The 57,671-nt window shown below is 51.3% G+C and carries 49 protein-coding genes; 22 read left to right on the top strand and 27 right to left on the bottom strand.

Annotated elements, in window-relative coordinates; all coding sequences use genetic code 11:
• Positions 1–25: 25 nt before the first annotated feature.
• The 8 genes from ROJ03_RS10965 to ROJ03_RS11000 all read right to left on the bottom strand — a co-directional run bounded on the left by ROJ03_RS10965 (position 26) and on the right by ROJ03_RS11000 (position 8,874).
• Complete coding sequence (locus tag ROJ03_RS10965) at positions 26–1,093, bottom strand: Gfo/Idh/MocA family oxidoreductase (protein ID WP_313727098.1); 1,068 nt, start codon at positions 1,091–1,093, stop codon at positions 26–28.
• An 18-nt stretch (positions 1,094–1,111) separates the two neighbouring features.
• The gene (locus tag ROJ03_RS10970) at positions 1,112–2,146 is read right to left on the bottom strand and encodes an alcohol dehydrogenase catalytic domain-containing protein (protein ID WP_313727099.1); all 1,035 of its coding nucleotides are present in this window, start codon (positions 2,144–2,146) and stop codon (positions 1,112–1,114) included.
• A 1-nt stretch (position 2,147) separates the two neighbouring features.
• Positions 2,148–3,248 carry a sugar kinase gene (locus ROJ03_RS10975; protein WP_313727100.1) on the bottom strand — a complete coding sequence of 367 codons (1,101 nt, stop codon included), beginning with the start codon at positions 3,246–3,248 and terminating at the stop codon, positions 2,148–2,150.
• Positions 3,249–3,258: 10 nt separating this feature from the next.
• Entirely contained in the window at positions 3,259–4,704 is a 1,446-nt protein-coding gene (gene gnd, locus ROJ03_RS10980) for a decarboxylating NADP(+)-dependent phosphogluconate dehydrogenase (RefSeq protein ID WP_313727101.1), read from the bottom strand.
• Positions 4,705–4,721: 17 nt separating this feature from the next.
• On the bottom strand, positions 4,722–5,564 hold the full coding sequence (locus tag ROJ03_RS10985) for a MurR/RpiR family transcriptional regulator (protein WP_313727102.1): 843 nt from the start codon (positions 5,562–5,564) through the stop codon (positions 4,722–4,724).
• 174 nt (positions 5,565–5,738) lie between these two features.
• A complete protein-coding gene (locus ROJ03_RS10990) occupies positions 5,739–6,716 on the bottom strand; it encodes an aldo/keto reductase (protein ID WP_313727103.1) in 978 nt (325 codons plus the stop codon).
• Positions 6,717–6,765: 49 nt separating this feature from the next.
• Positions 6,766–7,731 carry a D-2-hydroxyacid dehydrogenase gene (locus ROJ03_RS10995; protein WP_313727104.1) on the bottom strand — a complete coding sequence of 322 codons (966 nt, stop codon included), beginning with the start codon at positions 7,729–7,731 and terminating at the stop codon, positions 6,766–6,768.
• Positions 7,732–8,874 (bottom strand): GntR family transcriptional regulator, encoded by a 1,143-nt coding sequence (locus tag ROJ03_RS11000; protein WP_313727105.1) that lies wholly within the window; start codon positions 8,872–8,874, stop codon positions 7,732–7,734. It lies immediately after the preceding gene.
• 415 nt (positions 8,875–9,289) lie between these two features.
• Here ROJ03_RS11000 and ROJ03_RS11005 point away from each other — a divergent pair, with 415 nt between their 5' ends.
• The 11 genes from ROJ03_RS11005 to ROJ03_RS11055 all read left to right on the top strand — a co-directional run bounded on the left by ROJ03_RS11005 (position 9,290) and on the right by ROJ03_RS11055 (position 20,959).
• A complete protein-coding gene (locus ROJ03_RS11005; protein ID WP_313727106.1) occupies positions 9,290–10,291 on the top strand; it encodes a TRAP transporter substrate-binding protein in 1,002 nt (333 codons plus the stop codon).
• A gap of 61 nt (positions 10,292–10,352) precedes the next feature.
• Positions 10,353–10,844: a TRAP transporter small permease gene (locus tag ROJ03_RS11010; RefSeq protein ID WP_313727107.1), complete on the top strand. Its 492-nt coding sequence runs from the start codon at positions 10,353–10,355 to the stop codon at positions 10,842–10,844.
• Between the two features lie 17 nt (positions 10,845–10,861).
• Positions 10,862–12,142 (top strand): TRAP transporter large permease, encoded by a 1,281-nt coding sequence (locus ROJ03_RS11015; protein WP_313727108.1) that lies wholly within the window; start codon positions 10,862–10,864, stop codon positions 12,140–12,142.
• Between the two features lie 21 nt (positions 12,143–12,163).
• A complete protein-coding gene (locus ROJ03_RS11020) occupies positions 12,164–12,601 on the top strand; it encodes an RbsD/FucU family protein (RefSeq protein WP_313727109.1) in 438 nt (145 codons plus the stop codon).
• A gap of 68 nt (positions 12,602–12,669) precedes the next feature.
• Positions 12,670–14,328 carry a dihydroxy-acid dehydratase gene (gene ilvD, locus ROJ03_RS11025; protein ID WP_313727110.1) on the top strand — a complete coding sequence of 553 codons (1,659 nt, stop codon included), beginning with the start codon at positions 12,670–12,672 and terminating at the stop codon, positions 14,326–14,328.
• A gap of 16 nt (positions 14,329–14,344) precedes the next feature.
• The gene (locus ROJ03_RS11030; protein WP_313727111.1) at positions 14,345–16,273 is read left to right on the top strand and encodes an FAD-binding protein; all 1,929 of its coding nucleotides are present in this window, start codon (positions 14,345–14,347) and stop codon (positions 16,271–16,273) included.
• Positions 16,274–16,391: 118 nt separating this feature from the next.
• Complete coding sequence (dapB, locus tag ROJ03_RS11035; RefSeq protein WP_313727112.1) at positions 16,392–17,192, top strand: 4-hydroxy-tetrahydrodipicolinate reductase; 801 nt, start codon at positions 16,392–16,394, stop codon at positions 17,190–17,192.
• A gap of 269 nt (positions 17,193–17,461) precedes the next feature.
• The gene (locus ROJ03_RS11040) at positions 17,462–18,733 is read left to right on the top strand and encodes a sugar ABC transporter substrate-binding protein (RefSeq protein ID WP_313727113.1); all 1,272 of its coding nucleotides are present in this window, start codon (positions 17,462–17,464) and stop codon (positions 18,731–18,733) included.
• 69 nt (positions 18,734–18,802) lie between these two features.
• The gene (locus ROJ03_RS11045) at positions 18,803–19,681 is read left to right on the top strand and encodes a sugar ABC transporter permease (RefSeq protein ID WP_313727114.1); all 879 of its coding nucleotides are present in this window, start codon (positions 18,803–18,805) and stop codon (positions 19,679–19,681) included.
• 9 nt (positions 19,682–19,690) lie between these two features.
• Complete coding sequence (locus tag ROJ03_RS11050) at positions 19,691–20,506, top strand: carbohydrate ABC transporter permease (protein ID WP_313727115.1); 816 nt, start codon at positions 19,691–19,693, stop codon at positions 20,504–20,506.
• 129 nt (positions 20,507–20,635) lie between these two features.
• The gene (locus ROJ03_RS11055; protein WP_313727116.1) at positions 20,636–20,959 is read left to right on the top strand and encodes a cupin domain-containing protein; all 324 of its coding nucleotides are present in this window, start codon (positions 20,636–20,638) and stop codon (positions 20,957–20,959) included.
• Here the strand turns inward: ROJ03_RS11055 and ROJ03_RS11060 are convergent.
• Together ROJ03_RS11060 and ROJ03_RS11065 are read right to left on the bottom strand one after the other, a co-directional pair.
• On the bottom strand, positions 20,954–22,435 hold the full coding sequence (locus tag ROJ03_RS11060; protein ID WP_313727117.1) for a response regulator: 1,482 nt from the start codon (positions 22,433–22,435) through the stop codon (positions 20,954–20,956). The genes ROJ03_RS11055 and ROJ03_RS11060 overlap by 6 nt on opposite strands.
• Positions 22,410–23,936, bottom strand: coding sequence for a sensor histidine kinase (locus tag ROJ03_RS11065; protein WP_313727118.1), 1,527 nt, complete (start codon positions 23,934–23,936; stop codon positions 22,410–22,412). The genes ROJ03_RS11060 and ROJ03_RS11065 overlap by 26 nt, the downstream gene beginning before the upstream one ends.
• A 224-nt stretch (positions 23,937–24,160) precedes the next feature.
• Between ROJ03_RS11065 and ROJ03_RS11070 the strand changes: the two genes are divergently transcribed.
• The 5 genes from ROJ03_RS11070 (at position 24,161) to ROJ03_RS11090 (ending at position 28,749) form a co-directional block, all read left to right on the top strand.
• Positions 24,161–25,162, top strand: a complete 1,002-nt coding sequence (locus ROJ03_RS11070; protein WP_313727119.1) for a TRAP transporter substrate-binding protein — start codon at positions 24,161–24,163, stop codon at positions 25,160–25,162.
• 124 nt (positions 25,163–25,286) lie between these two features.
• A complete protein-coding gene (locus tag ROJ03_RS11075) occupies positions 25,287–25,778 on the top strand; it encodes a TRAP transporter small permease (protein ID WP_313727120.1) in 492 nt (163 codons plus the stop codon).
• Positions 25,775–27,070 (top strand): TRAP transporter large permease, encoded by a 1,296-nt coding sequence (locus ROJ03_RS11080; protein ID WP_313727121.1) that lies wholly within the window; start codon positions 25,775–25,777, stop codon positions 27,068–27,070. The genes ROJ03_RS11075 and ROJ03_RS11080 overlap by 4 nt, the downstream gene beginning before the upstream one ends.
• 118 nt (positions 27,071–27,188) lie before the next feature.
• On the top strand, positions 27,189–28,358 hold the full coding sequence (locus ROJ03_RS11085; RefSeq protein WP_313727122.1) for an iron-containing alcohol dehydrogenase: 1,170 nt from the start codon (positions 27,189–27,191) through the stop codon (positions 28,356–28,358).
• Between the two features lie 19 nt (positions 28,359–28,377).
• Complete coding sequence (locus ROJ03_RS11090; protein WP_313727123.1) at positions 28,378–28,749, top strand: pyridoxamine 5'-phosphate oxidase family protein; 372 nt, start codon at positions 28,378–28,380, stop codon at positions 28,747–28,749.
• A gap of 44 nt (positions 28,750–28,793) precedes the next feature.
• Here ROJ03_RS11090 and ROJ03_RS11095 read toward each other — a convergent pair whose 3' ends face one another.
• Both ROJ03_RS11095 and ROJ03_RS11100 read right to left on the bottom strand, forming a co-directional pair.
• Positions 28,794–30,248: a nitronate monooxygenase gene (locus tag ROJ03_RS11095; protein ID WP_313727124.1), complete on the bottom strand. Its 1,455-nt coding sequence runs from the start codon at positions 30,246–30,248 to the stop codon at positions 28,794–28,796.
• 294 nt (positions 30,249–30,542) lie between these two features.
• On the bottom strand, positions 30,543–31,811 hold the full coding sequence (locus ROJ03_RS11100; RefSeq protein WP_313727125.1) for an amidohydrolase family protein: 1,269 nt from the start codon (positions 31,809–31,811) through the stop codon (positions 30,543–30,545).
• A gap of 234 nt (positions 31,812–32,045) precedes the next feature.
• Here ROJ03_RS11100 and ROJ03_RS11105 point away from each other — a divergent pair, with 234 nt between their 5' ends.
• The gene (locus ROJ03_RS11105; protein WP_313727126.1) at positions 32,046–33,260 is read left to right on the top strand and encodes an ATP-binding protein; all 1,215 of its coding nucleotides are present in this window, start codon (positions 32,046–32,048) and stop codon (positions 33,258–33,260) included.
• Positions 33,261–33,500: 240 nt separating this feature from the next.
• Here ROJ03_RS11105 and xdh read toward each other — a convergent pair whose 3' ends face one another.
• The 11 genes from xdh to ROJ03_RS11160 all read right to left on the bottom strand — a co-directional run bounded on the left by xdh (position 33,501) and on the right by ROJ03_RS11160 (position 47,080).
• The gene (gene xdh, locus ROJ03_RS11110; protein WP_313727127.1) at positions 33,501–36,068 is read right to left on the bottom strand and encodes a selenium-dependent xanthine dehydrogenase; all 2,568 of its coding nucleotides are present in this window, start codon (positions 36,066–36,068) and stop codon (positions 33,501–33,503) included.
• Positions 36,069–36,357: 289 nt separating this feature from the next.
• The gene (locus ROJ03_RS11115) at positions 36,358–37,302 is read right to left on the bottom strand and encodes an ABC transporter permease (RefSeq protein WP_313727128.1); all 945 of its coding nucleotides are present in this window, start codon (positions 37,300–37,302) and stop codon (positions 36,358–36,360) included.
• Positions 37,299–38,405, bottom strand: coding sequence for an ABC transporter permease (locus tag ROJ03_RS11120; protein WP_313727129.1), 1,107 nt, complete (start codon positions 38,403–38,405; stop codon positions 37,299–37,301). Before ROJ03_RS11120 ends, ROJ03_RS11115 begins: the two co-directional genes overlap by 4 nt.
• Positions 38,389–39,927, bottom strand: a complete 1,539-nt coding sequence (locus tag ROJ03_RS11125) for an ABC transporter ATP-binding protein (RefSeq protein ID WP_313727130.1) — start codon at positions 39,925–39,927, stop codon at positions 38,389–38,391. The genes ROJ03_RS11120 and ROJ03_RS11125 overlap by 17 nt, the downstream gene beginning before the upstream one ends.
• Positions 39,928–40,006: 79 nt before the next feature.
• A complete protein-coding gene (locus tag ROJ03_RS11130; RefSeq protein WP_313727131.1) occupies positions 40,007–41,041 on the bottom strand; it encodes a BMP family protein in 1,035 nt (344 codons plus the stop codon).
• 239 nt (positions 41,042–41,280) lie between these two features.
• The gene (locus ROJ03_RS11135; protein ID WP_313727132.1) at positions 41,281–42,177 is read right to left on the bottom strand and encodes a PfkB family carbohydrate kinase; all 897 of its coding nucleotides are present in this window, start codon (positions 42,175–42,177) and stop codon (positions 41,281–41,283) included.
• Positions 42,174–42,656 (bottom strand): dCMP deaminase family protein, encoded by a 483-nt coding sequence (locus ROJ03_RS11140; protein WP_313727133.1) that lies wholly within the window; start codon positions 42,654–42,656, stop codon positions 42,174–42,176. Before ROJ03_RS11140 ends, ROJ03_RS11135 begins: the two co-directional genes overlap by 4 nt.
• On the bottom strand, positions 42,643–43,581 hold the full coding sequence (locus tag ROJ03_RS11145) for an alpha/beta fold hydrolase (RefSeq protein ID WP_313727134.1): 939 nt from the start codon (positions 43,579–43,581) through the stop codon (positions 42,643–42,645). The genes ROJ03_RS11140 and ROJ03_RS11145 overlap by 14 nt, the downstream gene beginning before the upstream one ends.
• A 136-nt stretch (positions 43,582–43,717) precedes the next feature.
• Positions 43,718–44,911 carry a sodium ion-translocating decarboxylase subunit beta gene (locus ROJ03_RS11150; protein WP_313727135.1) on the bottom strand — a complete coding sequence of 398 codons (1,194 nt, stop codon included), beginning with the start codon at positions 44,909–44,911 and terminating at the stop codon, positions 43,718–43,720.
• A 13-nt stretch (positions 44,912–44,924) separates the two neighbouring features.
• Positions 44,925–46,751: a biotin/lipoyl-containing protein gene (locus ROJ03_RS11155; RefSeq protein ID WP_313727136.1), complete on the bottom strand. Its 1,827-nt coding sequence runs from the start codon at positions 46,749–46,751 to the stop codon at positions 44,925–44,927.
• 23 nt (positions 46,752–46,774) lie between these two features.
• Positions 46,775–47,080, bottom strand: a complete 306-nt coding sequence (locus ROJ03_RS11160) for an OadG family protein (protein WP_313727137.1) — start codon at positions 47,078–47,080, stop codon at positions 46,775–46,777.
• 425 nt (positions 47,081–47,505) lie between these two features.
• On the opposite strand from ROJ03_RS11160, the gene ROJ03_RS11165 reads away from it, so the two are divergent.
• Genes ROJ03_RS11165 through ROJ03_RS11175 form a run of 3 tightly spaced genes read left to right on the top strand, consistent with a single transcriptional unit; the run spans position 47,506 to position 49,741 of the window.
• Positions 47,506–48,375: an Mrp/NBP35 family ATP-binding protein gene (locus ROJ03_RS11165; RefSeq protein ID WP_313727138.1), complete on the top strand. Its 870-nt coding sequence runs from the start codon at positions 47,506–47,508 to the stop codon at positions 48,373–48,375.
• A gap of 10 nt (positions 48,376–48,385) precedes the next feature.
• The gene (locus tag ROJ03_RS11170; protein ID WP_313727139.1) at positions 48,386–48,994 is read left to right on the top strand and encodes an NUDIX hydrolase; all 609 of its coding nucleotides are present in this window, start codon (positions 48,386–48,388) and stop codon (positions 48,992–48,994) included.
• Between the two features lie 30 nt (positions 48,995–49,024).
• On the top strand, positions 49,025–49,741 hold the full coding sequence (locus ROJ03_RS11175) for an SIMPL domain-containing protein (RefSeq protein ID WP_313727140.1): 717 nt from the start codon (positions 49,025–49,027) through the stop codon (positions 49,739–49,741).
• A 372-nt stretch (positions 49,742–50,113) separates the two neighbouring features.
• Here ROJ03_RS11175 and ROJ03_RS11180 read toward each other — a convergent pair whose 3' ends face one another.
• The 3 genes from ROJ03_RS11180 to ROJ03_RS11190 form a co-directional block, all read right to left on the bottom strand.
• The gene (locus tag ROJ03_RS11180; protein WP_313727141.1) at positions 50,114–51,229 is read right to left on the bottom strand and encodes a hypothetical protein; all 1,116 of its coding nucleotides are present in this window, start codon (positions 51,227–51,229) and stop codon (positions 50,114–50,116) included.
• Positions 51,230–51,305: 76 nt separating this feature from the next.
• Positions 51,306–52,274, bottom strand: coding sequence for an NAD(P)H-dependent glycerol-3-phosphate dehydrogenase (locus tag ROJ03_RS11185; RefSeq protein ID WP_313727142.1), 969 nt, complete (start codon positions 52,272–52,274; stop codon positions 51,306–51,308).
• Positions 52,250–52,732 (bottom strand): GNAT family N-acetyltransferase, encoded by a 483-nt coding sequence (locus ROJ03_RS11190; RefSeq protein ID WP_313727143.1) that lies wholly within the window; start codon positions 52,730–52,732, stop codon positions 52,250–52,252. The genes ROJ03_RS11185 and ROJ03_RS11190 overlap by 25 nt, the downstream gene beginning before the upstream one ends.
• A gap of 126 nt (positions 52,733–52,858) precedes the next feature.
• Between ROJ03_RS11190 and ROJ03_RS11195 the strand changes: the two genes are divergently transcribed.
• Positions 52,859–53,986: an FAD-dependent oxidoreductase gene (locus ROJ03_RS11195; RefSeq protein WP_313727144.1), complete on the top strand. Its 1,128-nt coding sequence runs from the start codon at positions 52,859–52,861 to the stop codon at positions 53,984–53,986.
• On the opposite strand, the gene ROJ03_RS11200 is transcribed toward ROJ03_RS11195, so the two are convergent.
• Positions 53,983–56,325 carry an alpha-galactosidase gene (locus ROJ03_RS11200; RefSeq protein WP_313727145.1) on the bottom strand — a complete coding sequence of 781 codons (2,343 nt, stop codon included), beginning with the start codon at positions 56,323–56,325 and terminating at the stop codon, positions 53,983–53,985. The two genes, ROJ03_RS11195 and ROJ03_RS11200, sit on opposite strands and share 4 nt — an antisense overlap.
• A gap of 99 nt (positions 56,326–56,424) precedes the next feature.
• Between ROJ03_RS11200 and ROJ03_RS11205 the strand changes: the two genes are divergently transcribed.
• A complete protein-coding gene (locus ROJ03_RS11205; protein WP_313727146.1) occupies positions 56,425–57,669 on the top strand; it encodes a hypothetical protein in 1,245 nt (414 codons plus the stop codon).
• The last annotated feature ends 2 nt before the right edge of the window (positions 57,670–57,671 follow it).

A 57,671-nucleotide genomic window follows, 5' to 3' on the forward strand; every position in this document is an offset into this window, starting at 1 on the left:
GGGGATGGTGTATCCTAAGGCTGACCTAGTACCTGACAGCTTTACCCGTCCTTCCTGAGATATACATACCCTCAATGAGCTTCACCGTCTCCATTCCCTCCTCTCCTGAAGAGGTGGGGGTGGTATCGTTGATGATCGCCTGGGTGAAATCCTCATGCTGGAGTCGGAAGAAGTAGCTGACAGCATCAATGGTCTTGAAGAAGGCAGTGTCTTCCTGTTTCCATGTTTCGAGCATCTGCTGCTCTCCTTCAACAGTCCACAGGTCGTTGTAGGGAGGTTCGGTGATGCCGCTCCTGCCTGCAATGAACATCGCCCCTCCATCAGTCTGGACCCCTGTAGAGAAGCCATTGGAGCCATGGACATGGACCTTGGCGTAGATGCCAGGCTTCTGGGAGTTCGAGACCAGGATGGAGGCTATCGCACCACTGGTGAAGCGTACTGTTCCGACTACGGTATCCTCAACTTCTATATAGGGGTGATTAACATTGTCCCACTGGGCGTAGACCTCCTTCACCGGGCCAAGGAACCAGTGCAAGAGATCCAGCTGGTGAGGGGCCTGGTTGATGAGGACACCACCGCCTTCCTTGTCCCACTTGCCTCTCCAGGGGTCGCTGTTGTAGTACTCTTTGTCACGCCAGCCAAGCATGGTGACCTGCCCTATCATGGCCTTGCCAATCTTGCCATCTGCAATGGCCTGATGGATTCGCTTGGTTGCCGGGAACCAACGCCTCTGGCTGACTACGGCAAGTTTCTTCTTCTCCTGTCTGGCACAGTCGACCATGGCCTGGCAGTCTGCTACCGTGAGTGCCATGGGTTTCTCGACCAGTACATGGGCCCCACCTTTGAGGGCCTCGATGGCATGTTGCTTGTGCAGGGGGTGTGGAGTGGTGATGATGACCGCATCGACCTGGGCCTCTGCGATCATCCTTTTCATATCGGTGAAGGCCTGGATGTTCCAGACCTTTGCAAACTGCTCGGCCTTCTGGGCATCCCGCCCCCAGACCGCTACCAGTTTGCTATCCTTTGCCTCACCCAGAGCCTTTGCATGCACGTGTGAAACCTTTCCATATCCAATGAGTGCGTATCGTACCATACGTTCCTTCCTTATGTATTACGGAAGCAGTACAACCTTCAGAAGGTTGTCTTCCCTGTTATAGAGCTTGTCAAACCAGAGCTGGCCTTCACTAAGAGGGGCTGTCTTGCTGATGAGATCATCCACTACCAGGCGCCCTGAGGCCATGAGCTTGATGACAGTCGGGTACTCCCCGCTGATGGCACAGCTTCCTTGGAGGCGTATCTGCCTGGTCACAATCTTCTGTAGGGGAAGTTCGACCTTAGGGCTTACATTGCCCACAAGCACGACACTCCCGCCTTTTTTCACCACTTCAATGGCTGTGTTGATGGGCCCTGTCGCCCCTACAGCCTCATAGACCTTGTCCAGCATCCCCGAGTCTGTGATGGTGGCGATCTTGTCCAGGAGCCCTGGCTCCCTCGGGTCGAAGGCATAGTCAGCACCGCAAGCCAGGGCTTTCTTTCTTCTGGCCTCATCAGGCTCGAGTGCCACGATCTTGCCGCTGGTGATGGGACGCAGAAGCTTGAGGATAAGCAGGCCTATCAGGCCAGTGCCAACCACAGCGACATCCTCGCCAAGGGCTGGGGGGGCCAGAGAGATGGCATGGGCTGCAACCCCTGCAGGTTCAGCCATTGCAGCCTGGATGAAATCGAGGTTGTCAGGGAGCTTGTAGAGGATCCTCTCCTCCAGCAGGGCAAACTCGGCAAAGATTCCGTCCTGCTTGTACTCATCGCAGCTTACCCCCAGCACCCTGCGATTGTCACAGAGGTTTACCTTCCCCTGCTGGCAGAAGGAACAGGAGCCACACCAGATGGTGGAGTCAAAGGTGACCCTGTCACCCTTGGCAAAGTTCTTCACCAAGGGCCCGACCTCCTCGATGATACCACTGGCCTCATGGCCCATGATGACAGGCGGCTTGCGCCTGCCGGTGGAGCCATCAAAGCCATGGACATCGCTGCCGCAGATCGCTGCAGCCTTGATGCGGACCAGAACCCCTGTGGGGGAGGTCAGTTGTGGGGTAGGGACATCCCTATACTCAAGTTTCTTGTATTCGGTCATTACCAGTGCTTTCATATTACCTCTGTATCCTTGCACTCTCGCCTTGGGCAAGAGCCTCTACCTGACTGAGGGTAGCCATGGTCGTATCCCCCGGGAAGGAGGTGAGCAGCGCGCCATGGGCCCATCCGAGCCTCAGGCTCTCCTCAGGACTTTTCCCTGCAAGGAAGCCATAGATGAGGCCACTGGCAAATCCGTCGCCACCGCCGACCCTGTCGTAGATGTCCAGCGAGCAGGTAGGGGCTTGGTAGGCCTTGCCGTCATACCAGAGCACGGCACTCCAGTCGTGGCGGTTGGTGGACTTTACCTCCCGCATGGTGGTTGCAACGGCCTTGACGTTCGGAAACCGCTTGGAGACGGTTGCCTGCATCGCGAAGAAGGATGACGGGTCGAGCTTGCCATGGGTTTCCACCTCGGGGCCCTTCAGGCCTAGGCCCATCTGCAGGTCCTCCTCGTTTCCGACAAGTACATCTACGTGCTCCACGATCGAGGAGAGGATTCTCTGGGCAACCTCCTGGGGAACCTCTCCCCCCTTGGCTATGGACTTCCAGAGTTTCTCCCTGTAGTTCAGGTCAAAGGAGACGATGGCCCCAGCTGCCTTTGCCTTCTTCATCGCTGTGATGATAAGGTTGGGGTTCTTCTCCGAAAGGGCACTGAAGATGCCTCCGGAGTGGAACCAACGGACCTTGTTTGCGAAGATTGCATCCCAGTCGAAACTGTTCTCGTCCAGGAGGGCAGCGGCCTCATTGCTACGGTTGTAGAAGACCACCGGGGCCCTGAGGCCCTGGCCGCGGTCACTGAATACGTTGGCCATGTTCGGCCCGCGAACCCCGTCATGGGCAAACCGCTTGTAGATTCCGGTAACACCCATCCTACGGACTTCGCTCTCGATCTTCAGGCCGATGGGGTAGTCGACCATGGCAGATACTACCGCAGTCTTCTGCCCAAATGCACGGCTGAGGTTGGCCGCCACGTTGAACTCACCCCCAGAAACATGGAGGTCGAGGCTCTGGGCATATTCAAAGGGGATCACCCCTGGGTCGAGCCTGACCACAAGGGCCCCTAGGGAGACGAGGTCAAAACCCTGCCGATCGTTCTGAAGTACCTGTATGCTTGCCATCTCCATGCTCCTATATGCTATATGTTGTTGATGCGGTATCGCCGCCACGGCCGGTCCAGTTGGTATGGAAGAACTCACCCCTTGGTTTGTCGACCCTTTCGTAGGTGTGCGCCCCGAAGTAGTCCCGCTGTGCCTGCAGCAGGTTGGCAGGAAGACGCTCGCTGCGGTAGCTGTCAAACCAGGAGAGGGCCGCCGCGAGCGATGGTGTGGGGATACCACTGAGAGCCGATGCGGCAACGACCTCACGAAGGCTCTGCTGGTTTGCATGCAGGATTTCAATGAAATATGGGTCCATGACCAGATTCTGCAGGTCGGCCTTCTTGCTGAAAGCCTGGCTGATCTTGTCCAGGAACGCCGAGCGGATGATGCATCCTCCCCTCCAGAGAAGGGCAATGCTGCTCAAATCGAGGTCCCACCCGTTGGTCTCCCCTGCGCTCTTGATGAGCGAGAAGCCCTGGGCATAGGAGATGATCTTCGCGGCATAGAGTGCCTCTCCCAACTTGTTGATGAAACTCTCTCGTTCGTGGGTGCACAGTATCGCCTTGGCTGGGAAGGCCTTGCTAGCGGCAACCCGTTCGTCCTTCTGGCTGCTGACACTCCGGGCAAAGACCGACTCGACGATGAGCGTAAGGGGAGTCCCCGCATGGAGGGCGGCAATTCCCGTCCACTTTCCGGTTCCCTTCTGTCCTGCCGTATCGAGGATATGGTCGACAAGGGAAGAGCCGTCCTCTTCCTTATATCCCAGGATATCGGCTGTGATCTCAATGAGGTAGGAGTCCAGGTCCCCCTTGTTCCAGATGGAGAACACCTGTTGCATCTCGTCGTTGCTCAGGCCGAGGTACCGGTGGAGCAGGTCGTAGATCTCGCAGATGAGCTGCATATCCCCGTACTCGATGCCGTTGTGGACCATCTTGACGAAGTGCCCGGCCCCACCGGGTCCTATCCAGTCGCAGCAAGGTTTCCCATCGACATGGGCAGAGATCGCCTGGAACATCGGCTTGATGGCCGTCCATGCCGCTTTTGACCCACCAGGCATGATGGAAGGCCCCAGAAGGGCTCCCTCTTCACCACCAGATACTCCGGTCCCTATATAGAGCAGTCCTTTGCCCTCGACATGCTCCATCCGTCTCTGGGAGTCCTCATAGTTGGAGTTTCCCCCATCGATGATGATGTCCCCTTTTGCAAGAAGGGGGATAAGGGCCTCGATGGTCTCATCCACTGCACTTCCGGCCTTGACCATCATCATGACCTTCCTCGGTGTTTCCAAGGAGGATACGAGCTCTTCCAGGCTGTGGGTCCCGATGATCTTCTTGCCCTTTGCCCTTCCTTCCATAAAGGTGTCCACCTTTATGGTACTTCTATTGAATACAGCAACGGAAAAGCCCTTGCTCTCAAGGTTGAGCACCAGGTTCTCTCCCATTACCGCCAGTCCTATCAAACCGATGGATGCTTTCATATACGTTATCTCCTCAATCAGATGCGTCTTTTTGCGATGACATTTCTCATCTTGTTCAAATTCTCGACCCCTAGATTTTTCATTCTTTCCAGGACCTCTACATATAGGATATCAATGATGGTAAGCGATACGATCCGGGCTGAGAATGACTCTGCAACCAGCAGGCTGGTGCTGGTTGTGACATGCAGCACGTTGCTTGCCATCCTCGCCAGGGGGGACCGGTTGTTGCTGGTAAGGACTGCGATGTCGCAGCCGTTGTTCCTGCACTCTTCTGCAAGCGCCAGGGTATCGTTCCCCGATCCCGTGTGGGAGATGATGAGGGCGATATCCTTGTCCGTTGACTGGGAGGCAAGCATCAGCTGCATATGGAAGTCGCTGGCATAGTTGCAGTTCAGGCCCGTGCGGATAAGCTTGTGGTATGCATCGAGGGCTATGATGTTTGACCCTCCAAGACCCATGAGGTAGATGTTCCTGGCACTGGCAAAACGCTTTCCCACTTCCTGGAGAGCTACGCGGTCGATCCTCTTGTAGGTCTCATCCAAGGTCTTTTGGGTATTCAGGAAGACGGTGTCGATGGGGTCCTCCTGGTCTGAGACCCCTGTCTCGAATACCTGTTCGTTGGAGGGGATGGTCTCCCTGGCCAAGGCGATACGGAATCGCTGGTAGCCTGTGTATCCGAGCTTGCGGGCAAAGCGGACCATCGTCGATTCGCTGATACCTATCAGTTCAGCAAGCTCCTCGATGCTGGGGTTAACCGACTCCTTGGGGTGCTTGAGGATGAAGTCAGCGATTTTCTTCTCTTTTGTGCTGAGACTTGCGTATTTGCTCTGGATAGTGTAGATGGCACTGACCTCGGTCATGGTCCCTCCTTGGGCACTCTTGCCTCCCAGTATAGTATGAAAGAAATATTCATGCAATTAAAAGTAATATTCATTTGGGTGTTTTCAGAACAGACAACGATGAAACCAGTATCCTTCTCCCGACAAAAGAACATTGTTGAGAGAAGGTACATAGTATTTTGACACAAGAAGTAATTACTTTGACCGATGATCCCACATGTCAATATTTGCTCCTAAGGCTGTCTTGACCTTCTCGGTCGCTTTGCCAAGTTCAGTTATTAGGGCAGGGTCTAGCTTGACATCAAGCAATTTCAGTAAATCTCTGCTTTGCACAGCATTTCTTGTCCCTACAATAATCCCAGCAACACCCTTCTGTGCTTTAAGCCAACCTACAGCCAACTCTTCCATCGAATAGTCTGAGTTGTTGGTTATCTCCCAAATCCTATCCAATGCCTCCTGGCCTTCCTTCTCGGCACCGTGTCCACCATGCCTGCTCTGGCTGTGGGTCCTGCTGTCAAACAGAGTGGTTCTAGCCCTGTTGGCTGGAAAGTCTGCAAGGGACTTGTATTTACCAGCAAGCAGACCTTGCATCAGCGAGGAGTAGCACATAACGGGAATATCGTGCTCAATGCATTTTGGAAGGACTTCAAACTCTACAGCGCGGTGGAAGAGATGATAGCCGATCTGATTGGTGCAAATATCAGTTATGGCCAACACCTCATCAAGGTTTTGTGGGCCAAAGTTAGAAACTCCATAATTACGAATTTTTCCTGATGCCTTCAGTTCTGTAAGGGCCTCAACCCTTTCTTCAATTGAAACATTTGTCACGGGCCAATGCAGAAGATACATATCGAGATAGTCTGTCTGAAGGTTTTTCAGGCTACGGTCACAAGCTTCGAGTATGTCTTTTTTCTTCATATTTTCGACTGAAACTTTAGAAGAAATAATAATTTCCTTTCGCCTGGTACCTAAAGCTTTGGCAAGTAACTGCTCAGAATATCCATTTCCATACCCTTCAGCAGTGTCAAAGAAGTTGATGCCTACGTCAAAAGCCGCTTGCAATGCTTCAATTGAGTCCTTTTCCTCTTGGTTTCCAAAGGCTCCCGCACTTCCCATACACCCAAAAACGATCGGGCTTGTCTTCAAATCAGTATTCCCAAATTTTTTATACATGTTACGAATCCTCCATGAGTTTTTATAATGTCTATCCTTTTAAAATCTTTTAATATTTTCTTTCAAAATCCACAATGTTTTTCATGTTCTTATCCGTTAGGTAATGTTTTAGGTTGTCAGCAAAGATCGAGAACATCTTGGATGGGCCCCTAGGGGACAAGCCGGAAGAGTGTGGGGTGATCAGCACATTTGGCAAAGACCATAATTTGTTTTCAGGGGGAAGCGGTTCAGGCTCGGTAGCATCAAATCCAGCTCCTCCAAGTTTGCCTTTTTCAAGGGCTTCGATTACAGCCTCCTGATCCACCAAAGATCCTCGGGCGACGTTGATGATGTATGAACCTTGCTTCATCAATCCTATTCGCCTTGCATCAATAATTTTTTCAGTCTCAGGTGTTGAGGCGGTACAGACAACAACATAATCAGCTGTTGGAAGCATCCTGTCCAAGTGTTCTACGGTCAACAGCTCATCTACGTATGCTGGTTTGTCAGTTGGTGTGCGCTTGAGGGCAATTACCCTCATGCCATAAGCTTTTGCCAATCTTGCAACATTCTGGCCAATGTCTCCAAATCCAATAATAAGGATAGTACTTTCCCAAATGTCATTTGTAGGAAAATAACGAGCCCATATTTTAGTTTTCATTTGATTGTGGTACGTCAGGAACTGATGATTAAACGCAATGATCATGCCTAGGACATGATCTCCAATTTGCCGGCCATATGTTCCTGAGGCTGTAGTCAATATGCAATCCTTATTGACATAGAGGCCCTTATCGGCATATTGCAACACTCCTGCGCTTGCTGCCTGCAACCATTTGAGGTTCTTTGCTTTTGGCAGATCTTCAGCGCGAGGAAACCCTACAATAATTTCTGCTTTTTCTATCTGTTCGGCTGTGTAGGCAGTTTCTTCGGTGCTGGTAATGGAAAGTTGTGGATACGTTGTTTTAAGAAATGATATCTCCGCTTCTGTTGGGTTGAAATGTGAACAATGGAGAAAAAGAGTTTCAATTTTTTTCATTTAATTTTGTTCCTTTTTGAGATTTGTAAGTTTTGGAGAAATTTTTGGTGGTGGCCCAGAGGAGTCTCTAATAGAAAGGGAACAGGGTACATAACATTTTAGATTCGTGTTATAGGATGGGTCAGCGATTTGGATTAACAAGCCCTGCAAAGAGCTTTTCGCTAAGGTTTCTATGCTTGCATGAACGGTTGTTAATCTAGGAATAGAGTACCGGCTCTGTTCAATGTCGTCAAAACCAACAATTGAGATGTCTTGGGGGATGCGTAATCCCAATTCACTTGCAGCTCGAAGGCAACCGAAGGCGATGTTATCATTAAAGGCCACTATTGCTGTTGGTAACACATCTACACTCAAAAGAAGTTTTTTGGTTATTTGATAGGCTGTATCCGGCTCCCAATCACAACTGAGGTAATATGGCTCGGGGATAGAGTTTTTTGCAAACGTGTACGTGCAACCAATTAGCCTTTCTTGAGAAGTCAGGTAAGATTCAATGCCACTGATCAAGGCAAACCTTTTGTGCCCAAGAGAGATCAGGTATTCGCACATTTTAATCATTCCGTTTGTGCTATCCGCCAGAAAAGAAAGAGTTTGATTAGAGTATTCATTTGTAAGGATACAGGGAATACCAGCGTTTTGGGCTATGGTGATAAATTTTTCGGGCGTGTTGGATAAAAAAATAATACCTTCGTAATGTTGTCTCTCCAGCATTTCCTCAAAATCATCATTTTCATCTAAAGTGGAATAGATACAGGAGTAGCCCCTGGCCCTTGCTTCCTTCTCGGTGTAATAAAACAATGAAGAATAAAAAGGCTGGCTAATACGGTCTGTTCTGTGGACCGACGGTGGTAAAAAGAAACCTATTGTTCCATTTGACTTTCCCCGTGATTCAGTCTTAATTTTTACGCTTTCTGGTAGAAGAGGATCCTTTCCGATTATCTTTGTACCAATCCCCGGTAATTTGACGACTAATTGTTCTTCGACCAATAGTTGCAGAGCTTTTCTTACAGTAGTCCGATCAACTTCAAACTGTTCTCCAATTTCTCGTTCTGAGGGTAATAAATCCCCAGCATGGTATGTTCCAGATAGTATCCTTGCATGTAAAGTGTCATACACAATTTGATATAACAGCTTAGAATTACTCATTGAATCTCATCCTCCATTTGAGCTCGTTATCTTCTATATTATTATATAAAATATTCGAGCATACCTGTAGCCTACCAGTTGTAAATACCTTTGCATCAAATTTCAGAAAAGTCAATTGTTTTTTTGAAATTAGATATTTTTACAGCAATGCTGTGTATAGTATATCATATATGAGAGCTCATAAAAACCTATGATTTTTAATCATGTAAGTTTAAAACTTTAGGAAGTAAAATATAAATATATATAAAACAAACAAATATATTTATATTTATGGATTTTTATTATGAATTATTTTCACTAAAAAAATGTTGCTATATTTCAAACTTATGGTATGCTGAACTCATACATGTTGTACTACATGTAACTAGGAAAAGGATTTTATTTCTATTTTTTCAAGTAAAAAGGAGTTCTGAAAATGAAAAAAACAATCGTAGTATTGATGGTTGTGCTTTTGGTTTCTGTAGGTTTGTTTGCTAGTGGAGCTAAAGAAACCTCTAGTGCAAATGCGAAAGGGCAGTATGTAATTAAAATGGCTACCCCCTCTAACCCTGAAGATAACTGTGTAAAGGCCTTTTATTATTTCGAGAAGATTGTTGAAGAACGGACAGATGGCCGAATCGACGTCCAGGTGTTTGATAGTGGACAGCTTGGTGGACATAGGGACTATATTGAGCAAATGCAGATGGGTAGTCTTCAGGCCGCAGAAATAAACACAGCAGTCCTTTCTGGTTTTGACTCCAAATTTATGGTTTTTGACTTACCCTACCTTTCTAGAAATGTCAAACATTTGCAGAGCGTTTTAGAAGGAGGCTTAGACGAAGAGCTATCCAAATCACTGGAAGCCAGCAATGGTTTGAAAGTTATTGGCTGGATGATTCGTTCTCCAAGAAATATCTATAATTCTCGAAATGCCATCAAAACAGCAGATGATTTTAAAGGCATGAAAATTCGTGTGATGGAGAGCCCTATCATGACCAAGACATTCCAGTTGCTTGGTGCTGTGCCTGTTCCTCTCTCTGCTAACGAACGTTATATGGCTCTTCAGACCGGTGTTGTTCACGGGGCTGAAAACTCGGTTGGAATAATCGTTTCACAGAAAGAGTACGAGGTTACCAAATATGTTTCGTTGACCGCACATAACATAACGCCAAATATTATTGCGTTTGACAAGAAATACTTTGATAAACTTCCAGCAGATCTACAAGAAGTGATACTTAAGGCCGGTAAGGAAGCTGGAGCATATGCGACAAAATTGGATTCTGATAGTGAATCTGCAACTCTTGAGCAATTGAGAGGGTTCGGTATGCAGGTCAACGATATTGCTGACAAATCTTCTTTCATTGAAAAAGTCTCTCCCATATACGAACAATATAGGGCTGAGATTGGTGGCGATATCATTGATGCTTTCTTAAAGTAAACGAGCACACAAATAGAAGGGGTAGAAATTACCCCTTCTATTTTTCCGAAGGAGAAAGGAAATGCAGAAGTTAATTAATATCCTTTATGATTTTATCATTGAGTATATCGTGCGAATAGTTGGTGTGGTTCTTGTAGGCACCGTACTTTTGCAAATATTCACCCGAGTTGTTACCAGAGTTCCATTCTCCTGGACGGATGAATTGGCTAGATTTGCTTTCATTTGGTATTGTTTTTTGGGTAGTGTGCTGACTATGCATAAAAGAATGCATCTGGGAATTGATTATTTTGAAAGTAAAATGAAGCCTAGATCGCGATATATAAACAGATTATTCATCTATGGCATTCAGATAATCTTTAGTTTTGTTTTAGCTTATTATGGATTCAAGTTGTTAAGCATAGTGGGGCTTCAGAAATCACCTATTATGCGTTTGCGAATGAAATATGTCTATATGGTCCTCCCTATTTCCGGTGTGCTTTACTTTATCCTAGGTATTAATGAAATCATTAGCCATATCAAAAATGAAAAACCAAAACTAGCCATTAAGGCGTAAGACGAAAAGGAAATAACATGATTGCAGCAATTGTCTTTCTAATTATGATCGGCTTAATGGTATTTAACGTGCCTATTGCCATCTGTACTGGTATTGCCACAATTGGAGGTATAATTTATACACAAAACATTCCAATTATGATATTCGTCCAACGCATGTTCACAGGGATGGATACTTTTACTCTTATAGCAGTGCCTCTTTTTATTTTATGCGGACGTTTTATGGCTCTTGGAGGAATAACTGATGACTTAATCGCAGTATCCAGGGTATTTGTCGGGTATTTTAAAGGTGGGCTTGCATATATAAACATTGTTGCCAGCATGCTTTTTGCTGGTATAACAGGCTCTGCTGCCTCTGACACCTCTTCCATTGGCGCTATCCTGATTCCAGCTATGGAGGATCGAGGATTTGACAAGGACTTTTCAGTGGCTGTAACAGCCACTTCTTCAACTATCGGTGTTATGATTCCGCCTTCAATACCTATGGTTGTATATGGTGCTGTTTCGGGGGCTTCCATAGGGAAGCTGTTTCTGGGAGGGATAATTCCCGGAATTCTCACAGGAATCGCATTAATGGTTGTAGCTGGGATTATATCCCATAAACGCAATTATCCCAGTGATGCTTTTTTAGGTGTCAAGAAGAGTGTCATAATCAGTATCCGCGGGATCCCCGCAATGTTGACTGTAGTTATTATCCTAGGTGGTATTGTAGGAGGAATCTTTACCCCTACTGAAGCTGCGGGTATTGCAGCTCTGTACTCCTTTCTTTTGGGCAAATACTATTATAAAGAATTGAAATTCAAGGATATCCCAAAAATGCTTGCTGAAGTGGCATTGACCACAGGGCAGGTAGCGTTGATGATCGCTACAGCTTCTTCTCTTGCATGGTTGTTTGCCCAGCAGGGAGTCCCTGCAATGATCGGAAGTTTCATTACGGGAATTACCACAAATAAGTTCATGCTGCTGTTGATCATAAATGCATTGTTGTTATTTGTAGGAACCTGGTTGGACTTGAGCCCTGCTGTCATTATTTTTACTCCGATTTTGCTGCCTATTGCTGTGAGCCTTGGAATTGATCCTGTTCACTTTGGGGTGATTATGGTAGTCAACCTGGCTATAGGGCTTTTTACTCCTCCGGTTGGAGTTTGCCTGTTCGTTGCTTGTGGTATTGCAAAGTGTTCAATCAGCTATGTGGTTAAGGCATTCATACCTTTCTTTATTGCCATGGTGGGGGTTTTGCTTCTGATTACGTATCTGCCGGGTTTGGTCATGACAATTCCAAATTTACTGATGCCTTGATTGCGAAAAAGGAGATAGAACATGATTCTGAAACATATAAGCCCCCTAATCTCACCAGAATTGATGAAGGTCCTGATGGAAATGGGGCACGGTGATGAGATAGCATTCGCTGATCGAAATTTTCCTGCAGTTTCCAATGCAAAACGGTTAATCACCTACAGTGGAGTAGGCATTCAAGAGTTACTGCATGCAGTCCTCTATCACTTTCCCATCGATTATGCAGTCGAAAAGCCTGTCAAATTGATGCGTATCCCGCCTACCTCTGATTATAAAGGTGATGTGGTGGCTACATATCAAACAATAGTAGATAGCTATCATGGTTCTCCTGTGGGGATGGAGATGCTAGAACGGCAGGAGTTCTATACAAGAGCATCGCAAGCTTATGCAATTGTCGCTACTAGTGACTCAGCTAGATTCGCTAATATTATCATTCGAAAAGGTATTGTCCCAGCTACATAAATGCCTAACCTGGTCCCCAGTCAAGGGAAAGCTAGCCAGTACTTGAAGATTTGGAAAGGAACATAAACATGATTCGAACTTGGAATGAAGAGTCGCTTGATCATAGGAATGCATTATTATATGCAATGGGTATTTCTGAAGCAGATGCAAAACGTCCGATAATTGGTATTGTCAACTCTTGGAATGAGATGAATCCCGGCCATTTCCCGTTCTCAGATATCGTGGAGGAGTTGAAACAAGAAATATATGGGGCTGGAGCTTTGGCCCTTGAATTACCAACTCTTGGTGTTTGTGATGGGATTTGCTCAAATACTCCCGGTGACCGTTATACACTTCCTGCCCGTGATTTGGTAGCCGCCGAAGTTGAGACTTTAGCTGAATTGAATATGCTCGAAGGCATGTTGCTGTTGGCAACTTGTGATAAAATAGTTCCTGGCATGATTATGGGGGCCTTGAAGGTCAATATCCCTTCTGTAATGTTTACCGGCGGCTATATGGATACGGGTGAATATAAGGGAGAAATGCTTACCCTCACCCATACAAAACAGGCTTATGCAGCATATAAGAGCGGCCAAATGCTAGAGGAAGACTACAAGGCTATAGTTCGCTCAGCATGTCCTTCTCCGGGAGCTTGCCCTTTTATGGGAACTGCCAATACCATGTGTGCTACTGCTGAAATATTGGGTCTCTCCCCGTTTGGAAATGCATCGGTAAGAAGCCAGACAGAAGACTGGCATATCCTTGGAAAACAAGCAGCGCGAAAGATAGTAGAACTTGTTAAACAAGAGGTTAGGCCACTTGATCTGATAACCAAAGACAGCTTTGAAAACGTGGTCCGTTATATGATGGCTACTGGAGGCTCGACAAATTCGATCCTCCATATTCCTGCTATGGCCAAAATGGCTAACGTTGATATAACCCCCCAATTTTTTGATATGATCAGCATGCAGGTTCCCTTGATCAGTGCAATCTATCCAAATCATCCTACCTATACTATGAAAGAGTTTGATAAGGCTGGAGGACTTAATGCTGTAGTGGGAGAACTGCTTTTTTCAAAAAAATTCCTAGGGGATGTGCAAGGAATGTTTGGGTCAATTCATCAGATGGCTATGGGTAGGCGCTCCACTGATCCAGAGGTAATTCGACCTTGCGTGAATCCTATTAATCCTCACGGAGGACTTGCTGTCTTAAAAGGTAACATTGCTCCGGAAAGCAGCATTGTTAAGTTCTCTGCAATACCAAGAGGATCTTGGAAATTTACTGGCCCTGCAAAAGTCTATGAGTCACAAGATGAAGCCTGGCAAGCCATGCTGGATGATTCGATCGTTGCCGGTGATGTTGTAGTGATACGATATGAGGGACCGAAGGGTTCACCTGGTATGCCGCACATGGAAACCTTTATGGCTGCTGTGCTAGGCAAGAAAATGGGTTCTTCCATTGCATTGGTTTCTGATGGCAGGTTCTCAGGTGCCACTGGAGGGCTAGCAATCGGTCATGTGAGCCCAGAAGCATATGATGGCGGACCCATAGCATTTATTCAATCTGGAGATATCATTCACATTGATATTGAAGGACGTTCTCTGATGGTTGAGATTTCTGACGAAGAATTTGCCAAGAGGAAGAAGAATTGGAAACCCATACATAAACCTGCAAGCGGATACTTGGCTCTGTATCGAAAAATGACCTCCTCAGCTCATACTGGGGCATCCATATATTGGGACTTATAGGATAAATGCTCATACAATGCAGATAGTTACGTACGATACTATTATTGTCGGATCTGGTGCAGCAGCCTATAATGCAGCTGATCATCTGTTGCGGCTTGGACAAAAGAATATTGCGTTGGTAACCGAAGGAAGGGATTGTGGGACTTCTAGAAATGCAGGGTCAGATAAACAAACCTACTATAAGGTTACTCTTTCAGGGAAAGAGCCTGATAGCGTGCATGCTATGGCGCAAACTCTCTTTGATGGGAACTGTATGGATGGGGATCTGGCCTTGTGTGAGGCAGCCCTATCTACCCGATGTTTTTTTAAATTAGTGGAATTGGGAGTCGAATTCCCTAAGAACCGCTATGGAGAGTTTGTAGGCTATAAAACTGACCATGATCCGAGGCAAAGGGCCACTAGTGCAGGCCCATATACCTCAAGGATGATGACGGAACATCTGGAGAAAGAGGTACTGAAAAAAGGACTAAAAATCCTTGACCAGATGTTGGTCATAAAAATACTTACAGAAGAAAGCACGATACGTGGGATCCTTTGCCTGGATAAGAGTTCCTTGCCCAAGGTGCAGCCTGAATACATAATAATTTTGTGTGAAAACATTGTGTATGCAACGGGAGGCCCTGCTGGAATATACGCTAATGTTGTATATCCCGACGGGCACCATGGCTCATCAGGCCTTGCCTTTGAAGCCGGGGCAAAAGGACGTAATTTACCTGAATGGCAATTTGGCTTGGCATCTATCAACCCAAAATGGAATGTCTCTGGTTCGTATATGCAGGTGCTGCCAAGAATATATTCAACGGAAGTTGGATCAGAGGCGCAATCAGAATTTTTGCATGCATATTTCACGGATTGTTCCGTTCTTTTATCCAATGTATTTCTCAAAGGGTACCAATGGCCTTTTGCGGTGGGAAAATTGGAGAATGGCTCTTCCAGGATTGATTTTTTAGTATACCAAGAACTGGCTAAGGGGAGGCGGGTATTTCTCGATTACAGAGAAAACCCTGGTTCGGTTGACTCTCTTGATTACTCAACCCTGATAAGCGAAGCATATGAATATTTGAAACATGCAGAGGTATGTTTTGGGACTCCTGTAGAGAGGCTGCAAAAAATGAACTATCCTGCTTATGAACAGTATCTTGAGAAAGGTGTCGACTTGTCAAAAGAACCTCTGGAAATATCGCTTTGTGCCCAACATAATAATGGGGGGCTTGCAGTTGATTGCTGGTGGCAGACTAATCTAACTGGCCTGTTTGCTGTTGGCGAAGTTGCCGGTACACATGGCGTAAATCGCCCAGGAGGAAGCGCTTTAAATTCAGGACAAGTTGGCTCGTTACGTGCAGCAGAATACATCTGTAGAAAAGGAACTGGGGTCGCGGCAGATAAGCCTACACTTTCTCCTGTATTATTTGGTCAGATAGAAACACTCATACATAGCGCAAGTAGTCTCATAGGCAGAGAGAAACCCCATATCAATTCAATGCTGGAACATATACAACAAAAAATGAGCATCTCATGCTCACTCTTTAGGACCCTTGAAGAAACCAAGGATTTGCAAAAAGAGATTCAAAATCTGATTCAGAACATCTTTTCTGAAGTTAGTATCTCATCATACCAAGATTTGCCTGATTTTTTCATAGCTAGGGATACACTTATAGCTCAATTTGTCTATATAAGTTCCATTGTTAATTACATTGAGACTTATGGGAAAAGTCGTGGAAGTGCAGTCTATCCGGTCACCGCGGCCACAGATTCTGCAATTAGGCTTAGTTCTGACCTATATTATTCCCTAGATGACGGTAGCAATAAAAAGTTGCAGGAAATCAGTATGGAAAATGATTTTTCCTGTTGCATATGTACTTGGCGGGCACCAAATGAAATCCCTAATCCTTCAGTATTTTTTGAAAATGTTTGGGAAGAATTTAGAAATGATGGGAGCATTTAGTAGGGCGGGGTCAGTACTATCGTATTTGTAAACTTTACAACCTCAATTCTCCCAGGGAACTGGTTACTGTTTCATGGCCACCATTCTTATCATTAGATTTCAAAAATAGGGGATACGTATGATTAATACAGTTGTTTCAGGCGCTTGTGGTAATATGGGGAAGAAAATTCTTGCTCAGTTTGCTTTGGAAACTGACGTACATGTTATAGCTGCAATTGAGCGAAAAGATCATCAGAATATAGGTGAAGAATTGCAGCTGGGATTGGTTCTATCTCCTGATTTAAGTTTTGTGAAACACAATGATTGTATGGTAGTGGAATTTTCAAACCCTCAAGCCACCATCGAGCATTTAGAGATTGCAGTGGAACGTAAACTGCCAATGGTAATCGGAACGACTGGGTTCACAAAAGAGCAGTCGGAGTTTGTTGCATCCTGTGCAAAACACATCCCAATTTTGAAGTCGCATAATTATGGCCTTGGTATGAATGTTTTTATGGAGGTCGTCCAAAGCGCTACGCGATTGCTTGGCGGTGCTTATGACATAGAAATCATTGAATCGCATGCTGCTAATAAACCGGACATTCCCAGTGGCACAGGAATGACAATTGCAAAAGCCATTGCTGAAGCGAGAGGGGATGTTGTTGATGAGGTCATTCAGTATGGTCGGGATTCAACCAAATCATATCAGCGGAGGAATCACGAAATAGGTATCCATTCCTTAAGGTCGGGAAGCTATAGGTCTGTCCATACTGTGATATTTGCAGGCTCAGGAGAGAGAATGGAGTTTACACATCACGAGGAAGACTCTTCAATCATCGCCAAAGGTGTAGTCTACGGTGTTAGATTTCTCCAGGGGCAAAAACCCGGACTGTATTCAATGAAGGATGTCCTTGCATTTATGCAAGAATCACATTTATAAATTATATTAGAGTAGCTGGTTTTGGCAACTTTTGAGTTACGTACACATTTGATAAATCCGTTGCATTGGTGATAGCCCATACTGAGTCTGAAAGTATTGGTGGCGCGAGTGTTATGTTTCACAAGGAAAGATTTATGGTAATTTGAATGTGGTTCATTATGAAAGAAATATTCATACAATTAAAAGTAATATTCATTTTTGATTTACATATACCCAAAAGGAGGTATAATAGGACGAAAGGACTTTCAATTTCAAAAGGAGAATGAATAATGAAGAAAAAGAACATGTTCGTGGTGCTTCTAGTAATGCTCTGCCTGACAGGATCGGTCTTTGCGCAGGGTGCCGTCGAGCAGCCAAAGCAAGAGATTCGTGTTTTGCTGGCAAACCACCCCTATGGTGAGTTGCTCAAGACAAAGATTCCTGAGTTTGAAGCTCAGACTGGCATCAAGGTCAACTATGAGAGCCTCCAGGAAAGCCAGCTTACCAATAAGCTGACCACCGAGTTCGCAACCAACTCATCCACCGTCGATGTATTCATGACCCGTCCTCTCCAGGAAGGCCTGATGTTCATCAAGAATGGCTGGTACAAGGGCTTGGACAAGTACGATTTCTCAGACTACCCTGCCAACAGCGTTGATATCGGACGCAAGGCTGGGGTTGCCTATATCGTACCCCTGGTAACAGAGTGGCAGGTACTCTATTACAGAAAGGACCTCCTCAAGAAGGCCGGCCTCTCTGTCCCAACCAATTTTGTCGAACTTGAGGCTGCTGCCAAGGCTCTGACCAAAGATGGCGTAGCTGGTTTTGCTTCCCGTGGTAAGGGCGCTGCTGCTGTAACACAGCTTTCCAGCTATATCTACAACTATGGTGGTCGCTATCTCGATGGTGGCAAGGCTGTATTCAACTCCCCAGAAGCCCTTGAAGCTACCCGCTTCTACGGCAGGATGCTTGGATCCTACGGTCCTCAGGGTGTGACCAGCATGTCCTGGGAAAATATCATGCCTGTCTTCCAGGCTGGAAAGGCTGCAATGTGGACCGATGCCTCTGTCTTCTACGGCCAGATCATCGACCCCACCAAGACCCAGATTCCTGCTGAAGACATTGGCATTGCACAGCTTCCTAAGGGCCCGAAGGGTGATTCTCCCTTTATCGTAGTCTCTTGGGGTATGGCAATGTCTGCAAAGACCAAGAACCAGGATGCCGCACAGAAGTTCCTCGACTGGGCAACCAGCAAGACCCTTGCCAAGGAAGGCATGCTTACCAACATCACCATGGCCCGCGACTCCGCTTGGGCTGACAAGGACGTTCGCGCTATCATGAACCCTGGTCTTGTAGAGACCCAGGCCCATGCTGCAAAGAATGGCTATCCCTTCGACCGCCCATTCATGAGCTCAGTCGGACAGGCCAGAGACCTTATCGGTGAAGTCATCATCGAATCCATCAATACCAAGGGAACTTCCACAAAGCTTCCTGCCCTTGCTGCTGAAAAAGCCAAGGCTGTTGATGAGTTGCTGAAGACCGACGGAGAGTACGGACTCTAGACTGCAACGACCTATTGTTGGCCGACCGAGTTCATCGGTCGGCCACTTGTGGCTACAAGGAGCTTTTCCATGATTCGACAAAGTTTTTTTGAGAGGAACCTAAGGTATCTGTTTCCTCTGCCCGCTGTGATATTCGTGGTGGTGCTTATGGTATTTCCTGTCTGCTATACCTTTTTTCTTAGTTTTACCGATTGGTCACTTACGAGTGGAAAGCCGCTGAACGTTGTCGCCCTGAAAAGCTATGTTGATGTCCTGAAGGAACCTAGGTTTCTCGATGCCCTGGGCCGAACCTTCTATTTTACCTTTGGCGCTGTCATCGTCGAGATGGTCCTTGGTACTGCCCTTGCACTTATCCTCAACCGTTCCTTCAGGGGGAAGGGGCTGGTCAAGACCCTGCTATTGCTCCCCTTGGTGGCTACCCCTGTTGCCATCGGTATCGTATGGAACCTCTTTTATGATCCTACCATCGGAATCTTGAACTATGTCCTGAGCGTGCTCCACCTTCCCCAGAGCGGGTGGGTATCGGAGACCAAGAGCGTCATGCCCTCCCTGATCCTTGTGGATATCTGGCAGTGGACGCCGATGATCACCATCATCGTCCTGGCCGGCTTGGCTGGCCTCTCTTCTGAGCCGTATGAATCAGCCAAGGTCGATGGGGCCAACTCCCGTCAGGTCCTTTTCAGGATCACGTTGCCGATGCTCATGCCGACCATCCTGACAGCCATCATCCTGCGTGCCATCGACGCGCTGAAGACCTACGACATCATCTATGCGATGACAGGGGGAGGGCCGGGCTACTCCTCGGAGAACCTGAACATCCTTGCCTTCAAGTACAGCTTTGAATATTTCAGGATGGGACAGAGTGCCGTAATGCTGGTGTTCTTGTTCCTCGTCGTCATGGGCTTCAGTCTTGGCGTGATGCGATTGCGCCGGGCCTTTGAGCTGTAGGAGGGGAGCATGAAACAATCCAAGGTACAGAAAGGGCTCTTTCTTCTCATGCTGGCCCTCATCATCATCCCCATCCTCTTCCCGTTTGTCTGGATGCTGATGAGCTCGTTCAAGACACAGGTTGACATCATCTCCTGGCCTCCCAAATTTATCTTCACCCCGGTGATGCAGAACTACAACAGGGTATTCTTTGAACAGAACTTTTTGCGCTACATGAAGAATTCGGTCATCGTATCGGTGGTTAGCGTCATGCTTTCCCTGGTATTGGGCCTCCCTGCCGCCTATTCGATTGCACGGTACAAGCAGCAGAAGCTCTCGATGTTCATCCTCATAGCCCGTCTCATGCCTGGCATCTCCTTCTTGATGCCCTGGTACATCGTCTTCTCACGGCTGCGTTTGATGGACTCCTATGTGGCGCTCATCCTCTCGCACATGCTCATCTGCCTTCCCTTGGTTGTCTGGGTTATGGCCCCCTATTTTGATTCTGTTCCTCGGGAACTTGAGGAGGCTGCCATGGTTGATGGCCTTACCCAACAGAGGGCATTTACCAAGATACTGCTTCCCCTCTCAGGGCCGGGTGTCGTGACAGCCACTACGCTGAGCTTCATCTTCAGCTGGAACAACTTCATGTTCAGCCAGGTATTGAGCCAGCAGAAGACCCGGACCCTCCCTATAGCCGTCTACAACTTCCTCTCCTATGTCGAGGTTGACTGGGGTGCGGTCATGGCCGCTGCGGTAACCATCATGGCTCCGGCAATCCTCTTGACGATGTTCTTCCAGAAGTACGTGGTCAAGGGTCTTACCATGGGTGCAGTCAAAGGCTAGCGGTAGGTTCCCTGTTTGGTAGGTCCTCCTTTGGGAGGACTTTTTTCTGTTCGCTGGCATGTGTTGAGAGAAAAGACCTGTTCCCTCTGCACCTGTTGCATGGTATATTCAAGGGCCAAGGAGCTAGCCATGAAATTCCTCAAGAAAGATGATGTCGTATTCCAGGACTTGGGTCTGGGCGTGAGCCGAAAGATACTGGTACACAATGATGAGCTGATGATGGTGGAGGTCCACTTTGAGAAAGGGGCCGTCGGTAGTGTCCATTCCCACCCCCATCAGCAGATGAGCTACATCCTCAGTGGCCTCTTTGCATTTGAGAATGACGGGGAGACACGGACCGTTGGGCAGGGCGACTCCCTCCTGTTCTCCAGCGGGGTAGAGCATGGGGTTGTCTGTCTGCAGGAAGGGACCGTCCTCGATATCTTTACCCCTACCCGAAAAGATTTCCTATAGGCCCTCGCCCTTCTCCTTGTAGCTGGAAGGGGAGACCCCGAAGTTCTGGCGGAAGACCCGGGAGAAGTAGTTTCCGTCGATGAAGCCTGTCAGCTCTGCCACCTCCTTGATCGTCAACTCGTTTGCGTCCAAGAGCTCCTTGGCCTTTTCCATCCGTATGCTGGTCAGGTACTCAAGGAAGGATGAGCCCAGGTAGGTCTTGCAGAGTTGGCTGAAATACTTGGTGTTCACGCCGATGATGGTTGCCACCTGCTCGACGGAAAGCTGTTCCTGGTAGTGAGTCCTCAGGTACTGGTCGACAAATGCGAAAGACCTTTTGTATCGGTCCTCTTTGTCCTGCAGGATTGCTGAGCAGGCGAGGTCAATGAAATCCATGAGGTATATCTCCTGTTCCATGACGCTCTCTTTTCGCGGCTTGGGATAGTTCAACAGGCTGATCCTCTTGTTGAGCTCATAGGAAAAGACCATGCACCGTTCATAGATGTCCTCTATGGCATCCTCTTCCCTCAGCTTGTTGGACTGTATGTTGTCGATGATCTCATGGGCAAGCATACGTGCCTGTTCCCGGTTCCCCTGCAGGGTGTGCTCCAGCATGCCTAGGCTTTTCTCCTGGAGCTTCACACTGTCCTTGGGTTCCAGCAAGGCATCGCTGAACCGCTGGAACCGCATCTTGTGCCGATAGGCATAGGTATGGGCTATGGAGGCTGTGGATATGGATCGTGGAATCCCTGAAAACCCGGTGAAGAGGACCCCCGAGCCTATGTACATTCTGCTCTCTCCCTGATGGCCGGCCAGCTGCTCGATGACCTTTGCCCCCTGGGCTGTGAATATCAGCACCGTGATCCGGTCGATCGAGGCAAAGTAACAGATCTGCAATCTGGGATAGAGGCGGCTTTGCTGGAAGAGCGAACGGAGGTTGTCCTCGCTCATCCCGCTGATCACCAAGGCAAAGCCCTCTTCTGTCCTGATGTCCTGCATCAGGAAGTAGGAGCGCATGGCCTCCTCTGAAAGCCTGTTGAACTTCAGGGCAGCGAAGAACTCCCTGCTGAAGAGGTTGAGGACCTCACGGATCTCCCCTGCCTGCTGTGTTTCCGAGAGCTTGATCTCGTCGAGGTGGGCGATCAGCTGGTCCAGAAGGTCGTAGACATCCTTGCGTTGGACAGGCTTTACCAGGTACTCACTGGCCCCGAGGCGTATGGCCTGCTGTGCAAGCTCAAAGGTGCTCCATGCGGTCAGGAATACTATCTGGCAGTCACTGTTGAGCTCCTTGATCTGCTTGGCGGCCTCGATGCCGTCAAGGCCGGGCATCCGGATGTCCAGGAAGGCAATCTCAGGATTGTACTGCCTGGCCAGCTCCACTGCCTCGTTACCGTTTTTGGCCTTGATACAGCGCAAGGGAAGGTGGGCCCGCTCAACCAGCAGCTCAATCGCATCACACTCAAGATGTTCGTCATCTGCTATCAGTAGCGTGTACACGGCTTTTTCCTCCTGTCTTTAAGGGTAGGGTGATGGTGACCTTTGTCCCTCCCTCCTCGCTGACCTTCGATAGGACAAGGTTTGCCTTCCCCTTGTAGTATAGCTTCAACCTGTCACTGATATTCTTTACCCCAATGTGCTGTTTCCCGTCAGCGTGGACCAGGGAGAGCCTGGAGGCATCGATGCCGACCCCTGTGTCGATGATCTGGATGATCAGGCGCTTTCCCTCCTGATGGAGGGTAACATCGACCTTTCCACCCTCGACCTTAGGCTCCAGGCCGTGGATCATGGAATTCTCCACAAAGGGCTGGATGATGAGGGGGGGGATCCTCACATCCTGGAACTCTTGCGGGCAGTCGATCGAAAACTCCAGGCGATCGGCAAACCTGACCTGTTGGATGGTCAGGTACTCTTTGACAAATGCCAGTTCCTCCCTGATGGTGACATCGTCATGATACTCCAGGGTATAGCGGAAGATTGACGCAAGGCTATCGATGAGGTCGACCGTTGCGTTTGCCTCCTCAAAGAGGGCAGTCCTGCTGATGATGTTGAGGGTGTTGAAGAGAAAGTGTGGGTTTATCTGGGCCTGCAGTGCCTTGTAGCGGGCCTTCTCCAGCTCCCGGGTGGTACGCATCTGTTCCAGTTCCTGGGAGTGGATCTGTTTTTCCAGCTTGGCATTCTCTGCGATCATCTCCAGCCGCTCCCGGAGGCTCTGTCTCATCTGGTTGAGGTTCTGTTCCAGGAAAATGAGTTCCTCCGGGCCCTCCAGGGGGATGGGTTCCCCTTCGAAGTTCCCGAGGGATATCTGCTCGGCTGTCTCTACCATCTTGTTTACCGGCCTTACCAGACGCATGGTCATCTTGTAGACAACAATGGTATACGAGAAGGCTATGATGATGAAAAGCAGGATGGCAAATGTCCTGTAGTTCTCGATTCGTTGCTGGACCTCCTTCATCCAGGATGCATCGTCCTGGATGGTGACAGAGAGGTATCGGTTGAAGGTATAGTCCTGCAGGTAGGTATAGACCTTGTCCCCAGTATAGTAGATGTTGTAGTACTCCTGGCTCTGGGTTCCAGGGTCAAGCTGTTCCATCTTTACGATGGTTTCCTTGATGAACTGCAGGCCGTTGAAGATTCCTGTATAGATGAAGTACCGTTGTGCATTCTCTTCATACCCCGCCTTTAGCCGCTGAAGGGATATCTGTACCTCCCTGTCCAAAATCCAGAAATCCACAAGAGCTTCCTCATGGTTCTTGTCATTGGGAAGCTCTCCATACTGCTTGTAGAGCTGACGGCTTTCGACCAGTTGCCTGGTAAGGGTGTTCAGTGCCTGGTAGGTGTTGTTCCTGCTCTGTATCTCCCCAAGCAGGGAGAAGACAACCCCAAAGAGGATGATCACCAAGGCAAGGATAATGCACAGCATGACTATGTTGTAGGAGAGCAACCAGCTTCGGAGGGTGCCTGGTTTGCTTGGGGTGGTTGGTGTTTGTGTCATTTCCATCAGGTAGGTAGTATACCATGCGTTGTTGGGTTTACGCAGTAAGGAAGAGCTGAAACTTATAGGCCACTTCCAAGGGAATTAGGCCCTAGATTGCAAAAAAAATGAGCTTGGGTAGTACGAAAGGAAAAAAATGCACGGTTTTTCCTATTTTTTCCGGCTTTTTTCCTGCATGGAGTTGGGTCATACTGAATCCAGTAATAATTAGTTCCTTAAGGAGGGACCGTATGAAAAAAGTTCTATTGTCCGTATTGTTGGTTGCCCTGTTGCTTACTCCAATGTTTGCACAAGGCGAGAAAGAGGGTGCTGCAGCAGCTCCCAAGCAGATCGTCCTTCGCCTTGCAGACAACCAGCCACTTGGCTACCCCACTATTGTCGGTGATGAAGAGTTTGCTCGCCTGGTAGGTGAGTACTCCAATGGCCGCATCAAAGTTGAAGTCTATCCTCAGGCTCAGCTTGCTGACGAGAAGAGTGCAATCGAGCAGGTACAGTTTGGTGGAATCGATTTCACCCGTGTATCCATCTCCCCCTTGGCCTCCTTCCAGCCCCTGCTGAACGCACTGCAGATGCCTTACCTCTATAGGGACTCCGCCCATATGTGGAGCGTCCTCAATGGTGAGATCGGCCAGTACTTCCTCGATTCCATGACTGAGAAGGGTTTTGTTGGTCTTGTATACTACGACAGTGGTGCACGTTCTTTCTACAATACCAAGAAGCCAATCTACACAGTAGCTGACATGAAGGGCATGAAGATTCGTGTTCAGGAATCAGCCCTGATGATGGGTCTTGTACAGGCTCTCGGTGCTGTTCCTACCCCCATGGCCTATGGTGATGTCTATAGCGCACTGCAGACCGGCGTCATCGACGGTGCTGAGAACAACTGGCCTTCCTATGACTCTTCCTCACACTACGAAGTTGCCAAGTTCCTCTCCATCGACGAGCACACCCGTGTCCCTGAGATGATCATTGCTTCGAAGATCACCATGGACAAGCTCTCTGCAGCTGACCAGGCCCTCATCAAGAAGGCTGCCAAGGAGTCACAGGCTGTACAGGTCAAGGCTTGGGCAGACTATGAGAAGAAGTCAGAGGCTAAGGTACGCGCAGCTGGTAGCAAGATCAACAGCATCTCCAACCAGGCTGAGTTTGCCGCCGCCATGGCACCCCTCTATGAGAGCCAGCTCAATGCTGCTCAGAGAGAGTGGGTTGCAAAGATCAAGGCTGTCAAATAAGCAGCTGGATCCCTTTGCTCAGGCTACGGCAGTAGTGTAGCCAACCCGTTCGGATCTACATGGTGTGGGGTTTCTTTGAGACCCCGCGCCATTCTCATGTATTCTACCTTATGTGGAGGTTCCCATGGAGCAACTGAAGAAATTACTTGACTCCTTTTTTGTGTGGGTTCTCAAGCTGGCCATGGTGTTGCTGGTTGCGATGGTTGTCCTCGTATTCCTCAACGTCGTACTGCGCTACGGATTCAGTTCCGGTGTGTATTGGTCAGAGGAGATCTCTCTCGTCATCGTCATCTGGTTCACATTCATCTCCATGGCCCTGGGAGTCAAGGAGAGTCTTCACATCAATGTCGACATCTTGCCGAAGAAGCTGCCCAAGGCCTTTTTCACGACCCTTGAATGCCTGAGGGATGCCCTCATAGTCCTCATTGGTGGCATCATGGTCTTCTATGGCTGGAAGCTCACCCTCAACGGTGCCAAGTCCTTCCTGCCTGCCACCCATATCCCCAATTCCATCAACTACCTGGTCCTGCCGGTCTCAGGGGTCTTCATCATCCTCTATGCCTCCATCCATCTGTACGAGGACATACTGAAATTCAAGGGAGGAAACGCCAAATGAATGCAGGCATGGGTTCCTTTATCCTTATAGGCTCGTTTGTCTTCTTGTTGGTGATGAAGTTCCCCATCACCTTCTCGTTGTTCCTCTCCTCCATCTTCGCTGCCATGTTCCTGCACATCCCGTTGATGTCGATCGTGCAGCGCCTGGTCAGTGGGGTCAACTCCTTCTCGCTCCTGGCCATCCCGTTCTTCATCCTCTCCGGTGAGATCATGAGCCAGGGCGGCATCTCCCGCAGGCTGGTCGGCTTTGCCAACGCCCTAGTCGGGCGTGTTCGAGGCGGCCTAGCCCAGGTGAACATCCTTGCCTCCATGTTCTTCGGCGGCATCTCCGGCTCCGCAGTTGCAGACGTCTCCTCCATCGGCGCGATGCTCATCCCCATGATGGTCGAGGACGGCTATGACGCCGACTTTTCCGTGGCCGTCACGGTCACCAGTGCCTGCGAGGGTATCCTCATCCCTCCCAGCCACAACATGATCATCTTCGCCATGGCAGCAGGTGGCGGTGTCTCCGTAGGCAAGCTCTTCCTCGGTGGCCTCATCCCCGGCATCGGCCTAGGCCTCTTGCTGATGATCCCCACAGCCATCATCGCCTACAAGCGCAACTACCCCAAGCAGGCAGGATTCGGCTGGAGAAAGACCCTCAAGCTTGCGCGTGATGCCTTCTTCGGGCTCTTCACCATCCTCATCATCATGGGTGGTGTCATCTCGGGCGTCTTCACCGCAACCGAGTCTGCGGCTGTCGCCGTTGTCTACTCGTTCATCATCACCTTCTTCGTCTACCGCGAGATACCGGTGAAGCAGATGGGATCGATCCTGCGCAACTCCCTGAAGACCCTTGCCATGGTCATGAGCCTCATCGCCGCGGCCAGCTCCTTCGGCTACCTGATGGCCTTCCTGCGCATCCCGCAGGCGGTTACCAGCGGCCTGCTGTCCATCACCGACAACAAGATCCTGTTGGTCCTTCTGATCAATGTCATGCTGTTGGCCCTTGGATGCATCATGGATATGGCACCGCTGATCATCATCACCACCCCGATCCTCTTCCCTGTCATGGTTGGCTACCTGGGCATGGACCCGATCCAGTTCGGCATCATGCTGATCCTGAACCTGGCGATCGGGCTCACCACCCCACCGGTAGGGTCGGCCCTCTTTGTCGGCTGTTCCATCGGCAAGATCTCCATCGAGAAGGCGACGAAGGCTGTCCTTCCGTTCTGGGTCATGATGCTGGTGACCTTGATGCTGGTATCCTTCTGGTCCCCGATGACGATGTTCCTCCCTTCCTTCATGGGCTAAGGAAAACAGGTCACTCTCTCTACCAAAGGGCTGCTTCTTACAAAGAGGCAGCCCTTATTCCTTGCATCTGCCTAGGCTTGAATATATACTTACATGAGAATACTTTGAAGGAGTCCCTATGCAATTTACCTATCATATCCCTACAAGGATAGTATTTGGAAAAGGTTCCCTTGGACGTTTACACACTGAAAAGTTACCGGGCAAACGCGCCCTCATTGTCATATCTTCCGGAAAATCCACCAGGGCCAACGGCTACCTAGCGCAGCTGGAAACCGAGCTTGAACAAGCTGGGGTTAGCTCAGTTGTCTTTGACAAAATCCTGCCCAACCCGGTCAGGGGCCATGTAATGGAGGGCGCCCTGCTTTGCAGGAGGGAGCGGTGTGACTTTGTCATAGGTCTTGGAGGTGGCAGTACCATCGACTCGGCCAAGGGCATCGCTATCATGGCGACCAATGAGGGAGACCTTTGGGATTATATTGGTGGAGGAAGCGGAGAAGGCAAACCCATACCTGTCTGGCCTCTTCCCATTGTTGCCATCACCACCACCGCAGGTACTGGAACCGAAGCGGACCCCTGGCTGGTCATAACAAAAGAGGAGACCAACGAGAAGATAGGGATGGGCTATGAAGGAACATTCCCTGTCCTAAGCATTGTCGACCCCCTGCTTACTGTCAGCATCCCTGCATCCCTTACTGCCTACCAGGGCTTTGATGCCCTGTTCCATAGCACCGAGGGGTATATCAACAAGATTGCGAATACGCTCAGCGACCTCTACAGCCTTGAGGCCATACGGCTCATTGCAAAGAGCCTGGCCCATGCGGTCAAGGATGGGGCCAACCTGCAGGCTCGTGAGGATGTCTCCCTGGCCAATACCCTTGCCGGTATGGTGGAGTCGACCTCGGGTTGCATCTCTGAGCACTCGCTGGAACATGCCTTGAGTGCCTATTATCCCGCTCTTCCCCACGGCGCTGGCCTGATCATGATAAGCATTGCGTACTATACCCATCTTGCCCATGCCCATGCCTGTGACGAGAGGATGGTGGCCATGGCAAAGGCGATGGGAAACCAGGATGCCACGAGGGCAATGGATTTTGTGCATGCCCTCCATGACTTGCAAAAGGCGTGTGGAGTGGACAAGCTGAAGATGTCGGACTATGGGATCCAGAAGGAAGACCTGCCCAAGATGGTAGAGAATGCACGACAGAATATGGCAGGGCTCTTTGAGGTCGACCCAGTGGTACTCAGCGATGAGGATTGTCTGGCCATCTACAAGAATTCCTACCGATAGATCGAACAGTAGATATGAGATGCTGAATGAAGAGTTGCTGAAAGCCTGGGAGCAACGGGATGGGGCCATTGTGCTTACTACCGTTGACAATGGAGGGATGCCAAACAGCATCTATGTCACCTGTATCGGTCTCAGCGACGACAAGCGCATTGTCATCGCCGACAACTACTTTTCGAAGACCAAGCAGAATATTGCGCTCGGGGGCAAGGCTGCGGTCCTCTTCATTACCAAGGAGGGTACGTCCTATCAGGTAAAAGGGGATGTGGAGTACCATAGCTCCGGGCCGATTTTTACCTGGATGAAAGGTTGGAACCCAACCAAGCATCCTGGCCATGGGGCTTTTGTACTCAATGCCACAGAGGCATATAGCGGCAAGAATAGGCTGATGTAGAGAGAAGGGGAGGAGTATTTCTCTCCTCCCTCATCACTCTCTGTTCAGATAGCCTGTGGTAGCAACAGGTACCATGAAGCCATGACCTTCTCCACCATGCGAAGCTGCAACTTCCTGGCAGATCCATATGCTTTCTCATACTTGTTCCTGAGTTCAGTAAGGGAGGCAAGGGCAGAAGGGGTTATCAAGGCCTGTTCATACGCCTTACCCAACTCAATGGCCTGGCCTTGCAAGGTCTTGTACCTCTCTGCAAGGGTTTGCACGCTTGCAACCAGGTGTTCCAGCTTGGGAGTGACCTTCTGTCTCTCCGCCACCCAATATCCGGTCGAAAGCTCCGAGACCAGGGCGGCGACAGGGACGATCTTGTCAACCCTGTAGGCATTGGTCCCGGCAAATACGAATCCACCCTGCAGGACCCCTCTTCGGGCATTGTTCAGGGCGATGGAGATGCAGTAGTTCGCATCCTGTGCCTTGCATGTGGCAAGACACTTCCATGCACAGGTAAAGGCTGGGCGGATGCCTGCCTCACTGTCGGTTATGAACTTGTTGCGGATGGCACGCCCTGGCATCCCGACAGGGCTCTTGATGATGCCGATATCCTCTTGCTTGCAGGCTACATAGGCCTCCTTGAAACGGATGTCCGCATCACACTCGTCGGTTGCGACGAAACGAGTGGCCATCTGGACACCCTGGGCTCCCAGGTGGAGCACCTTGTAGATGTCCTCCCCCGTATAGACGCCGCCACCTGCGATGAGGGGGATGTCACGAAAGAACTCCTTGCCAAAGGGGATGAGGACCTCTGCAATTCCAGGTACGATGGCTTCCAGCTGATAGGCTGGGTCTTCCAGCTGCTCTTCGGTGAACCCGAGGTGTCCACCTGCCTTGGGTCCTTCGAATACCACGGCATCGGGGACGTCGTTGTAGATCTTCTTCCACATCTTGAAGATCATCTCCGTAGCACGGGCAGAGCTTACGATCGGGGCGATCTTTACCCCATTCTTCCTGATCTTCTCTACAGGAAGGCCCTTGATGGGAAGCCCTGCTCCCATGAAGACGATGTCGACCTTCTCCTCGATGGCTACATCGAGCAGCTGGTGAAAGTCATTGACGGCAACCATGATGTTGACCCCAATGATACCTTTGGTCATCTCCCTGGCCTTGCGGATCTCCCGGCGGAAGGCCCGGAGGTTGGCTTCGCTGCCATCCTGGTAGTAGTCCTTCTCCAGAAGCCCGATGCCGTTGGCTGCGATGACTCCAATGCCTCCTGCCTCTGCAACTGTTGAAGCAAGACCGGACAGGGAGATTCCTACACCCATTCCCCCTTGTACGATCGGGGTAGTGGCAACAAGGTTGCCGATCCTCAAGGGCGGCCAGCTTGGCTTGATCTGCTTCAGCTCTCCCAGAAATGACTGGATGGACTTGAAGGGAAGGGTTTTCGTAATATCGTCAGTAACCTTTTTCAGGGTTCCCAACAGTTGTTCAAAGTGAGTTGTATTCATGTACTGTTCCTCATGAGTGAAAGGAGTGAGATAGTTTGAATTTAATTTAACACAATTACAAATAATGTAATAGTGTTGAATACATGAGTTTCTTCTCCAACCTCCACCCATGGGCTACCTATTCTGCCTGAGAGTGGAGGCCAAAAGAAACTTGTACCAGAATTTTGGGACGTGAGGGAGGATTATGCCCTATGAGATACCGTTTTTCCTACTGTTTTACTTTGGGTAGACAAAAAGGACCGGTCCTCCTTGGTAGGAAAACCGGTCGTATCAGGAAACTAGAGGCACTGAGCCTCAGCGCTCTGCCTGAGGGAAGAGCCTGTTTACCAGTTCGGCATAGGAGTTGAGTATTTCCTGCTCATCGATGGTCACGAACAGCTTGTTCCTCAATACCCACTTGCCTCCGATCATGACGTGGGTAATCATCTCGGCTCTGGCGAAGGTGAGCAGGTTGTGTGTTGCGTTGGAGAAATCAAGGGTGTCTATCAGAGGGGAGACGGCATCATAGGCGTTGAGGAAGAGCAGGTCGGCCCCACTGCCCACCTCGATGGTTCCCTGATACCCTGTCTCACCGGCGAATACTTCTGCATTGCGTGTAGCCATGTCAACGACGGTGCGGGCATCATACAGGTTTGGTTTCATCCCCTGCTTCAGCTCCCCATAGGTGGCCCTCATGGTTTCCCAGAAGTCATGGCTGAGATAGTCGGTTCCCAGGGTGATATTGATCTGCTGCTGGAGCATCGACCCGATGTTCATGTTCCCTGCTCCGCTATGGGTGTTGGAGATAGGGCAGTGCACGACGTTGGCCTTGTATTGTGCAAGGAGCTTGATGTCCTCCTCACTTGCTTCGATGCAGTGGAAGAGGATGGATTTCTTGTTGAGCATATGCTTCTTTGCAAGCAGCTCAATGGTAGACATCCCAAATTTCTTCTCGATCTGCGCCCTTCTCCATGAGGTTTCCAGACAGTGGGTCATCAGGAAGGGACGCTCCTGCAAACAGAGTTGCCGTACCTCCTCCAGTATCTCAGGAGTAAGGTCCTCCTCTTCCGGGAGGTGGATGCCATGGCTTATGGTCGCAGTGGGTGCTGGATTGGTTGGGTACTCCTCATAGAAGTCGACCAGGGCCTTCAGCCCTATCTGTTGGGCACACTCCTGAAGGATTGCTGAGGAGTTGTCAGCCTGTCCAGTCTCCACGATGAAGGCGATTCCCTGGCGTATGTGCTGCATGTATGCATAGAGCACAAGGGTCTTGAATTCAGGTTTTCCCACTGCGTTGTCTATGTACTTGATAAGTTTCTGCTGCAGCCTGCCTTGTGCTGAATCATCGTACCAGGAGGCTAGGGGCATATCGCGGAACAATCCCCTCAAAAGGGTGTCTGGGGTGTGGACATGGCAGTCCGCGAGGGCAGGGGCTACGATGAAGGAAGAGCAATCGATGATGCGTTCCTTATCCTCCGGTTCCAGGGTTTCCTGGATCTGGCTGATGACAGAGCCTGACACCCTGATATCTTGGGTGTAAAGACGGTGGTCTGGTCCTAGATAGGTAGCATTCTTGAGTATCATATCCATAGCATATCATGGTTTGTGGCTAAACCCAATGGGCAAATCGGCTGTAGGGCTTACTTGGTCGATGTGGTATGTAGGGAAGGTTGGTTTGGCAGGGGCCATAGTCAGATTTTGAAAGTTTTCCGTCTATAGGATAAAAAAGAATGTTATTTACTATTTTATTCGTCCATAGTCGAAAAACTTTTACAAATAGTGATTTATCCAGTACACTATGTTCCAATGAGGTGATTCATGCTGGAGAAAAGAGATGTGTATTTGTTTCAGCTTATCAAGTTCAAAGATAAGCCCTTGATCAAGGTGCTATCAGGGATGCGTCGATGTGGGAAATCATCTCTGCTTATTCTCTTTGAATCGTACCTGCTTGCGAATGCAGTAGCTCCGGACCACATTATTAGGATGAATTTTGAATCTTTGGAGTATGATGACCTTACATCGTACAAGCAATTATATGCATATCTCCAAAAGAAAATCGCAAAGGACAAAGGGACGTACTATCTGCTTCTTGATGAGATACAGCAGGTTGAATCATGGGAGCGGGTGGTAAACTCACTCCAAGTTGATTATCCCGTGGATATGTATCTGACAGGGTCGAATGCGTATCTGCTATCGTCAGAACTCTCGACCCTACTGGCAGGTAGGTATGTAGAGATTCCCATGCAACCACTCTCATTCAAGGAGTATCTTGATTTTGTTGGCCATGAAGGGTCAGTTTCCCTCTCTGATCGTTTTACCGACTATTTGACATACGGGGGCCTTCCCACAGTAATTCAGCTGATGGATCAAAAGGAAACCATCAACGCCTTTCTTTCAGGGGTCGTCAATACTGTGATCCTCAAGGATGTTGTGCAGCGCAATCAAGTTCGCGACCCTGCTCTTTTGGAGAGCCTGCTCAAGTATATTGCAGCAAATATAGGAAACATTGTATCAACAAAAAAGATAGCGGATTATCTGAACTCCAGCGGAAGAAAAACCACCAGTGATACCATCGACAACTATCTGGGCATGCTGGAGAGTGCATACATTATTCATCGTGCAAACCGGTATGATCTCAAGGGAAAACTATTTCTGAAGACTTTCGAAAAGTACTATATTGCCGATTTGGGTATCCGTAACCAGCTTGTCGGCTCGAGGAATACCGATTATGGCCAGATTCTTGAAAATATAGTTTTCATGGAGCTCAAACACAGGCAGTACACTGTCAGTATTGGAAAAGTGGGCACCCTTGAAGTTGATTTTATCGCCATTCGCCCTGGTAGGAAAATCTACATACAAGTATCAGCAACGATTTTAGACGATACGACAAGAGAACGGGAGTTGCGGCCGCTTCTTGCAATCGAAGACCAATATGACAAGATGATACTCACCATGGATTACACTTTTTCCAAGGACTTTGAAGGTATCAAGGTTGTCAATATCTTGGATTTTTTGCTTGATGACGAGACATAGTTCCTAGGGTTGTATGACAATGTCCAAAGGATTTCTGGTTTTGTCTGTATGAATCCTGAAACCGTACCCAAGAGGCAGAAAGTTTTCCGTCTATAGACGGAAAAAACTAAAATTCTATAGTTTATTCGTCCATAGTCGAAAAACTTTTGAGGAGTTGCAGCAAGCCTGTTTCGAAAACTGGGGTTAAATGAACAGGAGGTCACAGGTTGGCCTCCTTGGATATCCTTTTCTTCTTTCTGGCTAGCCTTTCTTTGGCTTCTTGTAGGCAGTGTCTGCCAGGGGTAGGGATGTCCTGAACTTCCCATCCAGACGGTAGTAGGCATTCTGGCAGGCTGGGGCTGTAGGGATGGTGCAAAGCTCTCCCACTCCCTTCACCCCATATGCCAGGGAGTTCTTCTTGGGTCCCTGGACCAGTTTTACCTCTATGTCGGGCACATCGGTCGACCTGAGCAGGCCCAGGGTCCCATACTTTACCTTCAACTGCCCATCCTCGATGGGGAAGTCCTCAGTGAGCCCAAAGCCCAATCCCATGACGACCCCGCCTTCGATCTGGCCGGTGAGGGCCTGGTGGTTTACCACCTGCCCTACATCACAGGCTGCCACGACCCTCTCCAGCTTTCCTTTTTCATCGAGTATGACGACCTGGGCAGAGTAGCTATAGGCAACATGGCTTACAGGGTTCTGCTTCTTTGAGTGGATGGGGTCTGTCACACTGGTGTATTCACCAAAGAATTCCTGGCCTTCAAGTTCGTTGAGGGTGGCACCCTTGAGCGCCTCCTTGAGCTTGAGTGCGGCCCGGCGTACAGCTTCTCCGGTAAAGACAGTCTGCCTGGAGGCCGTGCTGGTCCCTGAGTCTGGGGTGCGCCTTGTATCGGGGTCCTCGACGACAACATCATTCGAGTTGAGCGAGCAGGTCTGGCCAAGCATCTGGATACAGACAGTGGCAACCCCCTGGCCCATGCAGGCTGCACTGGTACGGATGTGTACCTTCCCCCCTTCGACCGAGAGTATGCATCGCCCGGTATCGGGGACACCGACACCGACTCCGCTATTCTTGAAGGCACAGCCGATACCGGCGTAGGGGGAGGAGTAGAAGGCATCCTTGACCGCCTCAAGGCATTCGATGATGCCGGTATCATCCTGAGCTATCTGGCCATTGGGCATGATGTCCCCCGGCTTGAGGGCGTTGAGCATCCTGAACTGCCAGTAGTCCATTCCCAGCTCATCGGCCAAAAGATTCATGTTTGACTCTACGGCGAAGCAGCTCTGGGTCACCCCAAAGCCCCTGAAGGCTCCTGCTGGCACAAGGTTGGTGTAGATAGCCTTTCCCAGTACCTCGAAGTTCTGGAAGTTGTAGGGACCGGATGCATGGGTGCAGGCCCTCTGCAGGACAGGCCCTCCCAGCGAGGCGTAGGCCCCGGTATTTGCAAGGATGACAGCCTTCATGGCTGTGATGCGTCCATGTTCGTCGCAGGCTGTTATGAGATCGATATCCATCGGGTGACGCTTGGGGTGAACAGCCAGGCTCTCCTGGCGGCTGAGCTTGACCTTGACCGGCCGCTTGAGCAGCCATGCGAGCAAGGCAGCATGGTGCTGGACGCTCATGTCTTCCTTTCCCCCGAATCCACCGCCTACCAGCATGCTGTGGCAGTGGACCTTTTCAGGAGGAAGCTTGAGCATGCGGCAGATCTCATGCTGTTCGTCATAGATCGACTGGCCCGAGGTGTGGACAAGTACCCCGTCCTCCCCCTCCGGAAGGGCCACCGCACACTCAGGTTCCATGAAGGCATGTTCAGTATAGGGGGTGGAGTAGCTTCGCCTGATGACATGCTTGCTCTCCTTGATCGCCCTGTCTGCGTCCCCGCGGACGATGTGCTCGATGGAGAGGATGTTGCCGTTTGCATGGATGGATGGGGCATCGGCCTTGAGGGCCTCCTCCATGGTAAGGACTGGCTTGAGCACCTCATAGGATACCTCTACCAGCTCTGCTATCTCATCGAGGGTCTCGCTCTTTTGGGAAACGACCAGGCAGAGGGAGTCGCCGGTATACCGGGTGATTCCCCCGATGGGGATGAGCACATCCCAGTCCTGGCTCAGATGCCCGATGATATTTTCCGGCACCTCCTCGCTGGTCACTATCCTGACAAAGTCAGGGTGCGCCTCGGCCTTGGAGGAATCGATACCCAGCACACGGGCCCTGGGAAAGGCTGACCGTACGGCCTTGGCATAGAGCATGCCTTCAAGGCGGATGTCATCGGCATAGAGGCCCTGCCCCAATGCTTTTGGAATGGCGTCGACCCGGCGGTAACGCTTGTCCAGGGCGGGTTCCTCGGTTTCGTTGGGGACTGGCTTGCCTTCCCTCAAGAATTCGGCAGCCTTGAGGATTGCCTCCTCGATTTTCTTGTATCCGGTACAGCGGCAGATATTCCCTTTGATCGCAACCCTGACCATCTCCAGGGTAGGGTTGGGTTCGACATCTATCAGGCTTTTTGCACTTATGATCATGCCTGGGGTGCAGTAGCCACACTGCACAGCACCAGCTTCGGCGAAGCAGTAGGAGTATACCTCCTGTTCCCGCTCGCTCAACCCCTCGATGGTGGTGATGGACTTGCCTTCCAGCTTGGAGAGGCTGAAGGTACAGGCCTTGGTCTTCTTGCCATCGATGAGGACGGTACAGGTACCGCATACACCCTCACTGCAACCATCCTTGGTTCCCGTAAGGTTCAGGTCCTCCCGAAGGAAGCGAAGCAATTTCTTGTCCTCGCCCTGGTAGGTGATCGATTTTCCGTTTACTTTGAATGCATACACAGCTTTGCTCTCCATGGTATCTGGGGCGGGAATGTATCCGGCCCCAACGTTTTCAGCTCGGTTGGAAAGGAACATGTTGTAGCCGCTTAGCCTCGGCATCCTGGTCGAATGCGTCGGTCTGTGATGCTATACTTCGTCAGTCTCTCTGTAATAGTGCAGTTCGTCAAGCTGTTGTTGCATAGATAGTTAATCTGTTGCAATCCTCGTTGCGGACTGTCTGGTGAGTATCGTACCCAAGGGAAAAAACAGGAAATTGCAACACAATCCCCTGTTTTTGGCCCTTGGTTGTCTACGTCCGTTTTTCCCGGTTGAAGGGCTGGCCCAGGGCTGTGGGTCCCAGCAGTTGGCTTTCACGGCTGAATGCCAGGACAACAATGACCATCACATAGGGCAGCATTACTGCAAACTCATAGGGGAAGTTTATCCCCTGCCCCTGGATCGCAAGCTGCAAGGCCTGGGCAAAGCTGAAGAGCAGTGCCCCTCCCATGATCTTCACAGGATTCCAGTGGCCGAAGTAGACCAGGGCAACGGCGATGAAGCCACGGCCTGCGATGATCCCGTCACTGAACATCTTTGCCTGACAGAGGCTGAGGTAGGCACCGGCCAAACCGGCCAGGGCACCTCCGACGGCAAGGGCCTGGAAGCGAACCTTGTTTACCTGGATCCCAATCGAGTCGGCCGCCCTAGGGTTGGTTCCTACGGCGCGTACCTTCAGGCCCCAGGGGGTCTTGAACAGGATGTACCAGGCAACAGGGACAAACAGGAAGGCCAGATAGACCAGGACGTTGTGTGAGAAGAAAATAGGTCCCAGGATGGGAATCTTGGAGAGCAGGGGGATATTGAAGCTGTCGATGCCAGGGACTGACTGGGTTCCTCCGATGAAGTGGCGAAAGAGGGTTCCGGCCGTGCCGACGCCGAACATCTGTAGCCCGATGCCCGCGATGCCCTGGGGGGCACGGAAGGAGACAACCACAAAACCGAAGAGCAGCCCAAAGAGGGCTCCCACTATCATGGCGACGGCCAGGCCTACAAAGTTGTAGATTCCCGGGGTGGGGCCACCATGGCCGACACTGTAGGGGATGAGCATGCCCAGGAAAGCTCCCATGGCCATGATGCCTTCACAACCAAGGTTGAAGATACCCGCCCTCTGGTTGAACATCTCCCCAAGGGAAGCTATCAGGAGGGCTACTGAGAAAGGAATGGCCAATGAAAGGATATTTTCTATGAAGTTCATGCTTCCACCTCCTTGGGAGGGTTGGTCAGTTTCTGATATCTACGCCAGACCTTCTCCATGAGATAGGGGTCTGCCAGAACCATCTTGGTGGAGACGATAACCAGGATGATGATGCCCTGCAACACGTTGACCATGTTTGCAGGAACCCCTACCAACCTCTGGGTCATGTCAGCGCCGACGATCAGGAGTCCGAAGAAGAAGGCGGCGGGGATGATGCCAGCGGGGTGTAGGCCACCGAAGAGGGCCACGACGATTCCACTAAAGCCATAGCCTCCGGTAATGCCCTCGATCGCACGCCTATGGACACCAGCAATCTCTATGGCACCAGCCATGCCTGCAAAGGCTCCGCTGATGGCCATGGCGATGACCAGATACCAGGTCACGCTGATGCCGCCGTAGCGTGCCGCACGGGCACTTGCCCCGGCTGCACGCATCTTCATGCCTGTGGATGTCTTCCAGAGCAGGAGGTAGATGATGATGGCCAGGAAAATGGCAAAGAAGATACCTGTATGCAGTCGGGTCCCCGGGATGAACCGGTCAAGCCAGATGTTCTTGGTCAGGCGCATGGACTGCGGGGTCCCGCTCCCTCCCAGTGTCGATTCAGCAGGGTCGAGCATCGGCCCGCGCAAGAAGAAGGTGTAGAACTGGGCTGCAATGTAGTTGAGCATGACTGTGGAAAGCAGTTCGCTTACCTGCAGCTTCGCCTTCAGGATCCCCGGGATGAAGCCCCAGAAGGCTCCGCACAGGGCCCCGGAGAGCACAGCCATAGGAAGGAGTACCGGCTTGGGAAGGGTTGGGAAGAGCAGGGCAATGGCTGTCGTGCCCAAAATGCCCATCGCCATCTGGCCCTCAGCACCGATGTTGATGATTCCGCTGCGATAGGCTACGGAAATACCCAGGGCGATGATGGTAAGCGGTATCGCCCTGATAAGGACCTCTGTGATCTGAAGCGATGTCTTCAGAGGCTCGAAGAGGATTACCATATAGGTCTTGGCTACATCCGCTCCGATGGTCCATAGGATGATTGCCCCAAGCAACATTGCTGCCATGATGGCCAGAATGATGATGGAGACCTTGTAGAGTATCTTAAATTTCTTGGTCATCTTTCACTCCTGCCATAAGGATGCCAAGGCTTCTCCTGGTTGCATCCTTGCGGTCCAATATCTTTTGGATTTGGCCCTTGAAGATAACTGCTATCCGGTCGGAGAGGTCGAGGATCTCATCCAGCTCCTCACTAACAAGCAGTATTCCTATCCCTTCCTTACGCTTCTCCAGCAGCTGCCTGTGGATGAACTCCGCAGCCCCAAGGTCGAGACCCCTGATAGGGTAGACGGCGATGAGGAATTTGGGTTTTCTGGAGATTTCCCGGGCAAGGATGACCTTCTGGATATTCCCCCCGGAGAGGGACCCTGCCGCGACAGCTATGTTGGGACTACGGATATCAAACTTTACCCTGAGGTCCGTGGCATTGGTCTCTATCTCCTTGTTCCTGAGGAAGGTGTGTTTGGAGAACTCGGGGTGGGAGGCATCCTTGAGGATCAGGTTCTCCTTGATGGAGAACGAAGGGACGATCCCTTCGGTGTTCCTCTCCTCGGGAATGTAGCCCATGCCCGCCTCGATGACATGGTGGGGGCTCTTGTTTGCAAGGTCCTCACCATAGAAGAGGATCTCCCCGCCCTCTACCTTTCTTAGGCCGTTTATCGCTTCAGCAAGTTCCCTCTGCCCATTTCCAGACACTCCTGCAAGACCCACGATCTCACCGGATCGGATCGAAAGGTTGAGGTTGTTCAGGGCAAGGAACCCGCGGTCGCTCTTGACATGCAGGTTCTTGATGTTCAGTGCAATTGCCCCTTCGCAAGGGGGTTCGTCGTTATGTGGCAGCTCTACCTCATGACCTGTCATGAGGGCTGCTATGTCGCTGGGGGAGTGGTCTGTGGTGTTGCCTTGGAATACCACTGAGCCATGGCGTAGGATGGTGATGGTGTTGGAGAGGTCCTTCACTTCCTGCAGCTTGTGGCTGATGAAGATGATGGAGAGCTCACTCGTCATACGCTTGAGCAGGACGATCAGCTCATCGGTCTCCTGTGGGGTAAGGGCACTGGTAGGCTCGTCAAGGATGAGGAATTTGGCACCAAGGCAGAGCGTCTTGACCAGTTCCACCCTCTGTTGCTCTCCTACCGAGAGCTGCCAGATGAAGGCGTCGGGATCGACAAAGAGGCCATACTTCTTCGATATCTCTTCAATTCGTTCGCGGACTTTGCCCAGGTCCAGCTTGAAAGGGGACCAGGCCTGTTTGTACCCGAGGGCAATGTTTTCCAGAACCGTCATGTTTGGAACCAACATGTACTGTTGGTGAACCATCCCAAGCCCCGCAGCAAATGCATCGTTGGGGGAGCGGAACCTGACCTCTTCGCCATTGATGAGGATACGTCCTTCATCCGGCTGGTAGAGTCCCATGAGGATGTTCATCAGGGTGGTCTTTCCAGCACCGTTCTCTCCAACCAGGGCAAGGATCTCACCTTCCCCGATGGATAGGGAGATGTCGTCGCTGGCCAATACCCCGGGAAAGCGTTTGGTGATGTGTTCCACTCGTAGGCTTGTTATCTTCTTTGTTGTGACTTCCATGGGGGAATCCTCCAGATACCGTAAAAAAAAACTGAGCCATACACGGCAATGCCGTGCATGACCCATCTGTTACTGACTCTTAGAGCTTGGAATAGTCAACACTGGTGTAGTTGACCATGTTTGGCTTTGCCGTGAAGGAAGCAATGGCCTCAGCGACCTTTGCCTTGATGGCGCCATCATACATTTTTGCAAGGGCGGGATTGAACTCAAAGATGAATCCACCATTGTTGAAGTTCATGGGAAGACACATGCCACCCTTGATGCCGGCGTCGTGTTTCTCGACCAGGCCAACAACGACTGATGCATAGTTGTAGGAAGAGGCTGCAAGTACCTTGTACCCTTCTGGGATGTCGATCTGTGCAGTATCCTGACCTACCCACCAGATGTCCATGTCACGATGGTCGGCGACGGCGCGAAGGGCACCGAGAGCCTGCTGTGAGGAACCGGTAAGGATGTCAGCACCACTCTTGATCTGGGACTGGGCAATCTCGCCAGCCTTGATGAAGTCGCTGAAGGAGCCGGAGTGGGCGACCATGACCTTTGCACTGGGGTTTACAGCCTTGACGCCGAGGACGTATCCACGGTTGTAGCGGGCAGCATCACCAGCATCAACAGGTCCAACCAGACCTACGATGTTCTTCTTGGTAGCCATACCGGCGATAAGGCCGGAGAGGTAGCCGGTCTCTTCACTTTCGGGCATGTAGGTGAATACGTTGGCAGGTCCGATCTCAGAGCTGGTTCCGAAGGCAAACGTTACGTTTGGATACTCTTCAGCCATCTCAAGGATCAGGTTCTTGTACTGTGCACCATGGGCGATGACGATGTCGTAGCCCTGGGCCACATACTGGCGAGCTGCGGAACCTGCATCGACGGGGCTCATCTTCTCACTATAGGTGTAGTCGATTCGGCCGGGAAGAAGCCCCTGGGCTTCAATGATACCGTCGTGCATGGCCTGGCACCAGCCCTTGTCGTCGATGGTATTTTCGATGATCAGCGCAATCTTCACCACATTTGCATCTTTCTTTGCAGCGGGTGCGGCCTCTGTTTTTCCAGCTGCAAATAGAGCGGAACTAACGAGAACGAGACAGAGCATCATTGTCAGCAATTTTCTCATAATACATCTCCTCATGATTAACAACCCTCTTTTTGGGGGCCATGTTGCTATCAGTATAGGGGGATAAAGTTGAGCCTGTCAAAGTAATTCAATCGGATTTTGATAAAACTTTATCCATCATATTGCGTTATATATGATTTTACTAGGAGGAATTTGAGAAGATTAGAGATTTATTGTTGCATATTTAGGGAATACCAAAATATGAAATTACTATTGCACCAATGAAAAAGGGTATTTTTCTAGACAAGGCTCCCAGGGTGTATGGTTTTTGCCTGAATTGTTGCATGGTTTGTTGCGACGATTGCAGCTTGTTGCAAAGAGAGGCCCTGTAGGAGGGAGAGGGTGAGGGAGGCGCTGAGGGTATCCCCACATCCAATGGAATTTACCACCTCTACCGGCTCGATAGGCACTGTTGCATGACAGGTGTCGTACACCAAGGTTTCATGCTTGCCGCGGGAGATCACACTCATGGTGCCATACACTTCTTTCAGTTCCTTCATCTTTGCCTGTACCAGGTTGATCAGGTCCCTGTTCTGTTCGTTTTCCAGGACCTCCTTCTGGAAGAACGTCTGCACAAACTCACTGAAATTGGGTTTGATGAGATCTGGGCGATGGACAAGCGATGATCGGAGGTCCTCTCCCTTGATGTCCAGCAGGACAAACTTCCCCGCCTCTTTTGCCTCTTTGACAAAGTCGCTGTAGAGATTCTTGCTGTATCCAGGGGCCCTGGTGCCGCAGATGACCACTGCCTCTGCCCTTGGCAGTGCCTGGGTAAAGAGGGCCCGTATGGCCTGTTCGCAGTCACCTTTGACAGCCTCAGGCTCTTCGACCAATTCCGTGCAGACACTGTTGCAGATGATGGTTGTACAGGTACGTATCTCGCTTTGGCTGTCCGTATAGAGAATCTCCACCGAATCCTTGGAGGAGAGGGTGAGCATCTCATCCATCCTGGGCCCTCCAAGGTGGGTCAGCAGGGCTGCCGTACCCCCGAGTTGGGTGATGATCCTGGCGGTATTCATCCCCTTGCCGGAGGCATCGAGGTAGTGGGTCTTGCACCTGTTGACCTCCCCATCCTTGAAGGAGTCGAAGAGCATGGTCTTCTGGAATGTAGGGTTAAGGCAGACTGTCAGTATCATAGGTGCACCTCAATGGTTGTGTGCACGGCCTTGAGCTGGCGGTAGGTAACCCCTGTCTGGTCAAACATCTTTTTTGAAGCCTTGGTGTTGTCAGCCTCGGCATACTTGTCGGAGAGGTAGACCACCTCCTTAATACCTGACTGGATGATGGCCTTGGCGCACTCATTGCAGGGAAAGAGCCCTACATAGAGGGAGCAGCCCTTCAGTGAGTTGCTGATGGAGTTGAGGATCGCATTCAGTTCGGCATGGCAGACGTAGGGGTATTTTGTATCGAGCCAGTTGCCCTCCCTGTCCCAGGGGATCTCATCGTCGCTTACCCCGATGGGAAAGCCATTGTATCCGACCCCTACAATCTTATGCTCGGGGTTGACGATGCAGGCCCCTACCTGTGTGTTGGGGTCCTTGCTCCGTAGGGAAGAGAGGACGGCAACGCCCATGAAGTATTCGTCCCAGCTGATGTAATCCTCACGTTTGCCCATTCTGTCTCTCCTTGTCGTCTAGAAATTCTATGATGGTGTCGGTCAGGCTCTGCTGTATGGAGCGGTAGAGCAGCAGGGCATGCCTCTTGTGCTTGAACTTGCCCATGGTGGTTTCAAGCTTCCTGAAATCCCTGCTGCCGTTTTCCCTCTGGATGATACCCAGGTTCTTGAAGGGAACGGTCCCATCATTGACATCCTGGATGGCAAAGAGGGGGCAGGTGATTGAGCCAAGGTTTTTGCGCACCTCCTTCATGGCATGCACGAGGCTCATGCCTGCACGGACAAACAGTCCGCCATATCCTACCCACTCTTCGTTTCCGTCATCGCTGGTGGGATTCCCGTCCACAACCTTGGCCCCGATGGAGGGTGTGAAGAGGGCAACTGTGCGCATGATGTAGAAGCGCCTATCGGTGATTACCTTGTCACGGAGGCTGTTGTAGACGACCGGGGCTGCTATGGTAACTATCTTGTCCGGCTCCAATGGGGTATTGCAGTATTTCTCCCCAAGCTTGAGGGTTAGGAGCCCACCCATGCTGGTTCCCAGCACATGGAGGGTAGGGTAGGTGGTTCGTAGCTTCTCATAGTAGGTGCATAGGTAGTTGAACCACTGGGTGAAGGTGGTGTCTGCAAACTCTGCAGGGTCAGAACCGAAGGTGGGGATGAGGGGGGCATAGACGTCCCAGCCTGCATCAAAGAAGCGCTTTGCGCTGTAGGCATAGAGCGCCGGCGTCGAGGGAAACCCATGGATGAGGATGATCGCCTTGCGGTTACCCTCTTTTGTCAGAAGGATGCTTTTGGCCTTTTCGCTGAAGACCTTGGTCTCATCAGGGACAAGGGGGGTGAGGTTTTTATCCCTATAGCCGATGAGTGTTGCATTCCAAAGGAGGAAAAGGATGACGATGGTGTCAATGATGATAGTCAACATATCCCTACTATATAGGAGGGAGCTTCAGTTGGAAAGAGGGAATATCGATAGGGAAACCGAAGAGGAGGGAAGAAAAGAGCAAGGGCCCGCTTGGAAGCGGACCCTTGGATAGATTGAGATTGTCTTGGGCTGAGGTCTACAGGGCTGCCATGAAGGGCACAACTGCGAGCAGGACGCCTGCAGCTACCGCACTTCCGATTACTCCAGCCACGTTCGGGCCCATGGCATGCATGAGCAGGAAGTTCTGGGGATCGGACTCCTGGCCAACCTTGCTGGAGACACGGGCGGCCATCGGGACAGCGGAGACACCGGCACTTCCGATCAGAGGGTTGACGGGGTGCTTGGGGTCTATCTTGTTCATCAGCTTTGCAATAAGGACACCGGCACCGGTACCGATGGAGAAAGCTACCATTCCAAGAACCAGGATACCAAGGGTATTCAGGTTAAGGAAGTGTGCTGCTTCCATCTTCGAACCGACAGAGAGTCCGAGGAAGATCGTTACGATATTCATCAGGGCATTCTGCATGGTGTCGGAGAGCCTGTTCACCACTCCACACTCCTTGGCCAGGTTGCCGAACATCAGAGAACCGATGAGCGGTGTGGCGGAAGGAAGCAGGATGGCACAGGTGGACAGTACGACAAGTGGGAAGAGGATCTTCTCAAGCTTGCTTACCGGTCTGAGCTGCTGCATCTTGATCATCCGCTCTTCCTTGGTGGTCAGAAGGCGCATGATGGGGGGCTGGATGATGGGTACCAGGGCCATGTAGCTGTATGCTGCCACGGCGATGGGGCCCAGCAAGTCAGGGGCAAGCCTGCTGGTGACGTAGATGGCCGTAGGGCCGTCTGCACCTCCGATGATGCCGATGGAGGCAGCATCGAATAGGCTGAAGTTGATCCCAGGGATGAAGCTGAGGGCAAGTGCACCAAGAAGGGCAACAAAGATGCCAAACTGTGCAGCGGCTCCCAGCAACAGGGTCTTGGGGTTGGCAATGAGCGGGCCGAAGTCCGTCATCGCACCGACACCCATGAATATCAGAATCGGGAAGAGGCCCGAAGCGATACCCATGTCAAACAACAGCTTGATGAATCCGATGTCGCCGGTTGCCGGGTCCATCCCAGCAATATAGCCCATCGGAATGTTTGAAAGGATACAACCAAACCCAATCGGGATCAGCAAGAGGGGCTCGAAGCCCTTCTTGATGGCCAGATAGAGTAGGACAAACCCGATGACGATCATAACGAGGTTGCCCACGCCGAATCCATCAGAAAATCCTAGAAATCCGAACAGCCCGGTGGACTGCCAGAGTCGAGTTAACGCGGAACCAATCATGTCTGAGTCTCCTTTAGGCGATTACGATAAGATCGTCATCGCTCTGCATCTGCTGGCCTTGGCTCACACAGATCTTGGTCACGGTGCCTTCACGGGGTGCGAAGATCTCATTCTCCATTTTCATTGCTTCCATGATCAGTACACACTGGTTCTTGGCTACCTTCTGGCCAACCTTGACCTCAACACGCAGGATCAGGCCCGGCATTGGAGCTTTGACGGTTAGTTCTTCACCGGTAGGTGCAGAGGCAGCAACGACAGTAGGCTCAGCTGCAGCCTGGGCAGCTTCGATCGCTTTCTGGTTGATGCCGTTTGCAACTTCGAGAGGGTACTCCACGCCGTTGACGGATGCCTTGGTCTTGTTCAGCTTGACGCCATAGGCCTTGCCATTGACCGTTACGGTATACTCACCACTCTTCTTTGCAGCTTCTGCCTCATGGTCAACCTTGCGGATGCCATTGGGCTGTGCCTTGCCGGTAAGGTAGAGGATACCCTTCTCCTTGCAGGAAGCGGCGATGAAGATATTCTCGTCGGTGATGGGAAGGCTTGCCTTCTCGAGCATCGCCTTTGCAGCCTTGACACCCTTGGTCGGGTCGGCATCGTTGATGTCGACTACCTTCTTGGTGGTGGGCTCAAGCCCCATCTGCTCTGCGGCGATCTTCACCACCTCGGCATCGGGGGCGATGGGGGTCTTGCCAAAATAGCCGAGGACCATCTTGCCGTATCCCTCTGCGATCTTCTTCCAAGGCCCGAACATGACGTTGTTGAAAGCTTGCTGGAAGTAGAACTGGGAGACGGGGGTAACGGAGGTTCCGAAACCACCCTTGGCAACAGTTTCGCCCATGGCCTCAACAATTGCAGGATACTTGTCCATCATGTTGTTGTCACGAAGCATCTGGGTGTTGGCGGTAAGTGCACCACCGGGGAGGGGGAAGAAGACAATTTCAGGGTTTACGGTCATTGCTTCGGGTGGGATGATGTAGTCCTTCATGCAGTCCTGGAATACAGCCTCTGCCTCACGGACCTTCTTGATGTCGATTCCGAGGTCGTAGTCGGTCCCGCGAAGGGCATGCCACATGGTGATGATGTCGGGCTGACAGGTTCCGCCGGAAGCGGGGACCATGGAGAGGTCGACCTGGTTGGCACCGGCCTCAAGGGCACACATGTACTGCTGGATTGAGACACCGGCGGTATCATGGCTGTGGAAAACGATGTTCATGTCGGATCCGAGCAGCTTGCGTGCGCGCTTGATGGTCTCATAGACGAAAGCTGGCTTGGAGGTTCCTGATGCGTCCTTGAAACAGACGGATTCGAACTTGATGCCGGCATTGAGGATCTGCTTGAGCACGCCCTCGTAGAAGTCAGGGTCATGGGCGCCTTCGGTCTTTGGGGGAAGGCTCATCATGGTGACTGTCACTTCGTGCCTGAGCCCTGCATCGTTGATGGCCTTGCCACTGTCGATGAGGTTGTTCACATCATTGAGAGCATCGAAGTTACGGATGGTGGAGATTCCATGCTTCTTGAAAAGGTCTGCATGGAGCTTGATGATGTCCCTAGGCTGGGAGTCAAGACCAACGACGTTGACACCTCTGGAGAGGGTCTGGAGGTCTGCATCTGGGCCCGCTACCTTGCGGAATTCATCCATCATGGCGAATGCGTCTTCGTTGGTGTAGAAGTAGAGCGACTGGAAACGGGCTCCGCCGCCAGCTTCAAAATGGTTGATGCCGGCTTCACGGGCAGCTGCTACTGCTGGCATGAAATCCTTAGTGAATACACGGGCACCATATACTGACTGGAATCCGTCGCGAAAAGCGGTGCACATGAATTTGACTTGCTTTTTCATTTGAGAATGACCTCCGGGGTTTCTTATTCTTTAGATTTTACGAATGCGGCCACGATGGCTGCGGCGACTTCTGCATCGGATGCAGTGCCTACGGCGACTGCTGCTGCTGCAGGGCGTTGTACGACAGCTGGACTTTTCTGAGGAAAGAACTTCCTTACAAGTGCACTGAGGCCCTTGGTGAGAAATACCAGCAACGTGAGAAACACGAACACAGTGCCCATTCCAAGAAGCATGAGAATTACTCCGTTCTCAAGCTGGGCAATAAGTTGTTCTTTCGGTAGTTGCGTTAAAAATACCATACGAACTCCTAATAGGGTTATAGTGATCATAGCCAATGACTACAAAAATTCACTGCAGACCAGTATATAGGATTTTCTTGTAGTGTTTCAAGTAACGGCAGGATACATAGATAGCAAAGCGATCTCCCTTTTGTTGCATACTGTTGCATACTGTTTCTTGCTTCTTGTCCCTTCTCCTATGGTTTTCCCTTTTCAGGGAGACAGATGCTTGATGGGAAAGGAATTGAAAACCTGTGTAGGAGAATTTCCTGAAAAAACCAGGGTTGTGGGAATGATGCCTGCATCTGATCACCGTCGACTACATTTTCGCCTGGCATGCAATAGGAAGGGAAAAGGGGTTTTTGGACAATTGTCTTTTGGCCCTTGCTGATAACTGGACTTCTCCCTTGTCTGTTTCTCCTCTTTGTCGTATGTTTTGTACGGATATATATATCCGCTAGGAGAGTTGAATCAGTATGTCTGAGGGAATTGATTTTGCACAGCGCATTGCAGAGGACAAAGCAATACGGACCCATATGGATAAGATTGGCAGGAAGATCCTGATCATGAGCGGAAAGGGCGGGGTGGGAAAGACCACAGTAACCGTCAACCTGGCCAACGCCCTTGTCGACAACGGCTGTACGGTAGGTATCCTCGATACCGACCTGCATGGCCCGAATGTGGCGAAGATGCTTGGCTGTGAGAAGGGTATTTTGCAGACCAATGATGATGGAGTCACCTTTTTCCCTGTTGAGGCCAGAAAGGGCCTTAAGGTAATGAGCCTTGCCTTCGCTATCCCTGAGCGTGATGCCCCTATCGTATGGCGCGGCCCCATGAAGATGGCAGCCATCCGGCAGTTCCTTGCCCAGGCTGACTGGGGGGAGTTGGACTACCTGCTCATTGACTCCCCTCCAGGAACCGGTGATGAACAGCTTACCGTCTGCCAGAGCATCCCTGAGCTTACCGGTACCATCATCGTCACCACCCCCCAGGAGGTGGCCATACTTGATGCACGCCGATCGGTGAACTTCTCCCGCAAGATGGGTGTCGCCATCCTTGGGGTCGTGGAGAACATGAGTGGATTGATCTGCCCTCACTGCAAGACGGAACTGCCGCTCTTTGGAGTCGGAGGTGGCAAGAAGATGGCCCTGGACATGGGTGCCCCCTACTTGGGAAGGATTCCCCTGGAGGTCTCCCTGATGGAGGCTGAGGATGCCGGACAGAGCTATCTCACCCTGCAACCGGACAGCCCCTCCTCGAAGGCCATCAAGGATATTGCACGCCAGATCAGCGAAGGGACCGCCTGTTCGACCTCACGGCCAAAAAAGAGTGAAGGTTCAAAATAAGGAGCATGTGATGTTTGATTCATCCAATGCCGGTGGCGATGCAAGCCATCTGATGTGGCAGTCCGGAAGGCGTGAGAGGGTGTTCAAAGGTCCCATCTTTGATGTCTGCACTGTAGTGCGGACATCGACCGATGGCCGGTGTTCTACCTTCATTGAAGTGGAAAGCCCAAACTGGGTGACCGTGCTGCCCTGGTATCGCAGGGAGGATGGCAAGCCCATGTTTGTGATGGTCGACCAGTTCCGCCATGGCTCATCCACCGTGACCAGGGAGTTCCCTGCCGGGGTGGTCGAGAAGGGTGAGGACCCTCTGGTTGCAGCCCTTCGGGAGCTGTTGGAGGAGACTGGTCTTGAGGCGAAGAGTGTGAAGTTGCTGGGCAATGTAAGCCCCAACTCAGCCTTCATGACCAACCGGTCCAACTTCTACCTTGTCGAGGGCGTGCGCCTCGTCTCCTCCCAGAACCTCGATGCGAATGAGCAGTTGGATGTCTTTTCGGTCCCTGTCCAGGAGGTGATCGAGAACATGGGTAGTGGAATATATGACAATGGCATCATGATGATAGCCTTGGGCTTCTTTTTGAGGGAAGCGCACAAGAGGCCTGAGCTCCTGGCGAACGAGTAAGCAACATAGGCAAAAAGGTGGTTTGATCTGATGAAAACAAAACGGATAGTGATTCTTTTCCTTTCGGTAGTGGTGGTTGTCCTCCTGTCCTCCTGCATGGCGACACAGGGCATTGTGAGGACCATCGAGGTATCCGGCAGTGGTGAAGTGGCCCTTACGGCAGACATCGCAAGTTTCAGCATCCAGGTCAGTGAGCTGGGCAAGACGACGAGCGAGGCCCAGGGCTTTGCCAACGAGAAGATGGCCGCGATCCTGACAGTGCTTCGGACCAATGGGGTTGCCGAAAAGGACATTGCCACAACCGCCCTCAACCTGCGGCCCAGCTACAAGTGGCTCGATAACCAGCAGTATCTGGAAGGCCAGGTAGCCAGCCAGAACCTCTCTGTCACGCTGCGAGACCTCCCCCGCCTGGGAAAGGTCATCGACCAGCTTGGCGAGATCTCGGGCATCTACCTCAATTCGGTAGTGCTTGACAAGGAAGACAAGAGTGCAGCACTGCTTGAGTCAAGGCAGCTGGCACTTGCCTCCGCCCTGGCCAAGGCTGAGGCCTATGCAAAGAACAGCAACATGCTGGTGGGCTCTCCCATCACCATCAGCGAATCGTCGGTGGCCTCCAATCCCTATAGCCCCCGAGCCGTCAAAATGTTGGCTTCTGAAGCCTATGACATGTCTACCGAGATTCCAGCAGGAAGCATGACGGTGAGAAGTACCATCTCAATGGTAGTTGAGATGACTAGACAAAACTAGGTTTTTGTAAATAATGGCCCAGATAAACGTGGTTTATAGATGAATTTGAGAATTTTCTAATAAAAGAATTTGAGAATTTTCTAAGAAAGGACTTAACAAGACGGACAATTGCTGGTATAGTACTTGTGTCCGAACGTGTGAACTTGTTAGACTTATGTCATCAATATGTTCACCACCTGTGTCTGTTCGTTTTTTTCCCCCTCTTCCCAGAGGTAACGGCAGTACACATTGCCCGCATTAATGCGGAACTCCCCCAAGGGTGCAAGCTTGAGGGAGTTTTTTTTGGCTCGGATGATTGGTGCAAAACGGAAGGGCTCCACCTCTTGGATTGGTGTGAGGCATGCAAGCACTTCATTGAAGGGTTGAATACGGTTATTGTCCGACCAGGTTTGAATCCAATGGGGTGATGGTTACGGTGATGGTATCGGAATACGACCCGCCCATTGCCGATACAGCACTCTGGTAGTCTATCCCTCCGACCTGCAGATCCTTGAGGTTGTTGCTTCCAAAGGAAAGGTTGGGCCAGGTGATGGGGACGCCCCTGTCCACTGGCGCTCCTCCCAGATAGAGGAAGAAGGGTATGTAGTAGTTCAATTCACTGTGCTTGAGCCTGAAGCTGCTGTTGGTACTGCCATTGCCGTCAGCGAAGGTGAGGGTGACCCCTTGCGGGCTGGAGCTGTTGTAACCAGTCAGGGTGAGCCTGGCCGACCCTACCGTGGCCTTTGATGAACCTGAGGCATTGACCAGGTTTATGGAGGCCTGGGAGGGTGTCTGTTCTATCTTGAGTGAGACATATACGGTTTTGTTGATGGCGCTCTTGTTGAGATACTTTGTGGAGCCCTGGTTATAGTTTGTGGTGAAGAAGGCCTGGGGTGTTGTCGAGCTCGCCCCGAAAGGGATGGTATACTCTGTTCCCCACCCAGCTTCTTTACGGTACATGATGGTGAAGTTCCCCAGGTTTGGTCCTGAAGCGCCTTTGAACTGAAAGCCTGCATCGGTAGCCTGGGCAGAGTTGTTGATGTTCCTGACTCCAAGGTAGAAATCGATGGTGATGGGATACTGGGGGGCTGTGGTAATGGCATCACTTGCCAGAGGGTCCTCTCCACTGCTCCAGTTGATGAGCTTCACGATGGTAGTGCTGCCATACTTGATTTTGGCGACGACCTGGGAGCCGAACACCGTCATATAGTTTATTACTGTGGTGCTTTGAAGATCATACTCCCTGCCACCGCCAAAGTTACCGGACCTTTCGATGCGCAGGGAGTACAAGGGCTGGACGCTTCCCTTCCCCACTGAGCGGATCGTCAGCGTTCCTACATGAAATGCATCGTTGAAGCCTGCGCTCTGGATCCCAAAATCTGAACTTTTATGTAGTTCTGTGTCGAAATCTTCTTCATAGGTAGCTTGGGCTGTGGCAGCCCCTAGAGAAAGGATGGCTATGCCCAACAGGGCAAGTAGTAGAAGGCTAAGTTTCTGTGCAAGCTTCATAGTCGCTCCTGAGCCCAGTATACCCAAAGAAACCTCTAGTGAAAAGCTAGCACTATAGCAGGTTGCCCATTTTGGGCTAGCTGAATGCTGAGTTCATATAGTCGTTGATGGTCTCCCCTTCGTACATCAGGCGATAGAGGGCCTGTACAAGAGGAAACTGTTCGCTTACCCCCTTCTCCCTGGTCATCTCCCCCATGAGTCTGACGGTCCTGCTTCCCTCGATTACTGTGGAAGACTTGTCTCCGCTCTCCATGGAGAACCCCTTGCCCATCAGGAGGCCAAGGGTGCGGTTGCGTGAGAGGTCGTTGAGGCTGGTCAGCCCCAAATCCCCGATGCCGCAGTAGCGGAAGATGGTTTCGGTCTCGCACTCGAAGAGGGAGAGGAAGCGCCTCATCTCATTGACCGCCTTCGTGTAGATGAGAAAGTCAACGTTGGGGGAGTTGAACCTCCCTGATACCAGGCCTATGGCTATGGCATACATGTTCTTGAGGATGCTCATCAGCTCGACCGAGCGGATATCCTCGGTAAAGTCCAGGTAAAGGCCGGTCTCTGGCAATATCGCCTGCTTGAAGGCTGTGTAGTCCTCCCTTCTCCCTCCAAAGGTGAAGGAGGAGGGGAGGCCGTGGAGCACCTCGATGGCAAAGGTAGGGCCTTTCATGCTGGCAGTCTTCTCGAATGGGATCTGCTCGGTAATGAAGGCCCCGTCATCGCTCATCCCCTTGGCAAGGTTTATGACCATGCAGTCCTCCTTGGTCATTGCCCTGATCTCCTGGGTGAAGGGGACGATGGCCTTGGAGGGGATAACCAGCAGGATGCAGTCAGCGGAGCTGAAGATGGTCTTGTCCCCGGTTGCCCTGATGCTGGTATTCAGGAAATGGGTGGGGAAATATTTGGAGTTGCGGTGGTTGCGGTTGATGTCCTCCACCACGTCTGCCTCTATGCTCCAGAGGATGACGGTATTCCTGGTGTTCCAGGAGAGGCGTTCGGCCATCGCGGTCCCGAATACGCCTGCTCCGGCGATTACGATCGTGTTGTGATGTTGCAAGTCAAGACTCCTTGGCCGTGGGGCCAGATCATGGTGAGGTGTGGTATGTTGGCTTCGTAGTAGATGGTAGGGTCCTCTACGGTGAAACCCAGTTTTTCATAGAAGGGAGAGATTCTTGTCTGGGCATGGATATAGACCCTGCCGGATACAAGGGCAAGGGCATTTTCCACCAGGAGCTTTCCGAACTGCTTGCCCCGGTACTGCTCCAGGACAGCGATGCGCTCAAGCTTGGTGCCTTCACTGGTCTTCCTGATCCTCAGGGTCCCCACTGCCTCTTGCCCAAGCAAGAGGAGGAGGTGGGCACAGCTATCGTCCTTGCCATCGAAGTCGATGGCCTCGTCGACGCCCTGGCCTTCCACGAAGACGCTTCTGCGGACAGCTTGGCATTGGAGCAGCAGAGGGCGGTTCTCGCTCTTGGCTGCCGCACTCTCCTGGATAAGGATCAGTTGTGTTTCCATGCCGCCCATACTACTGCTAAGCGGTGGTTTGGGGCAAGTGCGTATCTAATTGCGACTTTGGCCCCTGCCGTCCATGGACAGGCTCCCCTGTTTTCAGTAGCTTTGAAAGGGACGAGGTATCATAGTATGCACATAGTAATAATAGGAAATGGTGTTGCCGGAGCTACGGTGGCCCAGAAACTTGCACATAAAGGGGTGGAGGTGACGCTGTTTGCAGAGGAGCCATACGGTTTCTACAGCAGGATCATGTTGCCCCACTCCCTGTACGACAAGGAGGCCCTTGCCCACCTTATCTCCAAGAGCGATCCTCCCTATCTGGTGAAACAGCCGGTCACCGGCATTTTCCCCGATAGGAAGGAGGTCGAGACCGGTGATGGCAAGCTCTACTCCTACGACAAGCTGGTCATCGCAACCGGCAGCCGTTCGCGCACCCTGGAGATCTTCTCCAACACCGAAGGGGTGTGTACCCTCAGGACCTTCTACGATGCCCTTCTGATAGGGGACATCATCACCAGCCCTGTCGTGGTGCTTGGTGGAGGGCTGCTTGGGCTTGAGACTGCGCTGAACCTCAACAACAAGGGCTTCGATGTGACGGTGTGTGAGGCCGCAGACAGGATCCTGGTACGCCAGCTGGATACGGTTGCCGCTACGATGCTCCGCTCTAAACTGGAGGAGGAGGGCCTGACGATACGCGAATCGACCAAGACCATCGGCAAGCGTCTCGATGCGGATGCGAAGCTGGTTGCCCTTGAGGTGGAGGGCTCGCCCGAGATTCCTTGCAATACCCTCATCCTCTCTCTCGGGGTTTTCCCCGAAGTGTCTCTTGCCAGAGAGGCAGGGCTGAGGATCAAGAGGGGGATTGTCGTCGATGACTACCTGAGGACCAGCGATGAGGATATCTATGCGATAGGGGATTGTGCCGAGCACAATGGCCAGATCCCGGCGATCGTGCCTGTAGCCCTTGCGATGGCTGATACGGTCATAGCAAATCTGACAGGTGGGGATAGGGTCTATGAGGAGCCGGTGCTCTTTACCCGTTTCAAGGACGAGGCCCTGGATGTCATCAGTGTCGGTGACGTTACAGCCATTCCCCTGAGCAAGCGGGTAGGCGAGCGGTATGAGGCGTACTTCCTCAAGGAGGGCACCCTTGCGGGGGCCATCCTCTATGGAAGTAGCGAGCATCTGAAGTTTGTCCGGATGAACTACCAGAAGCCTGTCAGCGAAGGGGAGATAGCTGCCTTGCTCGACTTCTAGTCGATCTTCTTGCAGATGTAGATCCTGCTTCCAAAGTCTCCCAATACCCGGGTTTCCCCGTCGTAGCCGGTTCCCCCGAACTGCTGGTTGAGCTTGATGCCCGCATTTGCAAGCAACTCACCGCTCACCCGGTAGTGCTCCACCTCACTGTCGAAGGAGAGGGCTTTGCTCAGGGTATCCTGGGCAAGGCCGCCTTCTGCGATGGCGAGAGGACTGATGCGGTTCACCAGATCCCCGAAGGTGCGGATGTCGATCTTCTGCTGTCGGGGGAACACCTCGTAGGTAGCATTCAGGTCGACGGCCTCGATCTTCAGCCGATCGCTTCCGGGGTTGCTCTGGTTGAGCTTCTGGGCAAAGAGCACCAGCAGGGTGGACCTGTCGCCGCTTGCCACAGCCCATACCACATGGTTTGCGCCTCTGTTGGCCCATTTTACCCTGGTGAAGGTACCGTACTGCAAGAGCGAGCGGTTGGCCTTGTAGAAGCTTATCTGCGAACGTATCGCCTCCTTCTGCTGGCGATTGAGCTTGGTGAGGTCAAGCTCATAGCCCAGGACCCCGAATGATGCAACGTTGAACCGTGCCTCAAGGTCTGTCTTCCTCAATGTCTGGTGGTTGGGTGAGGTGCTCACATGGCTTCCCATCGTGGAGAGGGGGTAGCCACAGCTGGTTCCCTCCTGGATATAGAGCCTGCAAAGGGCATCGGTGTTGTCGCTGGTCCAGGTCTGGGGCATGAAGCAGAGCATGCCGAGGTCGAATCGGTTGCCCCCGCTTGCGCAGGACTCGAAGAGGACGTTCGGAAAGGCTGTTGTCAGGCGGGAGAGCAGTTCATAGAGGCCCAGCACATAGCGGTGGAGGAACTCCCCATGGTTCTTGATCTCCTTGTTGGAGCTGTACAGGTCGCTGAAGGTCCGGTTCATGTCCCACTTGATGTAGTTTACATCAGCGAGGTGCCAGGTGTCGGAAAGCATCTTGAAGAGGTAGTCACGCACTTCGCTTCTGGTGAGGTCCAGCAGGTACTGGTTCCTGCCCACGCTGGGCTTCCTGCCGGGTATCGCCACCATCCAATCGGGATGCTTCTTGTAGAGCTGGCTCTCGATGCTGACCATCTCTGGCTCTACCCAGAGGCCGAACATCATTCCCATCCGGTGGATCTCCAGGGCAAGGCCACCCAGGCCTGAAGGGAGTTTCTTGGGGTTGACCGTCCAGTCACCGAGGCTGGTGGTGTCGTCGTTTCGTATGCCGAACCATCCGTCGTCCAGGACAAAGAGCTCGGCGCCCAGGCTTGAGGCCTCCCGGGCAAGGCTTATGAGCTTGTCTTCGGTAAAGTTGAAGTAGGTGGCCTCCCAGTTGTTTACCAGCACTGGCCTTTCCCGGAATTTCCACTCTCCCCTGATGATGTGGTTGTTGACGAAGTGGTGGAAGTTCTGGCTTGCCCCGTTCAGCGCCTTGGGGGAGAAGGTGAGGATAGCCTCGGGGCTCTGGAAGCGGTCCTGGGGGCCGAGGTCCCAGCTGAACTGGGAGGGGTTGATGCCGGTAAGCAGCCGTATCTTCCCATAGGGGGAGGTCTCCACCACCTCCCGGTGGTTGCCGCTGTAGATGAGGTTGGTCCCTATGCACTCCCCATCCTCGTTGGTAAGGAAGATGCAGGGGTTGTGTTCGGCTGAGCTTACCCCGGTCTTGCTGTCGTTGATGATGATGCCAGGGCTTAGGGGCCTTTCATGCATGTACCGCTCCCGTGCCCAGGCCCCGTCGAAGGTGACGAGGTTCCACCCATCGCCGTCGAGGTCAAGTTGCAGGGATGCGAGGTTGCGGATGGTGATGGTCCTGTCGCTGTCGTTGTAGATGGCCGACCTGCGGGTTATGACGTCGCTGTCCTCGAAGGTCGTGTAGGTCAGGACAAGCCGTATGGGCAGGCCGCTCTCCTTGAGGGTGATCTCCAGCGTGGTGCAGGTGCTCTTGTCCCCATAGGATTCAGGCAGGCCGCTGAAGGTCCTGGGTTTGCCTGGGATGATCCTGAAGCTCTTGACCACAAAGTCCAGGGTCTGCATGCCACGTCCATACTCGATGTCGACGAAACTCTCTCTACAGTCTCCCTTTCCCATGCTAGAATACTCTAGGCAGAGATTCCCAAGGAAAAGGGTTGGGTTATCGCTGCTGTATGCAGTCCCTGTCCCGATGCTCAGGCTTCTTTTTTCTGCCAGGGCTGCATGGGAGATTCCCTCAGAGCTGATTTTCTTGCCATAATAGAGGTGTTCAAGGTGTCCTGTCTCTGTAATGGCGAAGAGGTAGGTTGTATTGTTGGTGGAAAGATTGAAAAGCTGGTCCTTCTTGGAAATCATTCTTGGTTCTCCTTGAACAAGAGCTAGGTATCTTGTATCAGTATACTGTGTTGGGGTATTTTTGCCACCCTGCTTATGAGTGAATTGAGGAGAAGTGTAATGGATATTCGACGTTTGAGGTTGTGGGAGAGTCGGAATGCTACGGTTCTGAACAATGACCTGATACGCATTGTTCTGGAGGACCAGGGTGGGATGACCCTGGAGCTGAGTAGCGACACCCCCGCCGGTGGGCGAATCAATGCCCACCTGCTTCCCCATTACCGGGGCAGCGGTACCTCGGTGTTCAGCGACGAGAATGGTGAATACTGGAAGAACAGTCCCTTCCTCTACCAGAAAGCGGGTTCGTACCTCAGCTTCCCCAACTTTGGCCAGGCCTATGCCAATGAACGTGACCAACAGGACCACAATGGCTATACAGCCTCCTCCTACTGGATGGTCGAGCGCTATGGTACTGACCCCCAGTTCGGTGGGGTGTGGCTGATGAGCCTGGTTCGTAACCGCAAGGCAAAGTGGCAGGTTCGCAAGATCGACATGCTGCTTCCCAACCAGCCGGTACACTACACTGCGTGCGTCATCACCAATACAGGGACAGAGGACCTCATTGCAAATGCCGTGTGGAACAATGAGTTGGGTTCCCCCTTCCTTGAGTCGGGGTGTGTGCTCAACGCAAGTGCCACTTCATGGATGACAGGCGATGAGACACAGCTTATCGGTGTAAACTCCCGGCTTGAACCAAACACCAAGTTCGAGGACTGGAAGAAAGCCCCTCTCAAGGGGGGAGGGACAGTCGACCTGACAGAGGTTCCCCCTGTCATTGGCAAGAGTGACTTCATCTCAGGCTCGATCCCCCGTACGGCAAGCCTGGGGTGGTCGAGTGTCATCAACCCCCGCCAGCAGATGGTATACTTCAACTTCTTCCCGGGCCCGGCAGCCTTGGCTAAGGATGAGGTGCCCATCAACTTCAACAACTTCATGTTTGACTACGGCGGGAGAAGCGAAACCCCTTGGACCCTCTACCAGGGGGGGATGAGCCAGCAGTACTCCCTCAACTGCGGTTCAGGGACCAACAATCTCTACACCGGCCTTGAGCATGCCCAGCCAGGGGATACGGTCCTTGGCTGTGATTCCCTCATCACCATCAAGGCAGGGGAGACGAAGAAGTTCTACTACGCATCGGCCTTCAGCCCCTACGACAACAATCGTATAGGAGGCAACTTCCATACTGTGGAACAGGTGGTGGAGGGCATCGTATTGAAGAGGACCAAGAGCTGGGCCTTCATCCCCTGCGATTCGATATTCCACTCCCTGAAGGAACTGACCAAGAGGCTGTTGGCCTCGGAGTAGGG

It is taken from the genome of Sphaerochaeta sp. PS (assembly GCF_032144095.1).
GTDB lineage: Bacteria > Spirochaetota > Spirochaetia > Sphaerochaetales > Sphaerochaetaceae > Sphaerochaeta.

Bases quoted from the DNA above. Each gene is read 5' to 3' on its own strand.
- dapB (WP_313727112.1), top strand. From the start codon at position 16,392: ATGATTAATACAGTTGTTTCAGGCGCTTGTGGTAATATGGGGAAGAAA.
- ROJ03_RS11085 (WP_313727122.1), top strand. From the start codon at position 27,189: ATGCAATTTACCTATCATATCCCTACAAGGATAGTATTTGGAAAAGGT.
- ROJ03_RS11145 (WP_313727134.1), bottom strand. From the start codon at position 43,581: ATGTTGACTATCATCATTGACACCATCGTCATCCTTTTCCTCCTTTGG.
- ROJ03_RS11160 (WP_313727137.1), bottom strand. From the start codon at position 47,080: ATGATCACTATAACCCTATTAGGAGTTCGTATGGTATTTTTAACGCAA.
- ROJ03_RS11010 (WP_313727107.1), top strand. From the start codon at position 10,353: ATGCAGAAGTTAATTAATATCCTTTATGATTTTATCATTGAGTATATC.
- ROJ03_RS11190 (WP_313727143.1), bottom strand. From the start codon at position 52,732: ATGGAAACACAACTGATCCTTATCCAGGAGAGTGCGGCAGCCAAGAGC.
- ROJ03_RS11075 (WP_313727120.1), top strand. From the start codon at position 25,287: ATGGAGCAACTGAAGAAATTACTTGACTCCTTTTTTGTGTGGGTTCTC.
- ROJ03_RS11175 (WP_313727140.1), top strand. From the start codon at position 49,025: ATGAAAACAAAACGGATAGTGATTCTTTTCCTTTCGGTAGTGGTGGTT.
- ROJ03_RS11090 (WP_313727123.1), top strand. From the start codon at position 28,378: ATGCTGAATGAAGAGTTGCTGAAAGCCTGGGAGCAACGGGATGGGGCC.
- ROJ03_RS11115 (WP_313727128.1), bottom strand. From the start codon at position 37,302: ATGAACTTCATAGAAAATATCCTTTCATTGGCCATTCCTTTCTCAGTA.
- ROJ03_RS11125 (WP_313727130.1), bottom strand. From the start codon at position 39,927: ATGGAAGTCACAACAAAGAAGATAACAAGCCTACGAGTGGAACACATC.
- ROJ03_RS11105 (WP_313727126.1), top strand. From the start codon at position 32,046: ATGCTGGAGAAAAGAGATGTGTATTTGTTTCAGCTTATCAAGTTCAAA.
- ROJ03_RS11150 (WP_313727135.1), bottom strand. From the start codon at position 44,911: ATGATTGGTTCCGCGTTAACTCGACTCTGGCAGTCCACCGGGCTGTTC.
- ROJ03_RS11195 (WP_313727144.1), top strand. From the start codon at position 52,859: ATGCACATAGTAATAATAGGAAATGGTGTTGCCGGAGCTACGGTGGCC.
- ROJ03_RS10975 (WP_313727100.1), bottom strand. From the start codon at position 3,248: ATGGCAAGCATACAGGTACTTCAGAACGATCGGCAGGGTTTTGACCTC.
- ROJ03_RS11055 (WP_313727116.1), top strand. From the start codon at position 20,636: ATGAAATTCCTCAAGAAAGATGATGTCGTATTCCAGGACTTGGGTCTG.
- ROJ03_RS11200 (WP_313727145.1), bottom strand. From the start codon at position 56,325: ATGATTTCCAAGAAGGACCAGCTTTTCAATCTTTCCACCAACAATACA.
- ROJ03_RS10990 (WP_313727103.1), bottom strand. From the start codon at position 6,716: ATGTATAAAAAATTTGGGAATACTGATTTGAAGACAAGCCCGATCGTT.
- ROJ03_RS11045 (WP_313727114.1), top strand. From the start codon at position 18,803: ATGATTCGACAAAGTTTTTTTGAGAGGAACCTAAGGTATCTGTTTCCT.
- ROJ03_RS11155 (WP_313727136.1), bottom strand. From the start codon at position 46,751: ATGAAAAAGCAAGTCAAATTCATGTGCACCGCTTTTCGCGACGGATTC.
- ROJ03_RS11120 (WP_313727129.1), bottom strand. From the start codon at position 38,405: ATGACCAAGAAATTTAAGATACTCTACAAGGTCTCCATCATCATTCTG.
- ROJ03_RS11065 (WP_313727118.1), bottom strand. From the start codon at position 23,936: ATGGAAATGACACAAACACCAACCACCCCAAGCAAACCAGGCACCCTC.
- ROJ03_RS11050 (WP_313727115.1), top strand. From the start codon at position 19,691: ATGAAACAATCCAAGGTACAGAAAGGGCTCTTTCTTCTCATGCTGGCC.
- ROJ03_RS10965 (WP_313727098.1), bottom strand. From the start codon at position 1,093: ATGGTACGATACGCACTCATTGGATATGGAAAGGTTTCACACGTGCAT.
- ROJ03_RS11000 (WP_313727105.1), bottom strand. From the start codon at position 8,874: ATGAGTAATTCTAAGCTGTTATATCAAATTGTGTATGACACTTTACAT.
- ROJ03_RS11005 (WP_313727106.1), top strand. From the start codon at position 9,290: ATGAAAAAAACAATCGTAGTATTGATGGTTGTGCTTTTGGTTTCTGTA.
- ROJ03_RS11080 (WP_313727121.1), top strand. From the start codon at position 25,775: ATGAATGCAGGCATGGGTTCCTTTATCCTTATAGGCTCGTTTGTCTTC.
- ROJ03_RS11165 (WP_313727138.1), top strand. From the start codon at position 47,506: ATGTCTGAGGGAATTGATTTTGCACAGCGCATTGCAGAGGACAAAGCA.
- ilvD (WP_313727110.1), top strand. From the start codon at position 12,670: ATGATTCGAACTTGGAATGAAGAGTCGCTTGATCATAGGAATGCATTA.
- ROJ03_RS11020 (WP_313727109.1), top strand. From the start codon at position 12,164: ATGATTCTGAAACATATAAGCCCCCTAATCTCACCAGAATTGATGAAG.
- ROJ03_RS11135 (WP_313727132.1), bottom strand. From the start codon at position 42,177: ATGATACTGACAGTCTGCCTTAACCCTACATTCCAGAAGACCATGCTC.
- ROJ03_RS11140 (WP_313727133.1), bottom strand. From the start codon at position 42,656: ATGGGCAAACGTGAGGATTACATCAGCTGGGACGAATACTTCATGGGC.
- ROJ03_RS11095 (WP_313727124.1), bottom strand. From the start codon at position 30,248: ATGAATACAACTCACTTTGAACAACTGTTGGGAACCCTGAAAAAGGTT.
- ROJ03_RS11100 (WP_313727125.1), bottom strand. From the start codon at position 31,811: ATGATACTCAAGAATGCTACCTATCTAGGACCAGACCACCGTCTTTAC.
- ROJ03_RS11030 (WP_313727111.1), top strand. From the start codon at position 14,345: ATGCAGATAGTTACGTACGATACTATTATTGTCGGATCTGGTGCAGCA.
- ROJ03_RS10995 (WP_313727104.1), bottom strand. From the start codon at position 7,731: ATGAAAAAAATTGAAACTCTTTTTCTCCATTGTTCACATTTCAACCCA.
- ROJ03_RS11130 (WP_313727131.1), bottom strand. From the start codon at position 41,041: ATGAGAAAATTGCTGACAATGATGCTCTGTCTCGTTCTCGTTAGTTCC.
- ROJ03_RS10970 (WP_313727099.1), bottom strand. From the start codon at position 2,146: ATGAAAGCACTGGTAATGACCGAATACAAGAAACTTGAGTATAGGGAT.
- ROJ03_RS11015 (WP_313727108.1), top strand. From the start codon at position 10,862: ATGATTGCAGCAATTGTCTTTCTAATTATGATCGGCTTAATGGTATTT.
- ROJ03_RS11170 (WP_313727139.1), top strand. From the start codon at position 48,386: ATGTTTGATTCATCCAATGCCGGTGGCGATGCAAGCCATCTGATGTGG.
- ROJ03_RS11040 (WP_313727113.1), top strand. From the start codon at position 17,462: ATGAAGAAAAAGAACATGTTCGTGGTGCTTCTAGTAATGCTCTGCCTG.
- ROJ03_RS11205 (WP_313727146.1), top strand. From the start codon at position 56,425: ATGGATATTCGACGTTTGAGGTTGTGGGAGAGTCGGAATGCTACGGTT.
- ROJ03_RS10985 (WP_313727102.1), bottom strand. From the start codon at position 5,564: ATGACCGAGGTCAGTGCCATCTACACTATCCAGAGCAAATACGCAAGT.
- ROJ03_RS11070 (WP_313727119.1), top strand. From the start codon at position 24,161: ATGAAAAAAGTTCTATTGTCCGTATTGTTGGTTGCCCTGTTGCTTACT.
- gnd (WP_313727101.1), bottom strand. From the start codon at position 4,704: ATGAAAGCATCCATCGGTTTGATAGGACTGGCGGTAATGGGAGAGAAC.
- ROJ03_RS11180 (WP_313727141.1), bottom strand. From the start codon at position 51,229: ATGAAGCTTGCACAGAAACTTAGCCTTCTACTACTTGCCCTGTTGGGC.